The sequence below is a fragment of the Streptomyces sp. NRRL S-244 genome (genome assembly GCF_000717915.1).
In the GTDB taxonomy this organism is placed as follows: Bacteria; Actinomycetota; Actinomycetes; order Streptomycetales; family Streptomycetaceae; genus Streptomyces.
In genome coordinates, this window is record NZ_JOCX01000007.1 from 1 (window position 1) to 57,671 (window position 57,671).

Annotated in this window: 42 protein-coding genes, 1 pseudogene and 1 riboswitch (1 of these 44 running past the window's edge); of the genes and pseudogenes, 21 read left to right on the plus strand and 22 right to left on the minus strand. The window is 73.0% G+C overall.

What is annotated here, in order from left to right:
- Window positions 1–83: 83 nt before the first annotated feature.
- From IF02_RS36205 to IF02_RS0110035, 6 genes and pseudogenes are all read right to left on the minus strand, one after another.
- Window positions 84–185 (minus strand): annotated as a pseudogene (locus IF02_RS36205) (sulfite reductase); the annotation flags it as partial.
- Between the two features lie 113 nt (window positions 186–298).
- Window positions 299–1,456, minus strand: a complete 1,158-nt coding sequence (locus IF02_RS0110015; protein ID WP_030155454.1) for a substrate-binding domain-containing protein — start codon at window positions 1,454–1,456, stop codon at window positions 299–301.
- Between the two features lie 44 nt (window positions 1,457–1,500).
- Window positions 1,501–2,574 (minus strand): ABC transporter permease, encoded by a 1,074-nt coding sequence (locus tag IF02_RS0110020; protein WP_051696088.1) that lies wholly within the window; start codon window positions 2,572–2,574, stop codon window positions 1,501–1,503.
- The gene (locus IF02_RS0110025) at window positions 2,571–4,124 is read right to left on the minus strand and encodes a sugar ABC transporter ATP-binding protein (protein WP_106977258.1); all 1,554 of its coding nucleotides are present in this window, start codon (window positions 4,122–4,124) and stop codon (window positions 2,571–2,573) included. The genes IF02_RS0110020 and IF02_RS0110025 overlap by 4 nt, the downstream gene beginning before the upstream one ends.
- Before the next feature lie 162 nt (window positions 4,125–4,286).
- Window positions 4,287–7,121, minus strand: a complete 2,835-nt coding sequence (locus IF02_RS0110030; protein WP_030155460.1) for a SpoIIE family protein phosphatase — start codon at window positions 7,119–7,121, stop codon at window positions 4,287–4,289.
- A gap of 130 nt (window positions 7,122–7,251) precedes the next feature.
- A complete protein-coding gene (locus tag IF02_RS0110035) occupies window positions 7,252–8,181 on the minus strand; it encodes a cyclase family protein (RefSeq protein WP_030155461.1) in 930 nt (309 codons plus the stop codon).
- A gap of 178 nt (window positions 8,182–8,359) precedes the next feature.
- Between IF02_RS0110035 and IF02_RS0110040 the strand changes: the two genes are divergently transcribed.
- The 4 genes from IF02_RS0110040 (at window position 8,360) to IF02_RS0110055 (ending at window position 13,411) form a co-directional block, all read left to right on the plus strand.
- Window positions 8,360–9,481: a PP2C family protein-serine/threonine phosphatase gene (locus IF02_RS0110040; protein WP_030155463.1), complete on the plus strand. Its 1,122-nt coding sequence runs from the start codon at window positions 8,360–8,362 to the stop codon at window positions 9,479–9,481.
- A gap of 257 nt (window positions 9,482–9,738) precedes the next feature.
- On the plus strand, window positions 9,739–11,151 hold the full coding sequence (locus IF02_RS0110045; protein ID WP_030155465.1) for a family 2B encapsulin nanocompartment shell protein: 1,413 nt from the start codon (window positions 9,739–9,741) through the stop codon (window positions 11,149–11,151).
- Window positions 11,152–11,219: 68 nt separating this feature from the next.
- Window positions 11,220–12,500, plus strand: coding sequence for a family 2 encapsulin nanocompartment cargo protein terpene cyclase (locus IF02_RS0110050; RefSeq protein WP_030155466.1), 1,281 nt, complete (start codon window positions 11,220–11,222; stop codon window positions 12,498–12,500).
- Window positions 12,501–12,514: 14 nt separating this feature from the next.
- Window positions 12,515–13,411, plus strand: coding sequence for a geranyl diphosphate 2-C-methyltransferase (locus IF02_RS0110055; protein WP_030155468.1), 897 nt, complete (start codon window positions 12,515–12,517; stop codon window positions 13,409–13,411).
- Between the two features lie 32 nt (window positions 13,412–13,443).
- On the opposite strand, the gene IF02_RS0110060 is transcribed toward IF02_RS0110055, so the two are convergent.
- On the minus strand, window positions 13,444–13,659 hold the full coding sequence (locus IF02_RS0110060; RefSeq protein ID WP_030155470.1) for a hypothetical protein: 216 nt from the start codon (window positions 13,657–13,659) through the stop codon (window positions 13,444–13,446).
- Between the two features lie 235 nt (window positions 13,660–13,894).
- Between IF02_RS0110060 and IF02_RS0110065 the strand changes: the two genes are divergently transcribed.
- A complete protein-coding gene (locus IF02_RS0110065) occupies window positions 13,895–14,683 on the plus strand; it encodes a peptidoglycan recognition family protein (protein ID WP_078621993.1) in 789 nt (262 codons plus the stop codon).
- 281 nt (window positions 14,684–14,964) lie between these two features.
- A complete protein-coding gene (locus IF02_RS34740; protein WP_158708477.1) occupies window positions 14,965–15,123 on the plus strand; it encodes a hypothetical protein in 159 nt (52 codons plus the stop codon).
- Window positions 15,124–15,129: 6 nt separating this feature from the next.
- Here the strand turns inward: IF02_RS34740 and IF02_RS0110075 are convergent, their stop codons facing one another.
- The 7 genes from IF02_RS0110075 to IF02_RS0110105 form a co-directional block, all read right to left on the minus strand.
- Window positions 15,130–15,939, minus strand: coding sequence for a class I SAM-dependent methyltransferase (locus IF02_RS0110075; protein WP_420708117.1), 810 nt, complete (start codon window positions 15,937–15,939; stop codon window positions 15,130–15,132).
- 77 nt (window positions 15,940–16,016) lie between these two features.
- Window positions 16,017–17,048: a carbohydrate kinase family protein gene (locus tag IF02_RS0110080; protein WP_051696090.1), complete on the minus strand. Its 1,032-nt coding sequence runs from the start codon at window positions 17,046–17,048 to the stop codon at window positions 16,017–16,019.
- Window positions 17,045–18,034, minus strand: a complete 990-nt coding sequence (locus IF02_RS0110085; RefSeq protein WP_030155476.1) for a zinc-dependent alcohol dehydrogenase family protein — start codon at window positions 18,032–18,034, stop codon at window positions 17,045–17,047. Before IF02_RS0110085 ends, IF02_RS0110080 begins: the two co-directional genes overlap by 4 nt.
- Window positions 18,031–18,855 carry a carbohydrate ABC transporter permease gene (locus IF02_RS0110090; protein WP_078622017.1) on the minus strand — a complete coding sequence of 275 codons (825 nt, stop codon included), beginning with the start codon at window positions 18,853–18,855 and terminating at the stop codon, window positions 18,031–18,033. The genes IF02_RS0110085 and IF02_RS0110090 overlap by 4 nt, the downstream gene beginning before the upstream one ends.
- Window positions 18,855–19,826 (minus strand): carbohydrate ABC transporter permease, encoded by a 972-nt coding sequence (locus IF02_RS0110095; protein WP_030155479.1) that lies wholly within the window; start codon window positions 19,824–19,826, stop codon window positions 18,855–18,857. The genes IF02_RS0110090 and IF02_RS0110095 overlap by 1 nt, the downstream gene beginning before the upstream one ends.
- Before the next feature lie 21 nt (window positions 19,827–19,847).
- Window positions 19,848–21,218 carry an ABC transporter substrate-binding protein gene (locus IF02_RS0110100; protein WP_030155480.1) on the minus strand — a complete coding sequence of 457 codons (1,371 nt, stop codon included), beginning with the start codon at window positions 21,216–21,218 and terminating at the stop codon, window positions 19,848–19,850.
- Window positions 21,219–21,371: 153 nt separating this feature from the next.
- Complete coding sequence (locus IF02_RS0110105; RefSeq protein ID WP_030155482.1) at window positions 21,372–22,130, minus strand: DeoR/GlpR family DNA-binding transcription regulator; 759 nt, start codon at window positions 22,128–22,130, stop codon at window positions 21,372–21,374.
- 341 nt (window positions 22,131–22,471) lie between these two features.
- On the opposite strand from IF02_RS0110105, the gene IF02_RS33605 reads away from it, so the two are divergent.
- The 8 genes from IF02_RS33605 (at window position 22,472) to IF02_RS0110145 (ending at window position 32,026) form a co-directional block, all read left to right on the plus strand.
- Window positions 22,472–25,018: an MDR family MFS transporter gene (locus IF02_RS33605; RefSeq protein WP_078621994.1), complete on the plus strand. Its 2,547-nt coding sequence runs from the start codon at window positions 22,472–22,474 to the stop codon at window positions 25,016–25,018.
- A 64-nt stretch (window positions 25,019–25,082) separates the two neighbouring features.
- Window positions 25,083–25,279, plus strand: a riboswitch (cobalamin riboswitch).
- A gap of 318 nt (window positions 25,280–25,597) precedes the next feature.
- Complete coding sequence (locus IF02_RS0110115; RefSeq protein WP_030155485.1) at window positions 25,598–27,097, plus strand: CoA-acylating methylmalonate-semialdehyde dehydrogenase; 1,500 nt, start codon at window positions 25,598–25,600, stop codon at window positions 27,095–27,097.
- Window positions 27,094–28,251 carry an acyl-CoA dehydrogenase family protein gene (locus IF02_RS0110120; RefSeq protein ID WP_030155487.1) on the plus strand — a complete coding sequence of 386 codons (1,158 nt, stop codon included), beginning with the start codon at window positions 27,094–27,096 and terminating at the stop codon, window positions 28,249–28,251. Before IF02_RS0110115 ends, IF02_RS0110120 begins: the two co-directional genes overlap by 4 nt.
- Window positions 28,251–29,336: an enoyl-CoA hydratase/isomerase family protein gene (locus tag IF02_RS0110125; protein ID WP_030155488.1), complete on the plus strand. Its 1,086-nt coding sequence runs from the start codon at window positions 28,251–28,253 to the stop codon at window positions 29,334–29,336. Before IF02_RS0110120 ends, IF02_RS0110125 begins: the two co-directional genes overlap by 1 nt.
- A complete protein-coding gene (gene mmsB / locus IF02_RS0110130) occupies window positions 29,333–30,238 on the plus strand; it encodes a 3-hydroxyisobutyrate dehydrogenase (RefSeq protein WP_030155490.1) in 906 nt (301 codons plus the stop codon). Before IF02_RS0110125 ends, mmsB begins: the two co-directional genes overlap by 4 nt.
- Before the next feature lie 5 nt (window positions 30,239–30,243).
- The gene (locus IF02_RS0110135) at window positions 30,244–31,062 is read left to right on the plus strand and encodes an enoyl-CoA hydratase (RefSeq protein WP_051696092.1); all 819 of its coding nucleotides are present in this window, start codon (window positions 30,244–30,246) and stop codon (window positions 31,060–31,062) included.
- 120 nt (window positions 31,063–31,182) lie between these two features.
- Window positions 31,183–31,863, plus strand: a complete 681-nt coding sequence (locus IF02_RS0110140; RefSeq protein WP_037835975.1) for a DUF6338 family protein — start codon at window positions 31,183–31,185, stop codon at window positions 31,861–31,863.
- On the plus strand, window positions 31,847–32,026 hold the full coding sequence (locus IF02_RS0110145; protein ID WP_030155495.1) for a hypothetical protein: 180 nt from the start codon (window positions 31,847–31,849) through the stop codon (window positions 32,024–32,026). The genes IF02_RS0110140 and IF02_RS0110145 overlap by 17 nt, the downstream gene beginning before the upstream one ends.
- A 9-nt stretch (window positions 32,027–32,035) precedes the next feature.
- Here IF02_RS0110145 and IF02_RS0110150 read toward each other — a convergent pair whose 3' ends face one another.
- From IF02_RS0110150 to IF02_RS0110170, 5 genes are all read right to left on the minus strand, one after another.
- Entirely contained in the window at window positions 32,036–36,979 is a 4,944-nt protein-coding gene (locus IF02_RS0110150; protein WP_078621995.1) for a CHAT domain-containing protein, read from the minus strand.
- 31 nt (window positions 36,980–37,010) lie between these two features.
- Window positions 37,011–40,622 carry a right-handed parallel beta-helix repeat-containing protein gene (locus IF02_RS0110155; RefSeq protein ID WP_030155498.1) on the minus strand — a complete coding sequence of 1,204 codons (3,612 nt, stop codon included), beginning with the start codon at window positions 40,620–40,622 and terminating at the stop codon, window positions 37,011–37,013.
- A 148-nt stretch (window positions 40,623–40,770) separates the two neighbouring features.
- Window positions 40,771–43,671 carry an ATP-binding protein gene (locus IF02_RS0110160; RefSeq protein ID WP_030155500.1) on the minus strand — a complete coding sequence of 967 codons (2,901 nt, stop codon included), beginning with the start codon at window positions 43,669–43,671 and terminating at the stop codon, window positions 40,771–40,773.
- 190 nt (window positions 43,672–43,861) lie between these two features.
- Entirely contained in the window at window positions 43,862–45,223 is a 1,362-nt protein-coding gene (locus IF02_RS0110165; protein ID WP_030155501.1) for a cytochrome P450, read from the minus strand.
- Between the two features lie 14 nt (window positions 45,224–45,237).
- Window positions 45,238–46,275: a terpene synthase family protein gene (locus tag IF02_RS0110170; protein ID WP_030155503.1), complete on the minus strand. Its 1,038-nt coding sequence runs from the start codon at window positions 46,273–46,275 to the stop codon at window positions 45,238–45,240.
- Window positions 46,276–46,797: 522 nt separating this feature from the next.
- Between IF02_RS0110170 and IF02_RS0110175 the strand changes: the two genes are divergently transcribed.
- Window positions 46,798–47,262 carry a hypothetical protein gene (locus tag IF02_RS0110175; protein WP_030155504.1) on the plus strand — a complete coding sequence of 155 codons (465 nt, stop codon included), beginning with the start codon at window positions 46,798–46,800 and terminating at the stop codon, window positions 47,260–47,262.
- A gap of 135 nt (window positions 47,263–47,397) precedes the next feature.
- On the opposite strand, the gene IF02_RS0110180 is transcribed toward IF02_RS0110175, so the two are convergent.
- Both IF02_RS0110180 and IF02_RS0110185 read right to left on the minus strand, forming a co-directional pair.
- Window positions 47,398–49,152 (minus strand): PQQ-binding-like beta-propeller repeat protein, encoded by a 1,755-nt coding sequence (locus tag IF02_RS0110180; protein ID WP_158708478.1) that lies wholly within the window; start codon window positions 49,150–49,152, stop codon window positions 47,398–47,400.
- A 63-nt stretch (window positions 49,153–49,215) separates the two neighbouring features.
- Window positions 49,216–50,025 carry a dienelactone hydrolase family protein gene (locus tag IF02_RS0110185; RefSeq protein ID WP_030155507.1) on the minus strand — a complete coding sequence of 270 codons (810 nt, stop codon included), beginning with the start codon at window positions 50,023–50,025 and terminating at the stop codon, window positions 49,216–49,218.
- A 335-nt stretch (window positions 50,026–50,360) separates the two neighbouring features.
- On the opposite strand from IF02_RS0110185, the gene IF02_RS0110190 reads away from it, so the two are divergent.
- The 3 genes from IF02_RS0110190 to IF02_RS0110200 are packed head-to-tail and all read left to right on the plus strand — an operon-like array spanning window position 50,361 to window position 54,452.
- Complete coding sequence (locus IF02_RS0110190; RefSeq protein WP_158708479.1) at window positions 50,361–51,845, plus strand: lipase family protein; 1,485 nt, start codon at window positions 50,361–50,363, stop codon at window positions 51,843–51,845.
- A gap of 19 nt (window positions 51,846–51,864) precedes the next feature.
- Window positions 51,865–53,361, plus strand: coding sequence for a hypothetical protein (locus IF02_RS0110195; protein ID WP_030155510.1), 1,497 nt, complete (start codon window positions 51,865–51,867; stop codon window positions 53,359–53,361).
- A 29-nt stretch (window positions 53,362–53,390) separates the two neighbouring features.
- Entirely contained in the window at window positions 53,391–54,452 is a 1,062-nt protein-coding gene (locus IF02_RS0110200; RefSeq protein ID WP_234318151.1) for a beta-ketoacyl-ACP synthase 3, read from the plus strand.
- 74 nt (window positions 54,453–54,526) lie between these two features.
- Here IF02_RS0110200 and IF02_RS33065 read toward each other — a convergent pair whose 3' ends face one another.
- Window positions 54,527–55,297, minus strand: coding sequence for a 1-acyl-sn-glycerol-3-phosphate acyltransferase (locus IF02_RS33065; protein ID WP_051696105.1), 771 nt, complete (start codon window positions 55,295–55,297; stop codon window positions 54,527–54,529).
- Between the two features lie 164 nt (window positions 55,298–55,461).
- Here IF02_RS33065 and IF02_RS0110210 point away from each other — a divergent pair, with 164 nt between their 5' ends.
- From IF02_RS0110210 to IF02_RS0110220, 3 genes are all read left to right on the plus strand, one after another.
- On the plus strand, window positions 55,462–55,713 hold the full coding sequence (locus IF02_RS0110210) for an acyl carrier protein (RefSeq protein ID WP_030155514.1): 252 nt from the start codon (window positions 55,462–55,464) through the stop codon (window positions 55,711–55,713).
- Window positions 55,713–56,915, plus strand: a complete 1,203-nt coding sequence (locus tag IF02_RS0110215; protein ID WP_030155515.1) for a beta-ketoacyl-[acyl-carrier-protein] synthase family protein — start codon at window positions 55,713–55,715, stop codon at window positions 56,913–56,915. Before IF02_RS0110210 ends, IF02_RS0110215 begins: the two co-directional genes overlap by 1 nt.
- Before the next feature lie 133 nt (window positions 56,916–57,048).
- Window positions 57,049–57,671, plus strand: partial view of a SpoIIE family protein phosphatase gene (locus tag IF02_RS0110220; RefSeq protein WP_030155516.1) — the start only. It continues 1,468 nt past the right edge of the window; the window shows 623 of its 2,091 coding nt (coding positions 1–623); it begins with the start codon at window positions 57,049–57,051; its stop codon lies beyond the right edge, outside the window.

The following is a 57,671-nucleotide window of genomic DNA, read 5'->3' on the forward strand; positions in this document are numbered from 1 at the left end:
TCCCCATCACCGCAACCGCCACCGACACCACCACGGCAACCGCCACCACCACCTTCCCCCTCACCATCAACTGGTTCTGATCAGCGGCGGCCGGGGGCGCGGCGGTGTTCCAGGAAGGCCGTGAACGGGGCGATCCCGGTGCCCGGGCCGACCATCACGGCCGGTGTCCCGGGCCCTGCGGGCGGAAGTGCGCCGAGCGCCGGACGAACATGACGGGCGGCGCCGCCCCGGGGTTACGAGCGGCTGCGCGGGCGCGCCCACCGGCCGTGAGGTGCGCGTTCACGTGAGCACGACCGGGTCAGCCGTGCCAGATCTTCTCGTACGCCTCCTGGTAGCCCTCGGGATCCCAGGAGGTGGCCCCGGCGCTGTTCTCGGCCGTCGCGATGTGCACGGGAGCCACGTATCCGCTGGCCGGCTGCCCGGCGAAGGCGCGGTTGAACTCGTCGACGATCTGCCAGCCCTGCTGCGAGAGCGGCTCCGGGACGGTGGCGGCCTGGTACTGCTCGCTGTTGATGCGCCGGAAGGCGGACGGGTCCCCGTCCCCGGCGCCGATGTTGAAGGGCGGCCCGGCGCCGGGCTTGCCCGCGGCGCGGAAGGCGGGCGCGGCATCGTCGAAGTAGAGGTCGTTGATGGCGACGGAGTACGTCCACCGCTTCTGGAGCCGGGACAGCAGCGAGGCGACCTCCTGGGGGGTGCGCCGGCTCGCGTCCGGGATCGGGATGTTCTTGTGCGCCAGGAGCTCGACGCCCGGGCAGGCGGCGAGCCGCTGCTCGATCAGCTTGGACTTCGTACCGGCGAACGGGATCGAGTCGTCGGTGAACACGACGACCCCGGCGGCCCCCTCGGACCGGGCGATGACCCAGTCCGCGCTGGCCTTCGCCACCTCCTCCACCTTCGTGGTGACGTTGGTGAAGAGCCGGGGGTTCGTGCTCGGGCCGGGGGCGCTGACCGCGTGCCAGCCGATGAGCGGGATGCCCGCGGCCTCGGCCCGCGCCACCTGCTGCGAGGTCAGCCGGGGATCGAAGCCGCCGATGACGATGCCCGAGGGCTTGAGGGTGATCGCCTGGCTGAGCGCCGCCTGGATGCCGGCCGGGGTGCCCTCCCCGTCGATCACCCGGACGTTCCAGCCGATGGCCTGCGCGGCCTCCTGTACGCCCTTCGCGACTCCCGCGACGCCCGGGTTGGTCATGGTCTGCGCGACGTAGACGAGGTTCTTGCCGGAGACCGCTTCGGGACCGCTGGTGGGGCCGTTCCACGCGGTGTCGGTGCTCTCGGCCCGCTGGACCGTCGCCTTCGCCTCCTGGAGGACGGCCGGGCAGCCGGCCGCGGACGGACCGGTGGCGTTCGACGAGCCGCCGCCCCCGCACCCGGCGATGGCGCCGACGGCCGCGGCCAGCAGGGCGGCGGCCGCGCGGGCGGTCCTGCGGTTCGGGCACGCCGGCTGCGTCGGATGCATCGGATGCGTTGGGTACTTCGGGTACACGGTGCTCCTGAGCTTGTCTAGGGGGTGCCGGTGCCTGTGCCTGTGCTGGTGCCGTCGTCGTCCGCCGTCGCGACGGCGTCGGTACGCAGCCGACGCCGGGCCGAGTAGCCGGCCAGGCCGACCGCGATGAGCAGCGTGCAGCCGTTGAACAGCGGAGTGGCCCAGAACTGGGCGCCGAGCTGGCCGATCCCGGCGAGCCCGATGGCCAGTACGGCCACGGCCACGAGGGTCCCGATGGCGTTGGCCCGGCCCGGCCTGATCGCGGTGGAGCCGAGCAGCGCTCCGACGAACGCGGGCAGCAGGTAGTCCAGGCCGACGCTCGGGTTGCCGATCTGCTGCTGCGCGGCGAGCAGCACGCCGGCGAACCCGACGATCGTGCTGGAGCAGGCGAAGGCGTAGACGCAGTACCGGTGGGTGGGGATGCCGATGATTTCCGCGGCCCGGGGGTTGGAGCCGATGACGTACAGGTACCGGCCGAACGGCAGCCGCTCCAGCACCAGCCACAGGACGATGACGAGGCCGAGGACGTAGAAGGCGGGGACCGGCAGGCCGAGGAACCGGGCGTCGTAGAGGTCGGTGAAGGCGGCCGGGAGACCGTCGGGACCGGGGACGATCCGGCCCCCGTCGGTGATCCAGCCGGTGATGGCGTACATGATGCTGCCGGTGCCGAGCGTGGCGATGAAGGCGTCGATGCGGGCGAACTCGACGATGACCCCGTTCACGGCGCCGGCCAGCGTTCCTCCGAGGACGACCGTGAGGCAGGCGAGCGGCCAGGGCCAGCCCTTCTCGACGATGAGGAACAGCACCAGGACGTGTGCCAGACCCAGGCCGTAGCCGATGGACAGGTCGAACTTGCCGCTCGCGATGGGGACCGTCACGCCGAGCGCGAGGATGGCCGGGATCGACTGGTTGGAAAGGATCGAGGAGACGTTGTCCAGCGTGGGGAAGGTGTCCGGCAGGAGGACGGTGAAGAGCAGGAACAGCAGGACGGTGAGGGCCAGCAGCCCGTACGTGCCGATGAAGTGCCCGTGCCCGCGCCGGTGCCCGTGCCGCTGAGCCGGCCGCGTGAGGCGGGACGACGACGGGCTCACCTGCCCTCCGCGCTTCCGGTGATCGCGGGCAGGGCCGAGGCGGTGCGGGTGAGTTCGGTGATGCTCAGGGCTTCCCCCGCGAGCTCCGCCACCACGGTCCCCCGCCCGAACACCAGCGCGCGGTGACACACGTCGGCGATCTCCTCGAAATCGCTGGAGATGAGCAGGACCGCCAACCCGCCGGCCAGCGCTTCGTCCAGGAGCCGGTGGATCGACGCCTTGGCGCCGACGTCGACGCCGGCCGTCGGCTCTTCGAGGATCAGCAGGCGCAGACGGCCCCGGAGGCGGCGCCCGACCATGACCTTCTGCTGGTTGCCGCCGGACAGGGTGGCGATCGGCACCTCGCTGTCGCGGGGGAGTACGGAGAACCGCTCGATCAGGGCGGCCGCCTCGGCCCGCTCGCGCCGCGGAGCGATCCAGTGCCAGGCCGGCACTCCGGCGGCCCGGGGATTGGCCAGGAAGTTCTCCCGTACCGTCAGTTCCGCGGCGCAGCCCTCCTCCTGCCGGTTGGCGGCCACGAAGCCGACCCCGGCACCGAGGGCGGCGGCGACCGTACGGGGGTGGTACGGGCGGCCGTCGAGCAGCGCCCGCCCGCCGAACGGCGGCAGTGCGCCGGCGAGGGCGCGGCCGAGGTGCATGTGGCCGGCGCCGGTCAGGCCGACCATGCCGAGGACCTCGCCCTCGCGCAGCTCCAGGCTGACGGGACCGGTGCGTTCGGTCGTCACTCCGTCGAGGCGCAGCACGGGCGGGCGGCGGGCGAATGGGGATGCGGATGCGTATGCGGGTGCGGGTGCGGGTGCGGGTGCGGGCAGGGATGCGGGCGCGGGGGCTGCGGCGCGGGGCGGGCGCCTGGCCGGCTCGTGGCCCACGATGTCGCGCACCAGCCGGGCCGGGCCGTACGCGGCGAGGGGACCCTGGCTGACGAGCCGGCCGTCGCGCAGGACGGCGAAGGAGTCGGCGACCTCGTACACCTCGTCGAGCCGGTGGCTGACGTAGAGGATGCCGTGCCCCCGGTCGCGCAGGGCGTGCAGGACGCCGAAGAGGCGCGCGCAGTCCGCGGCGGGGAGGGTGGCGGTCGGCTCGTCGAGGACGAAGAGCTCCGCCCGCCTCGCCAGGCCGCGGGCGATCGCGACCAGTGAGCGTTCGGCGGGCGCGAGGTCGGCGATCCGGGCGTCGGCGGCCAGGTGCCCGGCGACGATGCCCAGGGCCTCGGCGCAGCGCTCCCGGGTCTGCCGCCAGGAGATCAGGCCGTGGCGGCGCGGGTATCCGGTGCCCAGGGCGATGTTCTCGGCGACGGTCATCCACTCGACCAGGCCGAGGTCCTGGTGGATGAAGGACATGCTGTGCGAGGCCGCCTCGGAGCCGAGCGGGTGCCCGGCCACGGTCACCTCGCCCTCGTCGGCGCGGTGGACCCCGGCGAGCACCTTGATGAGGGTGGACTTCCCGGCGCCGTTGGGGCCGAGGAGGGCGAGGACGCTGCCGCCGTGGACGTCGAGGCTGACCGCGTCCAGGGCGACGGTGCCGCCGAACCGCTTGCCGAGACCGCGCATCCGGACGAGGGGTTCTGCGCCGGAGGGCGGGGGCGAAGGCGGGGGTGAGGGCGTGGGGCTGTCGGGAGTGGCGGGAGTGTCATGCACGGACTTCTCCGGGGCCGCCTGGGGAGATGGTGCTGCGGGGAGGTGCAGCGTGAAGCGGTGAGGACATCGGTGATGCTACTGCCGGCAGTGGAGATATGGGCGATATGTCGGCCGCCAGGCCGCGTCCAGGGCGCATTCGGCCCAGATGACCTTGCCGTGCGTGGTGTACCGGGTGCCCCAGGCGTGGGCGAGCTGTGCGACGAGGAAGAGCCCGCGGCCGCCCTCCTCCGTGGTGGCCGCCCGCCGCAGGTGCGGGGCGGTGTTGCTGCCGTCGGCGACCTCGCAGATCAGCGAGCGGTCGTGGACCAGGCGTACCTGGATGGGCTCGGTGCCGTAGCGGACCGCGTTGGTGACCAGCTCGCTCAGCATCAGCTCGGCGGCGAACGCCAGCTCGTCCAGCCCCCAGTCGGCGAGCTGGCGGGTCGCGGCGGCGCGGACGCCGGCGACCAGGGACGGGTCGGCGGACACGTTCCAGGTGGCGATCCGGTCGGCGGGCACGGTACGGGTGCGGGCGACGAGCAGCGCGATGTCATCGGCGGGGTGCTTGGGCGCCACGGCGTCGATGACCGCCTGGCAGGTGTCCTCGGGCGAGCGGTCCGGCTCGGCCAGGGTGCGGCTCAGCTGGTCGAGGGCCACGTCGAGGTCACGTTCGCGGTCCTCGATCAGTCCGTCCGTGTACAGGACCAGCGTGCTGCCCTCGGGGAGCTCGATCTCCGCCGTCTCGAAGGGCAGGCCGCCCAGGCCCAGCGGCGGTCCGGCGGGCAGCTCGGGGAAGGTCACCCGGCCGCCCGGGTGGACGAGCGCGGGCGGGGGGTGCCCGGCGCGGGCCATGGTGCACAGCCGCGACGTGGGGTCGTAGACGGCGTAGAGGCAGGTGGCGCCGACGATGCCGGTGCTGCCGGAGTCGTTGTCACCGCCCTCCTCCCGGTCGAGGCGCACCAGGAGGTTGTCCAGGTGCGTGAGGAGCTCGTCGGGGGCGAGTTCCAGCTCGGCGAAATTGCGGGCGGCCGTACGCAGCCGGCCCATGGTGGCGGCGGCGTGCAGTCCGTGGCCGACGACGTCCCCCACGAGGAGGGCGACGCGGGTGCCGGAGAGCGGGATGACGTCGAACCAGTCGCCGCCCACCCCGGATTCGGCGGGCAGGTAGCGGTGCGCGACTTCGACGGCGCCCTGCTCGGGCACGCCGTGCGGAAGCAGGCTCTCCTGCAGGGCCAGGGCCAGGGTGTGCTCGCGGGTGTAGCGGCGTGCGTTGTCGATGCACAGGGCGGCGCGGGCCGCGAGCTCCTGGGCCAGCCAGCTGTCGTCCTCCCCGAACGGGGCGGGGTCCTGCGAACGGTAGAAGCTGGCGATGCCGAGCAGGACTCCGCGGGCGAGGAGGGGAACGGAGACGAGGGAGTGCACGCCGCGGGAGAGGATCCCCTGCGCGTGCTCGGGCTCCTGGCCGATCCAGCCGACGGCCTCCCGCAGGTCGGGCTCCAGCACCGCCTGCCCGCTGTCCAGGCACCGCATGTGGGGGGTGCCGGCGCGCAGCTCCACCCGGCCGACGGGGTAGAAGGGGCAGTCCTCGCGTATGCCGTGGACCACCGTGCGGTGCAGCTCGCTCCGGGGATCGGCGGACTCCTCGCCGCGCAGTACGGCCTCCGGCACGTCGATGGTGACGTAGTCGGCCAGGCGCGGGACCGCCATCTCGGCGAGTTCCCACGCGGTCCGGGTCACGTCCAGTGTGGTGCCGATACGGGTGCTGGCCTCGGCCAGCAGCTCCAGGCGGCGGCGCGCCGCGACGGCGTACTTGCCGACTTCCGGCTCGCCCACCAGCACCAGGCCCCTGACCTTGCCGGGGGCGGGTGCGCCACGGGCGGGCGGTGCCGCGTCGGACGGGCCGGGAGGTGTCCCGTGCGGCGATCCGTGGGGCGATCCGTGCGCGCCGTACGGTGACCCGTGCGCTCCGTGCGGCGGTCCCGCACCGGTCGCGACGGACAGGTGGTGGTGCTCGGGCGGCGGCTCGCCGGTGAACACCGCCTCGACGACGATGCCCTCCACCCCGGAGCGGCTCGTCACCGGGCTGCTCAGCAGCGTGACCCCCCGCCCGTGGGGCAGGAACACCTCGACGGCGGCCCGCCCGGTCGAGGAGATGAGCTCGGTGGCCTTCTCCTTGAGGATCATCTGATCGTGCAGGTCCAGCCCGCTGTCGCCGAGCTGCTCCAGCCCGATCATCGGCCCCTGCCCGGGATCCGCGCCGTTCCGGGCCAGGTGGCCGGCGTCGAGGTACGCCCGCAGCAGCGCGCGCTCCCGCTCCGAACGCTGCTCCATCAGCCGCCGCTCGATGGACTCGGCGGCCCGGCGGACCAGGACGGGCAGCGCCGGGTGCTCGTAGCCGTGCGGGTACCCGAAACAGAGCACGCCGACGATGTGCCCGCTCAGCTGGTCGCGGATCGGGATCGCGGAACAGGCGTTCGACTGGGAGCGCTCGGCGAAGTGCTCGGCCCCGTAGACCTGCACCAGGTGCCGTTCGGTGAGTGCGAGACCGATGCCGTTGGTCCCCGCGAACCGCTCGGCGAAGACGAAGCCGGGGACGCTCTGGATGGGCGGCAGGCTGCGGGCCAGGGTGGGCTCCCCGAAGCGGCGCTGGAGCACCGTCCCGTTCCCGTCGGCGAGGGAGACGTTCATCTGGCTGCCCGCGAACCGGGACGCCAGCTGGTCGAGCACGGGCTGGGCCGCGTGTACGAGCCGGCTGTCCGGGTCGAAATCGTCCCGGTACGGAAGGTCCGTCTGGTCCGGCGAGAGTCCGAGGGACTGGCAGCGCTGCCACGAGTCCAAGATCGGGCTCCGTACCCCGTCCGCGATCGGCTCGCCCACCAGGAACCGCTCACGGGAGCGTGCGGGGCCGATCTGCTCTCCCGTGGCCCCCATACGCATCACTTCCCCTTACCGAGCGCTCGGCCGCGGCGAGGCGCCACAGCGGAGCGCTTACACCGAGCAAGTGCTTTCCGAGTATATTCCCACCTATTTGTTCGCATCAGAGGACGGCGGCTTGTCCGCATCAGAGGACGGCGACCGGATTGACGGGGGAACCCGTCCCGCCGGGCACGTTCAGCGGCGCCACGACGATCATGAACTCGTGGCGCCCCGCCCCGGCGCAGGCGGCCGAGAGCGCCTCCAGGTCCAGGTTGTCCAGCAGCGGCACCCCCATGGCGGCCACGGCGAGGGCATGGACGGGGGAGTGCACGCCCTCGACCGGCGAGGGGCGCAGGTCGCTGTCCCCGTCGCCGCCGAGCAGCGCGACGGCCCGCTCGGCCAGCAGCGGCACGGCGTCCACGTGGAAGCCCGCGCTCGCGGCGTCGGAGTCCCAGGGGCCGAGTTCCCGGCTGCGGCGGAAGCGGCCGGAGCGCAGCAGCACCGCGCAGCCCTCGTCGATCGTCACGCCCAGTGCCCGCTCCGCCGCGAGGACGTCCTGCGCGTGGACGGCCTGCCCGGGCTCCAGCCAGTCGGCCCCGAGGACGGCGGGCAGGTCGAGGAGCACGCCCTTGGTGACGAGGGGGCCGAGCGCGGCCACCGCGCCGAATCGGGCACCCCCGGCGCCGATGGCCTCCCGCGCCGGGCGGCCCCCGTAGAGCAGCCCTTCGTACGCGACGTGCGACAGCGCGTCGAGGTGGCTGACGGCCTTGCCGTGGTAGTCGACGGCGAGGAAGTCCTTGTACGTGGCGGGTTCCGGGGCCTCCACGTCGCCGAGGTCGGACATGTAGTGCAGGGCGGGCCTGTGGTTGTCGGGTCCTGGCCGGGTGTCCCAGGGCAGCCCCAGCGGCACCGCCGTTCCGGACCGGACCAGGGCGGCGGCCCGCCGTACGTGGTCGGGGGTGACCCGGTTCCAGGCGCCGCGGTCGGCCGGGGTCCAGCGGCCCCAGGTGCGGACCTCGGCGAAGATCGCGTCGAACTCCCGACGGGAGACCCGGCGCTCGGGGCTGCTGCTCATCCGGACTCACCGCTCCAAGGCTCGGCGGGGTCCCGCTCCGGGGGAGGGCGGGACCGGGGAACGGGCGCCCCGACACCCGCACCGCGTCACATGCCCGCAGGTCGCGGGCGCTACGCCTGACAGGCCCCGCACGGGCGAACGGTGGCGGCAATCGGCTCCGACGGCGCAGGCTGGTTCCATGCGGGTGCCCTTCCGCTCACCTCCTCGACCGGGAGCAGGCGGCCACCACCAGATCCTTTTCGTACTCGCGGAGTGTCTGCCCTTCGCGATCGCGCTCTCGGTGCTGACCATCGAATTCACGCCCGCGCACGTGCTGTACACCGGTCCCCTCCTGGTGGCGACGCCGGCACTGGCCGCGGTGGCGATGGGTCCCAAGGGCACCCTGGCGGCGGTGGCGCTGGCCGTGGCCGTGAGCGTCACCACCGCCACGTACAACGGGGCCTGGGGCAGCCAGCAGGTCTACACCAACTTCCTGGCCCTGTTCCTGGTGTCGCTGGCGAGCCTCGCGACGAGCAGTACCGTCCGCAGGCGGCGGGAGGACGAACTCGAACAGGTCCGCCGGATCGCCGTGGCGGCACAGGAGGCCGTGCTGCGGCCCGTACCGGTCCGGCTCGGTCACTTGCGCGTGGCCGGCATGTACCTGGCGGCCGAGACGGGGGCGCAGATCGGCGGCGACCTGTACGAGGCCGTGCAGACGCGGTACGGGGTCCGGGTGATCGTGGGCGACGTCCGGGGCAAGGGTCTGCCGGCCGTACGGGCGGCGGCGGCCGTGCTGGGCGCGTTCCGGGAGGCCGTGCACTACGAGGACGAACTGGCGGGGGTCATAGGCCGCTGCGAGGCGGCACTGCTGCGGGACGCGGCCGTGCCGGGCGTGATCGACCCGGGAGCCCTCGTGGAAGGGTTCGTCACCGCGCTGGTGGCGCAGGTGCCTGACGGGCCCGTGGTCGAGGTGGTCAATCGCGGCCATCCGCCCCCGCTGCTGCTCCGTGGCGGGACGGTCCGCGCCCTGGAGCCCGGCTGCCCGCTGCCGCCGCTCGGCCTGGCGGAGTTCATCGCCGGGGCTCCCGGTGTGGCGGACCGCTACTCCTTCGCGCCCGGGGACCGTCTGCTGCTGTACACCGACGGCGTCATCGAAGCCCGCGACAGCGCCGGCGACTTCTTCGCCTTGCCCGATGCGATGGAGGCGGTGGGGGCGGCGACCGACGCGCACGAGTTCCTGGACGAGCTGCACCGGGCACTGCTCCGGCACACCCGGCACCGTCTGGCGGACGACGCGGCGATGTTCCTCGTCGACCGGTGAGGATCGGCCGGAGGCGCTGCGAGGGACAGGTGTTCGACCTGGCCTGAATGTCGTCGTACCGGTCCGTAAACACCGCGCGGGACAAGATCGCCGTATCGAGGTAATGGCAACGACTCAAGGGGCTGATGTGGTGAGTTGATGGTTAGTGTGCTCCCGGATCTGGACGGATTGCCCGGAATTCCGCCCCTGACCTTCTTCTCCCACCGGTGACGTGTGCGCGTCGCCGGTCACCGCCCCGACGAAGGAGCGCCTGCCCGATGACCGTGGACACCAGCCCGGAGGCGCAGCTCGAACCGCCCCGGCAGACCAGCCTGGGCACGGCGGCTGCCCGCAACCTCGCCACCACCACCAAGTCCGCACCGCAGATGCAGGAGATCACCTCCCGCTGGCTGCTGAAGATGCTCCCCTGGGTGGAGACCAAGGGCGGCACCTACCGGGTGAACCGCCGGCTGACCTACACCGTCGGCGACGGCCGCATCGAGTTCGTCCAGGACGGCGCCCACGTCCGGGTGATCCCCCGCGAGCTCGGCGAACTCGCCATGCTGCGCGGCTTCGACGACCTGGAGGTGCTCACCGCGCTCGCCGCCCGGTGCGTCCAGCGCGACTTCCGCGCCGGTGAGGTGCTCGTCGAGCGCGGCACCCCGGCCAACGAGATCCACCTGATCGCCCACGGCCGGATCAACCAGACCTCCGTCGGCAAGTACGGCGACGAAGTCGCGGTCGCCGTACTCGCGGACGGCGACCGGTTCGGCGACAACGCCCTGCTCGACGGCGCCGGCGGCTGGGACTACACCGCGACCGCCGCCACCCCGGGCACCCTTCTCACCTTGTCCCGCTCCGACTTCGCCGCCGTACTCTCCTCGGCGCCGCATCTCCAGGCCCACGTCCAGCAGTTCGGCTCGCTGCCGCACCAGCGGCAGAACAAGCACGGCGAGGCCGAGATCGCCATGTCCGCCGGCCACACCGGCGAGCCCGAACTGCCCGGCACCTTCGTCGACTACGAGCTCAACCCGCGCGAGTACGAACTCTCCATCGCGCAGACGGTCCTGCGGGTGCACACGAGGGTCGCCGACCTCTACAACGAGCCGATGAACCAGACCGAGCAGCAGCTCAGGCTCACCATCGAGGCGTTGCGCGAACGCCAGGAGCACGAGCTGGTCAACAACCGGGAGTTCGGTCTGCTCCACAACGCCGCCTTCAAGCAGCGGATCCAGACCCACTCCGGTCCGCCCACCCCGGACGACCTCGACGAGCTGCTCTGCCGCCGCCGCGGCACCAAGCTCTTCCTCGCGCACCCCAAGACGATCGCGGCGATCGGGCGCGAGTTCAACGCCCGCGGGCTCTACCCGGACCACGTCGACCTCGGCGGACAGCAGGTCCCGGCCTGGCGCGGAGTCCCGATCCTGCCGTGCAACAAGATCCCGATCAGCAAGGAGAACACCAGCTCGATCCTCGCCATGCGTACCGGCGAGGACAACCAGGGCGTCATCGGCCTGCGCCAGACCGGACTGCCGGAGGAGTACGAACCGGGCCTGTCGGTCCGCTTCATGGGCATCGACGAGCGGTCGATCATCTCCTACCTGGTCTCCACCTACTACTCCGCCGCCATCCTGGTGCCCGACGCGCTCGGCGTGCTGGAGAACGTACAGATCGCCCGCAGGCACGACTGACCGGCACGGCGACCCGGGGCCGCGCCCGGGAACCGGGACAGCCCCACTACCCCACCAAGGAGTCACGGATGCCCGATCCCGGGCCTTCCCCCGCGCAGTCGAGCCTCCCCGCCGCCGCGGCCGCCTTCGGGACGTACGGTCACGGCCGCGGCATCGAAGCCGTCGGCTGCATCCGGCCCGAGCAGCTCGCCGTGCCCGCCCCCGCAGGGCCGCCCGCCCCCGCCGGGCCGCCGCCGGCTCCCGCGGGCACAGCGGGCCCCGCCCTGGAGCGGATCCTGCGCGGCCCCAGCGGTCTGGGCACGGTGGGCCTCCATCTGGCCCGGCGCGAGGAGCCGCCGCCGGCCGCGGCGCCGGAGCCGCCGGAGCCGGCGGCGGGCCGTCCGGTCCCGGGCCTCTACCACCACCCCGTACCCGAACCCGACCCCGTACGGGTGGAGGAGGTCAGCCGCAGGATCAAGGCATGGGCGGACGAGGTCGACCTCTACCCGCCGGAGTGGGAGGACCAGTTCGACGGCTTCTCCGTGGGCCGGTACATGGTCGCCTGCCACCCGGACGCCCCCACCATCGACCACCTGATGCTCGCCACCCGGCTGATGGTCGCCGAGAACGTGGTCGACGACTGCTACTGCGAGGACCACGGGGGCTCGCCCGTCGGCCTCGGCGGACGCCTGCTGCTGGCCCACACCGCACTCGACCCCCTCCACACCACGACCGAGTACCAGCCGCAGTGGTCGGAGTCGCTGCACTCGGACGCCCCGCGGCGCGCGTACCGCTCGGCCATGGAACACCTCCTCCAGGGAGCCACCCCGTCCCAGGCCGACCGCTTCCGGCACGACATGGCCCGGCTGCACATGGGGTACCTCGCCGAGGCGGCCTGGGCCGAGACCGACTACGTCCCGGAGGTGTGGGAGTACCTGGCGATGCGCCAGTTCAACAACTTCCGCCCCTGCCCCACCATCACCGACACCGTCGGCGGCTACGAACTGCCCGCGGACCTGCACGCCCAGCCCGCCATGCAACGGGTCATCGCGCTCGCCGGCAACGCCACGACCATCGTGAACGACCTCTACTCGTACACGAAGGAACTCGCCAGCCCCGGCAAGCACTTGAACCTGCCCGTGGTGATCGCCGAACGCGAGGGCGTCTCCGTCAAGGAGGCCTACCTCAAGGCGGTCGAGGTCCACAACGACCTCATGTACGCCTTCGAGGCCGCGGCCGCCGACCTGGCCGCCGCCTGCCCCGTCCCGAGCGTGCCGCGCTTCCTGCGCGGCGTCGCCGCCTGGGTCGACGGCAACCACTACTGGCACCAGACCAACACCTACCGCTACAGCCTGCCCGACTTCTGGTAAGGATGGATTTATAAGTGACCAACACCGATCTCACCGTTGCCCCCGCCGCCGCGACCGCCACCTCGGCGTTCATCCCGGCCCCGGCCACGCCCTACCAGGGCGACATCGCCCGCTACTGGGACCACGAGGCCCGGCCGGTGAACCTGCGTCTCGGCGACGTCGACGGCCTGTACCACCACCACTACGGCATCGGTGACATCAACCGGGCGGCCCTCGGAGACGCCGAGGACAGCGCCTACGAGAAGAAGCTGATCGCCGAGCTCCACCGGCTGGAGTCGGCGCAGGCCGACGTCCTCCTGGACCACCTCGGCGAGATCGGCCAGGGCGACACGCTCGTGGACGCCGGCTGCGGCCGCGGCGGATCGATGGTCATGGCCCACCAGCGGTTCGGCTGCAAGGTCGAGGGCGTGACGCTGTCGGCGAAGCAGGCCGACTTCGCGAACCAGCGCGCCCGCGAACTCGGCATCGAGGACTCCGTCCGCGCCCGTGTCTGCAACATGCTCAACACGCCGTTCGAGACGGGCCAGGCCGCGGCCTCGTGGAACAACGAGTCGAGCATGTACGTCGACCTGCACGACCTGTTCGCCGAGCACTCCCGCGTCCTGGCCGTCGGCGGCCGGTACGTGACCATCACCGGCTGCTGGAACCCCCGTTACGGGCAGCCCTCGAAGTGGGTCTCCCAGATCAACGCGCACTTCGAGTGCAACATCCACTCCCGCCGGCAGTACATGCGGGCCATGGCCGACAACCGCCTCGTACCGCAGGCCGTCATCGACCTGACCCCCGCGACCCTGCCGTACTGGGAGCTGCGGGCCACCTCCTCGCTCGTCACCGGCATCGAGGAGGCGTTCATCAACTCGTACAAGGACGGCTCGTTCCAGTACCTGCTGATCGCGGCCGACCGCGTCTGAGGGGTGGGCGGGCCCGTGACCCGCGGGCCCGGCTACTCGGAACGGCGCTCCATCACCCGCCGCGCCACCTCGCTCTCGGCGGCCGGGGGTGACAGCTCGTCCAGGGTGTCGATGTCGGTGTCCCGCTCCAGCTCCTCCTCCCAGGCCGCGGCGAGCCGCTCCTGCTCGTCACGCGGCAGGCCGTCGACGGTCTCGCGGTGTGCCGGGTCGAGGGCGGTCAGAAAGCGGTCGACGGCGTCGAAGGACATCCCGTACTCCTTGGGCGGCTGGCTGGATGGCTGTATGGCTGGGCGGGAGGCAGTGTTCCCGGCCCAGGATGTGAGAGACGGCCCGGCCGGGGCACAGGACGCGGCCCGGGCCGCACCCGGATGGCGGCCCCCGCTCACCCCGTGGCGCCGCCGGGAAGCCGATCACCGGTGTGTCATACGTGCTCCGGCGGACCGGGCCCCTTCAATGGGCAGCCTCCGACCGAAAGGGCACGGCATGACCTCCCCCGCGCAGCACACCCGCCGAGCGGTCGTCACGGGCGCGTTCGCCCTGGCCGCCGGCTCCGCGCTCTCCCTCGTCCCGGCGGGCCGCGCGCACGCCGCGGCCGCCGCCGCGGCCGGACCGGAGATCGTGAGCTGCGCCGGCTGGGGAGCGCGGGCCGCGTCCGAAGCCGTGGTGGTCCTGGCCAATCGCCCGGAGCGGATCATCGTCCACCACACGGCGACGCTCAACGTGACCGACTACTCGCAGCAGCGCGCGTACGCCCTGGCCCGGGCGATCCAGACGTACCACATGGACGCCCAGGGCTGGATCGACACCGGTCAGCACTTCACGGTCAGCCGCGGGGCGTTCGTGATGGAGGGCCGCCACAACAGCCTCGCGGAACTCCGCACCGGCAAGCGCCAGGTGCGCGCGGCGCACTGCGTCGGGCAGAACACGGTCTCGATCGGCATCGAGAACGAGGGCACGTACATGACGGAGGAGCCGCCGGCCGCGCAGTTCGCGGCGCTGGCGGACCTGTGCGCCCACATCTGCACCCAGTACGGCCTGCCCGCCTCGGAGATCTACGGCCACCGGGACTTCAACTCCACCTCCTGCCCCGGCGACCGCCTCTACGCCCTGCTCCCGACCCTGCGCAAGCAGGTGGCCACCCGCCTGGGCACGCCCCTGACCGACCCCCAGGCGGACCCGATCCAGGACCTGATCCACGAGGCCACCACCCACGCCCTGTCGCCCTACCCGGAATACGTCCCCGAGCGACTGCTGCGCCAGGTCGCGCCGTAGTTCCACCGTCCGGTCGGCGGGGTGATGCTCCCATCCCGCCGATGGTCGCGCGCCCCGCCGCCGTCGGCGATCGGGGAAATCCGGCACGAGCCGGTGCCGCGAGGCGTGTTGGAGGACGCCCTGACACGGGTACGTGACGAGGTATTCGACATCTCCGCCCCAGCACCTCCCGCACCGCACCGGTTGCCCGCCTCCACCCGTATTTTCATGACGAGAGGCGGGCCCGGGACGGGATTTCGGGCGGCCCGGACAGCGCACCCATCCGGACAGGAGTGATCCACATGTCCTTGCTCGCCACGATCCTCGTCGTCGTCGGCCTCTGGTGTGCTGCCTCGGTCGCCGTGGCCTCCTGCTTCAGCGCCTACCGCATCTGGTGCCGCAGCGAGAAGCGGCGCCGGGGCGCGTCCGGCCGGCTCGGCGCGGAGACGGGGCGCTCCTGACCCCCGTCACGCGGGCAGCGGGCGCCGGCCCCAGGCGGTGATCATTCCCGGCGAGAGCGCGGCGCAGTCCGGTGAGCCGAGGTACCGGACCGCCTCCTCGATCGTCGTGTCGTCCACCAGCCCGGTGGCCACGATCGACTCCCTGGCCCGGTCCCAAGTCCCCACCCAGAAGCGGCTGATGGGGCTGCCCGGGATCAGGGGAGGCACCCGTACCTCGGCGGCGACCGACACGAGTCCCGCGTCCCGCACGTGCTGCGGGTACTGCGCGACCCACGAGACGTCGGTGCCGATCGTGTCCCGCAGCCCCTGCCACATGGCCTGCATGACCCGGGTGTACGGGGTCTGCGGGGCGGTGGGGCCGGTCAGGTCGATGGCGTCGCTGAGGACCAGCACCCCGCCCTCGGCCAGCAGGCCGCCGAGCCGGGCGATCATGCTCCGCCACGAGGGCAGGTGCATCAGCACGAAGCGGGCGTGCACGAGCTGGAAACGACGGCCGGGGTCGAAATCCGGCGCGCTGACGTCCGCCTCCAGGACATCGAGCCCCGGCAGTGGACGGGCGGCGAGGAAGCGGACGTCGCGGTCGACCGCGAGCACGCTCGCCACCCCGGCCTCCTCGACCAGCCGCCGGGCGACGGTGCCGGTGCCGGCTCCCACGTCCAGGCAGTTCCAGCCGGGCCCTGCGCCCAAGGCCCGCAGGCGGTCCATCGTCATGTCGTCGTACGCGAGCGCACCGAGGTCGATGCGATCGTCCTCGCCGGCCTGCTCGGGCCGGAACACCGCCTCGCCGTAGCGCCCGCGCCCGGCACCTGTGCTCATGTGGCCCATTATCGCCGTCCTGCCCCGGCCGCGCCCGGCGCGCGGGGACGCCCGGAGGCCGCTCCCCGGACAGCCGGTCAACGCCCTCGATCCCCGGCCGCCCAGCGGGCGAGCTCGGTGCGCGTCGGCGGGTCGGCGCCCTCACGGGTGCAGGTCAGTGCCGCCGCGCGGGCGGCCAGGGAGAGCGCCGAGGCCACGCGGCGGTCCAGGTGTGCGGAGGCCGTCGCCTCGCGCAGTGCCCGACGGGCGCGGGCGGCGCCGGGTGCTCCGGCCAGGTCCGCGGAGGCCAGCAGCCCGGTGTGGAGCAGCCCGCTGACCAGACCCGCCATGAAGGCGTCGCCCGCGCCCACGGTGTCGGCGACCTTGACCGCGGTCGCCGGCACATCGCACCGGCCGCCCGGCCAGAAGACCCGCGCGCCCGCGCCGCCCGAGGTCACGACGACGAGTGCGGGGCCGCTCCCGTCCGCCCAGCGCCGGGCGGCCTCGTCGGGGGACTGCCCGGGGTAGAGCCGGCCGAGGTCCTCCTCGCTGGCCTTCACCACGTCGCTCAGCGCGACGAACCGTTCGGCGCGCAGCCGCTCCCGGTCGGCCCCCGTGAGCAGCGCGGGCCGGATGTTCGGGTCGTACGAGACCGTGGCGGTGGGCCGGGCGGCCTCGACGGCCGCGAACACCCGGTCGGCGCCCGGGGCGAGCGCCGTCGCGATCGACCCGGTGTGGAGGCGGGCCGGCGCCGGTTCGCGAGCGGATGCGGCGAGCGCGGCGAGCGGGGGATCCCAGGTGATGTCGAACGTGTAGTGCGCGGTGCCCGCCGCGTCCAGCCGGGCGGTGGCCGTCGAGGTCGCCCCCTCGGTGAACGACCCCGGGGTGAGCACCACACCGCTGCCGCGCAGGTGGGCGTGCAGGTCGCGGCCCGGCCCGTCGCGGCCGATCCGGGTGGCGAGCCGCACCGGGTGGCCCAGCCTGGCCAGGCCGAGGGCCACGTTGGCCGGGCTGCCGCCCGGGCGGGCACGCCGGACCCCGTCCTCGCCGGTCAGAACGTCGGTGATGGCTTCGCCGATGACGAGGGTCGGGGCATTTGCGGCCGGTCCCGGTCCCGGTCCCGCCGTCACGGGGTGACCAGGATCTTGCGGCCCTGCCCGGCCCGGAACCGTTCGAGCGCGGCCGCGTAGTCGGCGAGCGGCAGCCGGTCGCTGATGAACACGTCCGGGTCCAGGACGCCCGCGGCGAAGAGCTCCGCGGCCCGCTCGTAGCTGTGCAGGACCGCCATCGACCCGGTGATGGTGATCTCACGGTTGTAGATGCGGTACGGCTCGATCGTGGCCCGGGCCGCGTAGTCGGCCACCCCGAACTGGAGGTAGGTACCGCCCCTGGCCACCCGGCCGAGGGCGTCCTGGATGGCCCGTTCGCTGCCGCTCGCGTCGATGACGAGGTCCCAGCCGCGCGGCCGGTCGATCTCGTCCGCGGAGCCGACGGCGTGGGAGCAGCCGAGGGTGCGGGCGGTCGCCAGCCGCTCGGGGTTGATGTCGACGATGTCGACGGCGACGGCGCCGGTGCGCTTGGCGAGCTCCATCATCATCAGGCCCATCGTGCCGGAGCCGTAGATCAGGACGCTGCTGGCGAGTTGGGCGCGCAGGACGTCGTACCCCCGTACCGCGCAGGAGAGCGGCTCGATGAGGGCGGCGTCCTCGGCGCGGACGTGGTCGGGGAGCCTGACGCAGTTGGCTGCGGGCGCGACGGCGAACTCGGCCGCCGCTCCCGCGACCGTGACGCCGATGGCGGAGTAGCGCTCACAGAGGTTGTTGCGGCCGATCCGGCAGTAGTGGCAGGCGTTGCAGTACAGCGACGGGTCGACCGCCACCCGGTCGCCGATGGCCAGCCCGCTCACCCCGGTGCCGTACGCGACGACGGTGCCGGCGAACTCGTGGCCCGGCACGATCGGCAGGCTGGGCGCGAACTCGCCCTGGAGGATGTGCAGATCGGTTCCGCACAGGCCGCACGCGGCGACCTGGACCACCACCTCCCCGGGGCCGGGCTTCGGATCGTCGACGGTCTCGATCGTCACGACGCCGGGAGCGCTGATGACGGCTGCTTTCACTTGACTGCTCCAAGGGAGAGGCCCTGGACGAGCTTGTCCTGGGCGGCGAACCCGGCGATGAGGACCGGCAGCGAGATGCACACGGCGGCGGCGCACACCTTTGCGAGGAAGAGCCCCTGGCTGGTGACGAACCCGGTGAGGAAGACCGGTGCGGTACCGGCCACGACTCCGGTCAGGACCCGGGCGAAGAGGAGCTCGTTCCAGCTGAAGATGAACGAGATGAGTGCGGTGGCGGCGATGCCGGGCGCGGCGACGGGCGCCACGATCCGCACCAGGGTGGTCGGCAGCCCGGCACCGTCGATGGAGGCCGCCTCCAGGATCTCCTTGGGTACCTCGGCGAGGAACGAGCGCATCATCCACACCGCGATCGGCAGGTTCATCGAGGTGTAAAGGATGACCAGGAGCCAGATGTTGTCGAGCATCCCGGTGTTCCGGGCGATGAGGTACAGCGGCAGCAGCCCGGCCACGGCGGGGAGCATCTTGGTCGAGAGGAAGAAGAACAGCACGTCGGTCCACTTCCGGACCGGCTTGACGGACAGGGCGTACGCGGCCGGCAGGGCCAGCGCCAGGACCAGCAGGGTCGACACGACGCTCGCCGTGGCCGAGTTGATCAGCGGCGGCCACGGGCTCGTCCCCGTGCTCGCCCCGAAGAACTCGCGGTAGCCGTCCAGGGTGAGCGCGCCGCCCAGGCTGGGCGGGTTGGTCGCGGCGTCCTGCTCGCTGTGCAGCGAGGTGAGGACCATCCAGGCGAACGGCAGGAAGAACAGCAGCCCGCAGAGCCAGGCCGCCAGGCCCCGGATGCTGCGGCGGACGAGGGCGATCACAGCGCCTCCTCGCGGAACAGGGACGAGACCGTACGCAGGGCGAACGTGGCGATGAGCATGGAGCAGAGGACGACGAGCACGCCCTCGGCGGACGCCTGGCCGTAGTCGTGTGCCTGGTAGAAGGTCTCGTAGACGGTGTAGGGCAGGTTGGCGGTGCCCAGGCCGCCGGAGGTGAGGGTGAAGACCGCGTCGAAGTTCTGGACGACGTAGATGCTGCCCAGGAGGGCGGCCAGCTCCAGGTAGCGGCGCAGGTGCGGGAAGGTGAGGTGGCGGAAGACCTGCCAGGTGCCGGCCCCGTCGACGTGCGCGGCCTCGACGATGTCGGGTGGCCGGCTCTGCAGCCCGGCGAGCAGGATCAGCATCATGAACGGCGTCCACTGCCAGATCAGCGACACCTCCACCGCGACCAGCGGGAGACTGGACATCCAGTCGGGCTGCGGGGCGCCGTCGCTGCCGAACAGGCTCCAGATCCAGGTGAGCGAACCGTTGATCAGCCCGTACGAGGCGTTGTAGAGGGCGTGCTTCCACAGCAGGGCGGAGGCCGCCGGGACGACGAGGAACGGCGCGATCAGCAGGGTGCGGACGATGCCGCGGCCCAGGAAGCCGCGGTCGAGCAGCAGGGCCAGCCCGAGACCGAGGAGGAGGCTGGTGAGCACCACCGCCGAGGTGAGGACGACGGTGGTGAGGAGCGAGGACCTCAGCGCGGGATCGGTCAGGGCGTTGCGGTAGTTGGCGAGGCCGCCGAAGCCCCGGTCGTCCGGCGCCAGGGCGTTCCAGCGCATGAAGGAGATGACCAGGGTGGCGACGAACGGCAGCTGCGTCACCGCGATCAGGAAGACCAGGGCCGGCAGCAGGGGTGCGCGCCGGGCCCAGGCGCCGCGGGGCCGGGATCCGGTGGGGCGGGCGGCCCGGTGCAGGGCGCCGCGCAGGGCGGTGCGAGGGGGTTTGGCTGTCAGAGGGGCGGTCATGGGGAGCCTCCGTCCTGCCGCTCAGTTGCCCGCGTACTTCTTGGCCACGGCCTCGGCGCGGGACTGGCCCGCCTTGAGGGCTTCCTCGACGCTGGTACGGCCCGCGATGGCGGAGCTGATCTGCTGGGACACCTCGGTGCCGAGGTCGGTGAACTCGGGGATGCCGACGAACTGGATGCCCGGGGCGGGCCGCGCCTGGACCCCCGGGTTGGCGGGATCGGCCGTGGTCAGCGCGGACTTGGTGGCGTCGGCGAAGGCGGACGCCGCGGCCAGGTACTGCGGGTTGGCGTAGGTGGAGGTGCGCTTGCCGGCCGGGAGCCGGGACCAGCCGAGCTGCTCGCCGACGAGGTTCTCGTACTCCTTGCCCGATGCCCAGGAGACGAACTTCCAGGCGTCGTCCTGGTGTTTGCCGGCCTTCTGCAGGCCCCAGGCCCACGTGTAGAGCCAGCCGGAGCTCTTGGTCTGCTCGACGGGGGCGGGCGCGTAACCGACCTTGCCCGCCACGGGGGAGGCCTTGTCCTCCAGGGGGCCGGCGGCGGAGGTGGCGTCGTACCACATGGCCACCTTGCCCTGCTCCATCTCGTTGAGGCACTCGGTGAACCCGGCCTGGGGGGCGCCGGCTTCGCCGTGGTCGCGGACCAGGCCGACGTAGAACTTCACGGCCTTGGTGAACTCGGGGCTGTCGAGCCGCGCCTTCCAGTCCTTCTCGAACCAGGTACCGCCCATGGTGTTGACGACGGTGGTCAGCGGGGCCATCACCTCGCCCCAGCCCGGCAGGCCGCGCAGGCAGATCCCCTTCATGCCGGGCCGGGCCCCGTCGGCCTTCGCCGCCAGCTCGGCGACCTGCGCCCAGGTGGGGTTCGGCGGCATCGTGAGGTTCTTCTCGGCGAAGACGTCCTTGCGGTACATCAGGAACGAGGACTCGCCGTAGAACGGCTCCGCGTAGATCTCGCCGGAGGCGGTGAGGGACTCCTGGATCGGGGGCAGGATGTCGCCCTGGTCGAAGGCGGAGTCGGCCCTGGCGCGGGCGGTGAGCGGGGCGAGCCAGCCGTTCTTGGCGTAGATGGGCGTCTCGTAGTTGCTGATGGTGGCGACGTCGTACTGGCCGGCCTGGCTGGCGAAGTCCTGGCTGATCTTGTCCCGTACGTCGTTCTCGGGCAGCGCGGTGAAGTTGACCTTGATCCCGGTGGCCTTGGTGAAGTGGTCGGCGGTGAGCTTCTGGAGGTCCACCATCTGGGGGTTGTTGACCATCAGTACGTTGATGGAGCGGCCTCCGGAGCCGCCGGCGGCTCCGCCGGCGCCGGAGCACGCGGCGAGCACGGCCATGCCGAGGCCGACGGCTGCCGCTCGGGAGGCTCGGGCGGCGGCTCTGCTGGTTCCTCGGGTCGTCATGGTGGTCCCCTTCTCGGTGGTGGTTCCGGGCATGCCGAAGACAGGCGTGGAGTGCGGAGCGCGGAGTGCGTTGGTGTGGCCGGGCGTTCTCGTGGCCGGGCGGACTCGTGGCCGGGCGGCCTTGTGCCCGGGCGGACCGGTGGCCGGGGCGGATCAGACGCGTATGACCTGCGGGCCCAGCAGCGAGTACCGGTGGGCCTCGGCGACCGGGAGCCCGGTGTCGGTGATGATCGTCTCGAAGTCGGACACTTCGGCGAAGCGGCAGAAGCTGCTCGCACCGAACTTGCCGTGGTGCCCGATGAAGATCCGTCTGCGGGAGACCTCCAGCGCCTTCGCCTTGACGTCGGCCACCACCGGATCGGGGGTGGTGAGGCCGCAGTCCCGGGAGATGCCGTTCGATCCCAGGTAGGCCAGGTCGATGACGAAGCCCGAGAGCATCGCGCAGGCCCAGGAGCCCACGCTGGCCAGCGTCCGGGCGCGGACCCGGCCGCCCAGGAGCAGGGTGGTGTGCGGGGAGTCGGCCACCGCCGCGGCCGTCGACAGCGAGGCGGTGACCAGGGTGAGCGGCCGGTCGGTGGGCAGCAGGGTCGCGAGCAGCTGCGGGGTGTACCCCTCGTCGATGAAGACGGTCTCCGCCCCGCCGAGCAGGTTGGCGCCGTGCGCGGCGATCCGGCGCTTGTTCTCGACGTGGCGCGTGACGCGCTGCGCCAGATTGGTCTCGAAGCCGGCGCTCTCGACGGGATACGCGCCGCCGTGGGTCCGGCGGACCAGCCCCCGGCGCTCCAGTTCGCTCAGGTCCCGGCGGATCGTCTCCGGCGCCACCCCGAGGTCCGCCGCGACGCCGGCGACCTCCAGTCGCCCCTGCTGCCGGGCCAGGTTGAGCAGCCGCTGGTGGCGTTCCTCTGACCGCATCGGACGTACCTGCCCTTCCCCAGCCCGTTCGGGCACCGGCGGCCCGAACGGGCCCGCCAAAGATTTATACCGCCGGGCGTGAGCCGGGAACCGGCCCGTTCAGGGCATGAGATGGCCCGGATGCGCCCGGTCCGGCGGAGGTCGAACAGCACGTCAGAGAGGTCCACTTGGGCATTCCGGGCGCCGAAGGTGCCCGTTTGCCGCGTCCGGGTGCCGGATCGGGAGCGGGCCCGGCCCCGCGTCGAGGGCGGCGTCCGCACAGCTCGCATCCGCAGGGGCGGCCGGGCATCGATCCGCCTGATGTCCCCACCGCTGTGGGATGGTTGGCCTATCCTGCCGCCGTGGACCAGCTGATCGCCGAAGACCCGACCCGTATGGGCCCGTACCGACTCATCGCCCGGCTGGGCGCCGGCGGGATGGGCCTGGTCTATCTGGGGCGCTCCGAGGCCGGCCGTACCGTCGCCGTGAAGGTCGTGCAGGCCGAGTACGCAGGCCATCCCGAGTTCCGCCGGCGATTCGCCCGCGAAGTGGCCGCCGCGCGCCGGGTGGGCGGCAATTGTACGGCGGCCGTGCTCGACGCCGATCCCGAGGCCGCGATCCCCTGGGTGGCGACCCAGTACATCCCCGGTCCCGACCTGCACGCCGTCGTCGCCCAGCACTTCGGGCCGCTGCCCGAGCACTCCGTCCACACCCTCGCCAACCGCCTCGCACTCGCCCTCCAGGCCGTGCACGAGGCGGGCCTGATCCACCGCGACCTCAAGCCGTCCAACGTCCTCGTCACCGTCGACGGCCCCCGCGTCATCGACTTCGGGATCGCCCGGGCGATGGACAGCCTGGCCGAGGAGCACAGCCTGCACACCCGCACCGGCATGCTGATCGGTTCCCCCGGTTTCATGTCGCCGGAGCAGGTCCGCGGCCTCGAACTCACCCCCGCCAGCGATGTCTTCTGCCTGGGCGCCGTCCTCGTCTACGCCGCCACCGGACGCCACCTCTTCGGCGCCACGGACACCGGCCTGAACGCCCACCTCTTCCGGGTCGCCGAGGAGGAGGCGGACCTGACCGGCGTACCGGAGGCACTGGTCGACCTCGTCCGGGCATGTCTGCACAAGGACCCGGCCCGGCGGCCGAGCCCCCGGGAGGTGGCCGAGCGCACGGCGACGGATCAGGCGGCGGAGTGGCTGCCGGGTGCCGTACTGGCGCAACTCGGGCGACACGCGGCCGAGTTGCTCGACTACGCCCCGGTGATCCCCGCCCAGGCCCAGGCCCCCGCGCAGACGCCGGTCCCACAGGACCGGTCCCGGGACCAGCCGCCGCCCCTGCCGCCCGCCTACGCCCCGGGGCCTCCGGCGCCCTTCGATCCCGCGCGGGGATTCGGGCCGCCTCCCGGCGCCGCCCCGAGCTCCTGGCCGCTGCCCCCGCCGTCCCCGGCCGCCCTCCCCGACCCGGCGCCCGCCCACCCGAGGCGCTGGTGGGGCCTGGCGGTGGTCGCCCTGGTGCAGCTGATGGTGCTGCTGCAAGCGGCGAACTTCAGCATCGCGATCCCGGCCGTCCAGTCCGACCTGCGCCTGTCCGCCGACGGCGTGCGCACGATGGCCAACGCCTATGCCATCGCCTTCGGCGCGGTGCTGCTCATCGGCGGGCACATCGCGGACCGGGCGGGACGCAGACGGACACTGATCGTCGGCCTGCTCGGCTGCGCGGCCGCCTCCGCACTCGGCGGATCGGCCGGCGAGTCCGGCACCCTCGTCTGGGCCCGCGTCCTCCAGGGCGTCTTCGGCGGGCTGCTGACACCGGCCGCGCTGTCCCTCGTCGCCACCGGCTTCACCGCCCCGAAGGAACGCGGCAGGGCCTTCGGGATCTACGCCGCGATCGTGGCCGGAGGTACGGCACTCGGGACGGCCGAGGGCGGATGGCTGCTGGAGGCCCTGAGCTGGCGCGTGTCGCTGTACCTCGGCGTCCCCGTCGCCGTGGTCGCCCTGATCGGCACGCTCACCCTGGTGCACGAGCGCCCGGGCCGCGCCGCCGCCCCGTTCGACGTACCGGGCGTGCTGCTCGGCTCCGGAGGGGTCGCCGCCCTGATCTGCGGTCTCGGCGAGGCCCGGCCGCGCGGATGGGACACCCCCCTGGTCCTGGTCCTGCTCGTGGGCGGAGTCCTGCTGCTCGCCGGCTTCCTGTGGCGGCAGTCCGCGGGATCGCACCCGCTCCTGCCGGCGTACGTCTTCACCGACCCGAACCGGGCCGGCAGCCTCCTCGGCATGCTCCTGCTCGGCGCGGGCGTCTTCGCCCTGTACCCCGTCGTGGGCTACTACCTGCAGGTCGTGCTCCGCCACGCCCCGGCCACGGCCGGACTGGACTTCCTTCCCATGGCCGCCGCGGCCGTGGTGGGCGCCACCCAGGTCTCCGCCCGACTCCTGCCCCGCGTCGCGCCCCGGGTCCCGATCCTGGCGGGTCTGGTGCTCACGGCCGTCGGGCTGTTCCTGCTGACCGGCCTCGGCTTCCACAGCCCGTACGCGACCGGGGCGCTGCCGGGCATGCTCCTGATCGGCCTCGGCCTCGGCACGGCCTTCGTGCCGATCTTCGCCACCGTGACCGGCGGGGTCGCCGCAGAGCACTGCGGTGGAGCCGCGGCAGCCGTCTTCACGGCCCAGGCGCTGGGCACGGCGATCGGCGCGGCACTGCTCGACACCGTGCTCTCCGGCCGCGTGGACCTCCTGCGCAGGGGCTCGGTGCTGCCCAGCGCGATCGAGAGGGAGCTGCTGCGCGCCTACACCGTCAACTTCTGGTGGGCGGCCGGCGTCGTCCTGCTCGCGGCCCTGGCCGCCGGCCTGATGGTCCGGTCCCGCGCACCCCGCGACGCCGTACGGCCGAACCCTGCGGCAGACGCCTGACCCGGTTCGCGTTCACCCGGGGCGGTGGAGGTGGCCGGACTTCCGGAGGAGGGGGTGGACTTACTAGGACGTCCAACTATATGTTCGTGACCGAACCCGCGGTGCAGGGAAGCCGGTGCGAATCCGGCGCGGTCCCGCCACTGTGACCGGGGAGTGTGCTGTCCAGCAGATCAGGCCACTGACGGAGCGATCCGTCGGGAAGGCCGGGCAGCGCGCGCTGATCCGGGAGTCAGGATACCGGCCGTGGGGTGTTCCGTGTTGTCCACGAGGATGGAGAAGACACGCATGGCACCGGTACGTGACCACGGCCCTGGTGATCCGGCGGAGTTCGCGAAGCACGCGGCCGTGACCGCGCGTTCGTAACTCACCGAAGGCATCCGCACCCGCACGTGCGCTTGCACCTGCCTCCCGCATGCGCACCGCCCTCTGCACCCGCATCCGCGTCGGCCCCTGAAACCCGCCGCGCCTGCTGCCTTCGCTGTCCCGCGGTCTGCCCGGCGGCGGCGCGCACCCGACCGGTGCCGCCCCGCCGGCCTGCCGCGCCCTCCTCGGATCCCACCTGACGAGAGCAGGCTTCCCATGGTCCGTGAACTCACCCACTTCATCGGCGGAAAGCACACCACCGGGACCTCAGGTCTCCACGCCGACGTGTACGACCCCAACACCGGCGCCGTCCAGGCCCGCGTCCCGCTGGCCGGACGCGCCGACACCGAGGCGGCCATCGCCAACGCCGAGGAGGCGCAGGCGGAATGGGGCCAGTGGAACCCGCAGCGGCGGGCCCGTGTCATGCTGCGCTTCCTCCAACTCGTGGAGGGTGAGCGCGAGTCCCTGGCCCGGCTGTTGTCCGCCGAGCACGGCAAGACCGTCGCCGACGCCCACGGGGACCTCCAACGCGGTCTGGAGGTCGTCGAGTTCGCCGCCGGGATCCCGCACCTCCTCAAGGGCGAGTTCACCGACAACGCCGGCACCGGCATCGACGTGCACTCGCTGCGCAGCCCGCTCGGTGTCGTCGCCGGGATCACCCCCTTCAACTTCCCCGCGATGATCCCGCTGTGGAAGGCCGCACCGGCCCTCGCCTGCGGAAACGCCTTCATCCTCAAGCCCTCCGAGCGGGACCCCTCCGTACCGCTGCGCCTCGCCGAGCTGTTCCTGGAGGCCGGTCTGCCGCCGGGCGTGCTCAACGTGGTCAACGGCGGCAAGGAGGCCGTCGACACCCTCCTGGAGGACCCGCGCGTCCAGGCCCTCGGCTTCGTCGGCTCCACCCCGATCGCCGCGCACATCTACGCCACCGCCGCCGCCCACGGCAAGCGCGCCCAGTGCTTCGGCGGCGCCAAGAACCACATGGTCGTGATGCCGGACGCCGACCTCGACCAGGCCGCCGACGCCCTCGTCGGCGCCGGCTACGGCTCGGCCGGCGAACGCTGCATGGCGATCTCCGTCGCCGTCCCCGTGGGGGAGGGGACCGCCGACGCACTGGTGGCCAAGCTGAAGGAGCGCATCTCCGCCCTGCGCATCGGCACCTCCGACGACCCGGACGCCGACTTCGGCCCCCTCGTCAGCCGGGACGCCCTCGACCGGGTCAACCGCTACGTCGGCATCGGCGCCGCCGAGGGCGCCGAACTCATCGTGGACGGACGCGGGTTCACCCTCCCCGGGCACGAGAACGGCTTCTTCGCCGGAGCCTCGCTCTTCGACCGGGTGACCCCGCAGATGCGGATCCACCGCGAGGAGATCTTCGGCCCGGTGCTGTGCGTCGTACGGGCCGCCGACTACGAGGAGGCCCTGCGGCTGCCCAGCGAGCACCCGTACGGGAACGGCGTGGCCATCTTCACCCGTGACGGGGACACCGCCCGCGACTTCACCCGCCGCGTCAACACCGGCATGGTCGGCGTCAACGTCCCCATCCCGGTCCCCGTCGCCTACCACACCTTCGGCGGCTGGAAGAGGTCCGGCTTCGGCGACCTGAACCAGCACGGCCCGGACGCCATCCGCTTCTACACCCGCACCAAGACCGTCACCTCGCGCTGGCCCTCCGGGGTCAAGGAGGGCGCGAGCTTCACCATCCCGACGATGGGATGACCGCCGTGACCACGACCCTGCTCACCAAGGACCAGCTCGCCCTCGCCGAGGTCACCCTCGACTTCGCCCAGGAGCAGCTGGCCCCGCACTCCCTCACCTGGGACCAGGACAAGCACTTCCCCGTCGACGTACTGCGCCGCGCGGCCGGCCTCGGCCTCGCCGGGCTCTACGTACGCGAGGAGTCCGGCGGCTCCGCCCTCGGCCGCACCGACGGCGTCCTCGTCCTGGAGGTGCTGGCCACCGGCTGCCCCTCCATCGCCGGCTACCTGTCCATCCACAACATGGTCGCCTGGATGATCGACCGGTACGGGGACCAGGACCAGCGCGCCCGCTGGCTGCCCGGCCTCTGCGCGGCCGAGACCCTGGGCAGCTACTGCCTGACCGAGCCCGGGGCGGGCTCGGACGCGGCCGCCCTGCGCACCCGCGCCGAGCGGGACGTCGACGGCCACTACGTACTGACCGGCGTCAAGCAGTTCATCTCCGGCGCAGGCGCCTCCGACGTGTACGTCGTCATGGCCCGCACCGGCGGGGAGGGCCCGGCCGGAATCTCCGCCTTCGTCGTCGAACGCGGCGACCCCGGGCTCTCGTTCGGCCCGAACGAACGCAAGATGGGCTGGAACGCCCAGCCCACGCGGCAGGTCGTCCTCGACGGGGTGCGGATCCCCGCCGACCGGCGGATCGGCGCAGAGGGCGACGGCTTCCGCATCGCGATGAACGGCCTCAACGGCGGCCGGCTCGGCATCGCGGCCTGCTCCCTCGGCGGCGCGCAGAGCGCCCTCGACCGCAGCCTCACCCACCTCGCCGACCGGGAGGCGTTCGGTGCGCGGCTGCTCGACGCGCAGGCGCTCCAGTTCCGGCTGGCCGACATGGCCACCGAACTGACCGCCGCCCGCGCCCTGGTCCGTACGGCCGCCGAGGCGCTGGACCGCGGAGACCCGCAGGCGCCCCAGCTCTGCGCCATGGCCAAGCGCTTCGCGACCGACACCGGCTTCGCCGTGGCGGACCGGGCCCTGCAACTGCACGGCGGATACGGCTATTTGAGCGAGTACGGCATCGAGAAGATCGTCCGCGATCTCCGGGTGCACCAGATCCTGGAAGGGACCAACGAGATCATGCGCGTCATCGTCGCCCGCGGCCTGACGGAGAACCTGTGATGGCGGCCGGGACGGAAGAGGACCGGCACGTCCTGGTCCGCGTCGAGGGCCACGCCGGCCACCTGACCCTGAACCGGCCGGGCGCCCTCAACGCCCTCAGCCACACCATGGTGCTCCGCATCGAACAGGCGCTGGCCGCATGGGAGAACGACCCCGCCGTGCACACGGTCGTGATCTCCGGAGCCGGGGAGCGCGGCCTCTGCGCGGGCGGGGACATCCGCTCCATCCACGCGGACGCCCGCGCCGGCGGCACGGCCTCGGCGGACTTCTGGCGCGACGAGTACCGGCTCAACGCCCGCATCGCCCGCTACCCCAAGCCGTACGTCGCCCTCATGGACGGCATCGTGATGGGCGGCGGGGTCGGGATCTCGGCCCACGGCACGGTGCGGATCGTCACCGAACGCTCCCGCGTCGCGATGCCCGAGACCGGCATCGGCTTCATTCCCGACGTCGGCGGCACCTACCTCCTCGCGCTGGCCCCCGGGGAGCTGGGCACCCACCTCGCCCTCACGGGCGCACCCGTCGGCGCCGCCGACGCCCTGCTCTGCGGCCTGGCCGACCACTTCGTACCGGCCGGCCGGCTGGGCGGGCTGGTGGCGGACCTCGCCGGGGCGCCCGTACACGACGCCCTGGCCCCGCACGTCGCCGAGGCGCCGCCCGGTCAACTGGCGGCCCGGCACGAGTGGATCGACCACTGCTACGCGGCGGACACGGTCGAGGAGATCCTGGACCGCCTCCTGGGCAGCGGCGAGCCCGCGGCCAAGGAAGTGGCCGCCACCCTGGCCGCCAAGTCCCCGACGGCGCTGAAGGTCACCCTGGCCGCGCTGCGCCGCGCCCGCCGGCTCGGGCCGCTGGAACGGGTGCTGGAGCAGGAGTACCGCGTCTCGTGCGCGGCGCTCGGCTCAGCCGACCTCGTCGAGGGCATCCGTGCGCAGGTCATCGACAAGGACCGCAGCCCCCGCTGGTCGCCCGGCACCCTCGCCGAGGTGTCCGAGGAGGACGTGGCCCGGTACTTCGCCCCGCTCGGCGCGGACCGCGAACTGCGGCTCGCCACCACCGACTCCCTTCAGGAGGTGCCCTGGTGACCACCGTCATCGCCTTCATCGGCCTCGGCCACATGGGCGGCCCGATGGCCGCCAGCCTCGCCGCCGCCGGACACCGGGTGCTCGGCCACGACCTCGTCCCCGCCTCCGTGGCCCGGGCCCGGGAGGCGGGCGTGGAAGCCGCGGAATCCGCCCTCGCGGCCGCCGCCGAGGCGGACGTGGTGATCACCATGCTGCCCGCCGGACGCCACGTCCTCGCCCTCTACCGGGACGAGGGGCTGCTCGCCGCCGCGAAGCCCGGCACCCTGTTCGTCGACTGCTCCACCATCGACGTCGCCGACGCCCGCGCCGCCCACGAGGCGGCGACCGCGGCCGGACACCGGGCCCTCGACGCACCCGTCTCGGGCGGCGTCATGGGCGCCGAGGCCGCCACCCTCACCTTCATGGCCGGCGGGGGAGAGGCGGAGTTCGCCCGGGCCGAACCCCTGCTGTCCGCGATGGGGAAGAAGGCCGTGCACTGCGGAGGCGCGGGCGCCGGGCAGGCCGCGAAGATCTGCAACAACATGATCCTCGGCATCTCGATGATCGCCGTCAGCGAGGCCTTCGTCCTCGGCGAGAGCCTCGGCCTCTCCCACCAGGCGCTCTACGACGTCGCCTCCGCCGCCTCCGGCCAGTGCTGGGCGCTCACCACCAACTGCCCCGTCCCCGGACCGGTCCCGGCCAGCCCCGCCAACCGCGCGTACCGCCCCGGATTCGCCGCCCCCCTCATGGCCAAGGACCTGGGCCTTGCGGCCAACGCCCTGCGCGCGGGCGGCATCGACGCCGGACTCGGCCTGCGCGCCGCCGTGATGTACGCCGCCTTCGCCGAAGGCGCCGGAGCGGACCAGGACTTCTCCGGCATCGTCAACGCCCTGCGCGGCGCCGCCGCACCACAGAACGGATGAGCCCCATGACCGACAACGGCACGGACAACGGCACCGACAAGGGCACGGACACGCCGTACGAGACGATCCTCGTCGAGCGCAAGGGCCGTACCGCCCTCCTCACCCTCAACCGCCCGAAGGCCCTCAACGCCCTCAACCTCCAGGTCATGAACGAGGTCGTGGCCGCCACCGAGGCACTGGACCGGGACCCGGAGATCGGCTGCATCGTCCTCACCGGCTCCGCGAAGGCCTTCGCGGCGGGCGCGGACATCAAGGAGATGCAGCCCCAGGGGTACATGGACATGTACCTCAGCGACTGGTTCACGGCCTGGGACCGGCTGGGGAACCTGCGCACCCCCACCGTGGCGGCCGTCTCCGGCTACGCCCTCGGCGGCGGCTGCGAGCTGGCCATGCTCTGCGACATCCTGCTGGCCGCCGACACCGCCGTCTTCGGGCAGCCCGAGATCAAGCTCGGGGTGATCCCCGGAATCGGCGGCTCCCAGCGGCTGACCCGGGCCGTCGGCAAGGCCAAGGCGATGGAACTCTGCCTGACCGGACGGACCATGGACGCCGTCGAGGCCGAGCGGGCCGGCCTGGTCTCCCGCATCGTCCCGGCGGACGAGCTGCTCGCCGAGGCCCTCACCGTCGCCGAGACGGTGGCCGCCATGTCCGCCCCCGTCGCCATGATGGCCAAGGAGGCCGTGAACCGGGCCTTCGAGACCACCCTGGCCGAGGGCGTCCGCTTCGAACGCCGCCTGTTCCACGCCGTGTTCGCCACCGCCGACCAGAAGGAGGGCATGAGCGCCTTCGTGGACAAGCGCGCCGCGGACTTCACCCACCGCTGAGCCGACTGTGATCCCTCCCTCGCCCGGCCGGATCCCGACCCCCCGCGCGGCTCGTCGACGTACCGTGTGATCAAGGAGTCGGCGTGCCCACGCGGGCCGGGAGGGGGAGGAGCGGGAGCCATGGTTCCGGGGACGGTACAGCAACTCGCCATCCTGCTGGTCCTGGTGCTGCCCGGGGTCTTCTACCAGGCCGTCCGGGAGCACCTGCGCGGCGCCGTCGCCGCCGAGCAGGAACCGCAGAACCGCATCGTTCGCGCGATCGCGGCCGGCGCCCTGCTCGACACCGTCTACGCGGTCGCCGCCGGGCCGTGGCTCGTCGGCCTGCTCGCCGGTGACGGAGCCGGTCCGCTCGCCGGGGTGATGCGGCGCCCCCGGCAGGCGGGCCTCGCCGCGCTGCTCCTGGTGGTCGTGGTGCCGGCGGGCATCGCCTGGGTGGAGGCCGCCTGGGGGAGGCGGCGCAGGAGGGCCCGGTACGAGCCGACCCCGACTGCCTGGGACGCGCTGTTCCGCGACCGCGGGTCGTGCTTCGTCCGGGCCCGCCTCAAGAGCGGGCTGTGGGTGGGGGGTTGGCTTGGCCCGCAGTCCGCCGCGTCCGCCTTCCCCCAGCAGGGGGACCTCTACCTGCAGTCCCAGTACCGGATGGCACCCGACGGCCGGTTCCTCGGGCGGGTGCCCGACACCGGCGGGGTCTATCTCCGGGCCGCCGACATCGACGTACTGGAAGTCCTGCTGCCGCCCGGACCGCAGCAGCCGCAGACACCCGCCGACGAAGGGGAAGCCGTACATGACAGCGCATCGTGACGGGGCGTCCGACGAGGAACTGGAAGCCCTCGTGGAGGAGTTCTCCGATCGCCGGGTCTACCGGCCGACCGGCGACGCGGCCGAACCGGAGGACCTTCCCCAGGCGGGGTCGGGCACCGCGCAGGCCGAGTCGACCCCGTCCGCCGAGCCGCCCCCCGGCTGAGGGGGCGGGTCAGGGACCCGCGTGGATGTGCGCGGCCCACAGGTGCGGGGCGCGGGCGAGGCGCCCGCGCAAGGCCCGGACCGGCCGGTGCAGGGCCGCCGCCGGGTCGATGGGCCGGCCGTGGGCGATGTCGTCGGCGAGCGCGGTGTAGAACTCCTCCGCCAGCCGGGTCGCCAGGTTGTCGGAGACCGGCCACAGCGTTCCCACCACATGGGGATATCCGGCCAGTTGGAACGATGCCGACAGGTGCACCGCCTCGTCGGGCAGCAGGAAACCGCCCTGCGATGTGGAACAGGCCGACAGGACGGCGAGGACCGCCGTGCTCGGGTGCTGCGCCGCGACGTCGAGCGCCGTGAGCCGCCCGTCGTGGAGGATCAGGCCGCTCTCGAAGAGGGACATCGGGTCGCTCACTCCGTGACAGCTGAAGTGGACCCACGGGTGGTCGGGCAGCGCCCGCCGGACCGCGTCGACCGTCGCCGCGGCGCCCGCGAGTTCGACCCCCGCCGGGAACAGGTCCCGTAGCAGCCGCGCCTCGCGCGAGGCCCCGGGCAGCGGCGCGGCCCCGGGTGTCTCGGCGAGCGCGACCACCAGCGGGGCGGGAGCGGAATGCGGCCCGGGAGCGGTGCCGGACGCCTGACGGGCGCGGACGAGCGCGCGCAGGGTCGGCGTGTACGAGGAGATGGCACGGTCCATGACGTTCTCGGCCGAGCGGGCCTCCCGACGCCCCGCGGCGTGCAGCGGCAGGAACGACAGCCACCCCGTGGGACACCACCACAGCCGCGTCCACGGTTCGCCGTCGATCGGGACCGTACGCAGCCCGAGCCGGTCGAGGACCGGCGCGGCGACGGAGTCCCACAGCCACTCCAGCGTGTCGGAGAGCATCCGCATGGCGCTCACGGCGTCCTCGGCGCCCATGTCTCCGTACGCCGCGTCGACCCCCGTGGCGAAGGCCGCGGCGTGGGCCAGGACGGCGTCCGGGGTGACGGCCGGGAGCGGGACCACCTCGACGCCCCCGCCGGCGGTGACGACGAGGGCATCGGAGCGGTACTGGCTGACGTTCACCACGACGACGGGTCCGGCGGACGCCGCGGCGATCAGCTCCGGGACCCGCGGCGGACGCAGGAAGTCGTCCATCCCGGGCAGTTCCCGGATCCGGACCAGCAGCTCCTCCCAGCTCCGCGCCAGGGCGTACCGTGACTCGGCCAGGAGACCGGCCTCCTGCTCGCCGGGCGGTGCGGCCGGGGACCCGAGGTCGGTACGGATGACCGCGGCGGGCGCCGGATCGGAGCTCAGCGCCTCCCGGATCCGCTCGAACTCGGCGGCCAGGGACACGGACGCCGCACGCAGCCGGGAGAGGTCGCCGCGCATCTCCACACCCTGGGCGAGCAGTACCCCGCGCCCCTGTTCAAGGAGGGTGAGGGCCGATTCCGGGTCGCCCACGCGCAGGGCCATGGCCGCGGCGTCGCAGGCGAGACCCAGGCCGGCGCCGAGCCGGGCCGCCTGGTCGGCGCGCCCGAGGGTGCGCGGCGTCAGCCGGGGCAGCAGGTCGACGGCGTACGCGTAACCGGTGCGGGCCTCGGCGTCCCGGCCCGCGGCCGCCGCGACATCGCCCCAGGTCCGGGCGGCGAGCATCCGCACGGAAAGCGCTGCCGCCTCGTTCTGCGCGGACTGCCGGGCCAGCCGCGTCGCCTCGGCCAGGTCGACGCTCTCGCCGAGCCGGGCGCGCCGCCACTGTGCCCGGGCCAGGACCCACTGGGTGCGGGCCCGGTCGCGATGGCCCTCGGGCGTGAGGTCGAGTGCCTCCCGGGCGGCGGACACCGCGCGTTCGAGCGCCGCGCGGACCGCCGGTCCGGAGTCCTCGTCGGCCTGCTCCGCGGTTTCCACGGCGGCGCCGGCCAGATTCGCCAGGGCGAGGGGCCGCAGCGGGTCGCGGTCGCCGAGGCGGGCGACGGCCTCCTCCAGCGCCTGCCACGACGCGGCGAGGGCGCCGGGGTCCGGTTCCCCGTCCGGTCCCGGATCCAGGGCGAGGTCGTGCAAGAGGATGCCGAGGTTGACGCGGGCCAGGTCCGGGCCGTGCCGCTCGCCGTGCTCCAGGGTGCTCGCCTCACGCAGCAGCCCGATCGCCTCCTCGGCCGCGGCCCGGTCCTCCGTGACCCCGTACCAGGCGCGCAGCGCCTCGGCCAGGTTGGAGAGCAGTCCGGCGCGCTCGAAGACGTGCGGCGGGCTTTCGTCCACCGCGCGGCGCAGTACGGTCACGGCCTCGGCGAGCCAGACGCGGTCACCGGTGATCCTGGCCCGCTGCATCAGCGCGGAACCCAGGTTCGTGAGCACCATGCCGAGCTGCGCGTGGCGTGCGGGCGCGGCGGCGACGGCGTTGCGCAGGGTGCCGATCGCGGTGTCCATACGGGCCTCGTCGCCGGTGTCGACGGCGGAGTCCCAGAGCACGTGGCCGTAACTGCTGAGCATGGCATGGCGATCGCCGGAGAGCCCGGGAGCCGCCGCCAGGGCAGCCCGGTAGGACTCCAGGGCCTCCTCGCGGACCGTTTCGTCCTGCGTGAGGCGGAAGCGCTCACCGAGGACGTTCGCCAGCCCCAGCAGGGCGCCGGGGAGGCTGAGGGTCACGTCGCCCGCACCATGCGGGCGCCTTCCGCCTCCGTCTCCGCCTCCGCCTCCGTCTCCGTCTCCGCCTCCTCCGCCTCCGCTTCCGTCCGCCGCGGACAATGCGGCGACGGCTTTGCGGTGCCATGCGACGGCCTCTTCGAGGGGAGCGCCGTCCCCGGTGAAACGGGTGAGCGAGCGCAGCGCGTTGCCCAGACGGCTGTAGCTCGCCGCGCTGCTGGGCACGGTGGGCGCACCGGCCAGGGCCGCCTCGCGCAGCACCTCCACGGCCTCCACGACGAGGGCGGCGTCGGAGCGGAACTGCGCGAGCTGTTGCAGGGCGTCCCCCAGGTTGCCGAGCCGGTGCGGCCGGTAGTGGTCGTCCGGGGGGCTCACGGCGACGGCGTCCCGGTGCGCCTGAACCCCCTCGGCCAGCAGCTCCTCGTCGACGGCCAGGGCGGCGAGCCCCACGAGGGCGACGCCGAGGTTGGAGCGGCTCACCGCCTGCTGCCGCGCATCACCCTCCGGGGCCGAGGCCACCGCCTCGCGCAGGAGGCGTACCGCCTCGGAGTACTCGGCCGGATCGTTCTGCGCGCGGGCGCGCTCCAAGAGCACGCCGGCGAAGTCGGACAGGTACTCCGAGCGGCGCGGATCGTCGGCGTCGAGCAGGTCGACCCCCTGCCGCATCAGGGAGACGCCCTCGGTCCACTCCCTGCGCCGGGCCACCACGTCACCGAGGGCGAACCGCACCGTGGCCTGGTAACCGGTGCTCTCGCCCGGCAGCGTGAGGCACTCCCGGAACACCCGTACCGCCTCGTCGGTGGCGGCCTCCGCGGCCGCACCCGTACCGCGCCCCACGGCAGCGAGCGCCCGGGCCAGCTTCAGCAGCACCTCGGCCCGCTGCCGAGAGCCGGGCGGCGTGGCGGCGGCCAGGGCGCGCAGCATGGCGAGCGGCTCGGCGAGCGACTCGGGCGCGGCGACGGCATCGGCGTGCAGACGCAGCAGGTCGGCGAGGTCCACGGTCCGGGTGACGTGCAGCGGGGCGTCGGGGGCGGTCGCCTCCAGCGCGCGCCGGGCGCAGTCGATCGCGGCCTCCAGGTCGTCGAGGCGGCCCCGCTCGACGTAGCGGGAGCGCAGGACCTGGCTCAGTACGTACTGCGCCTGGGTGTGCGCGGGATGCCCGGGAGGGGCCGCCGCCATGGCCTCGTGCGCGGCGGTGTAGGCGCCGTCGAGGGCGTCGGGATCTGCCGTGTTCACGTTGCGGCCGTTGAGCACGAGGGCGAGATTGCCGAGGTACACGGCCCGTTCGAGGGGGTTGAGGGCCGCGGCGGACGCCTGGCGGAGGGCGTCGACCCCCTCCTCGAAGAGGGCGGTGCGCTCGCCCTCCTGCAGGGGCCGGTCCGCCCGCCCCGGCGGTGCGAGCGAGAGGGAGACCAGTGCCGTGCCCAGGTCGCAGAGGAATGCGGCGGCCGGCTGTCCCGCGGCGGACGCGGCCGCCGCGGCGCGGCGCAGCAGCCCGACCCCCTCGGACAGCAGCGCGGGTTCGACGAGCGCGACCGCCGCCGAGGCGAGGGCGGAGCCGAGCGCGGCGAGGTGCAGTACGTAGTGCTGGTCCTCCGGTTCGCCGGTACGGGTCGCCAGCCTCAGCTCGGCCACGCTCTCCCGCGCGGCCGCCGGATCGTCCGTCGCCTCCGCCCAGTTCCTCAGGACGAACCCCAGGTTGCCGTGCCGGCGTGCCTGCTCGGCCCGGTCCCCGGGCGCGGCGGCCACCGCCTCGCGGCTGCGCCGCAGCGCCTCGGCCAGCAGCTCCTGGTCGGCGCCTTCCCGGACCGCGTACAGGAGCACGAGGCCGAAGTCGGACAGGGCGGTGCCCTGTTCGGTGCCGCCCGCGGGGAAGGCGTCGACCGCGTGGCGCAGCAGGATGCCCCCCGCCTGGAGCTGGACGGGATGGCGCTCCTGCTGGTAGAGGGTGAGGATCGCGGTGCCGGTCAGGTACACGTCGGCCGGATCGGCGTCCGCCCCCGCGGGCTCGCCCGCGAGGATGGCGACGACCGGACCCAGCGGGGGCGGGACGCTCTCGGGATCGGCGCGGTACACGTCGAGGAAGCAGAGCACGGCGCGGCCCAGAGCCGCCGGCTCCGTTTCCCCGCCGGCGAGATAGCGGCAGAAGCTGTGCCACCCGAAGGCGTGCACCGCGACCAGCAGGACGCTGCCGTCCGGCCTCAGGGCGGCCCGGCGCAACTCCTCGACGGCTTCCGCGGCCGCGTCGGACAGGAACCAACTCAATGCCTGCGGTTCGTGGAACTCCTGAGGGACGTGGGTGAGGATCCCGTTCGCCAAGTCCTCCACCGTCATGCCTGTGCGCCTTTCGCCGTGGTCCCGGGTGCTACCGCTCGCCCGGAATGTCGTCCGCGAGCAGCAGGACGAGCTCCTCGCGCGTGGGCTGCTCGTGCGCGGCCAGCCGACCCGCCTGCCGTTCGACCATGCCCTCGAACAGGGTCCGTGCGTCCCGCCCGTTGACCGGATCACCGCGCCGCGCTCGCCGGTCGAAGCGTTCCGTGAGGAGTCCGGCGACCTCGGGGGCGAGCACGTACGCGAGGGCCCGCGCCTGGAGTTCGACCATCCGGGTCAGCTCCTCGGGCTCGTACGCGACGAACTCGATGGTGCGCGAGAAGCGCGAGCGCAGACCGGGGTTGGAGTTCAGGAACGTCCGCATTTCCTCGGTGTAGCCGGCCGCGATCACCACGACGTCGTCGCGCTGGTCCTCCATGAGCTTGGTGAGCACGTCGATGGCCTCCTGGCCGAAGTCGGACCCGGCGCCGAACCGCCGCGACAGGCTGTACGCCTCGTCGATGAACAGGACGCCGCCCCGGGCCCGTTCGAAGACCCGCTGCGTCTTCTGCGCGGTCTGCCCGAGGTATTCGCCGACCAGATCCCCGCGGGCCACCTCGACGAGGTGGCCCTTCTTCAACGCGCCCAGTGCGGCCAGGAGTTGTCCGTACAGCCGGGCGACGGTCGTCTTCCCCGTGCCGGGCGGACCGGAGAAGACCAGGTGGTGGGCGAGGGGCGGCGCGGGCAGGCCCGCGTCCTTGCGCCACTTGGTCAGGCGGATCAGGTCCACCTGGACGCCGACCTGCCGTTTGGCCGCATCGAGGCCGATCATGGCGTGGAGCGCGGCGAGCGGGCCTGCCTCGGGCCGCTCGATGTCCGCGTCCGTGGCGCCCGTGCGGACGTCGACGAGGGGGACGCGGTCGTTCCCGGAGACGGCCTCGCCGTGGAAACCGGTCACGTCGCAGTCCTCGAAACGGCCGATGACCGAATCCGCGAGCCGGATGCCGTCCTGCCCGCCCCCGCGCAGTACGGCATGAGCGATGGTCACCCGACTGTTGCCGTTCGCGATGACGGCGCATTTGGCCGAATCGGTGACCGTGAGCCGCTCGGCGTCGACCGTGGCGTTCGACACCGCCAGGACACCGGCCTCCCCGGCGCCCGTCACGACACAGTCCGCCGCCGAAAGGTTGGTGTTGTCGCGGCAGTTGAAACCGAACAGGCCGGCCCGTTCGACGGTGCACCGCTCCGCCCGCAGCCGTGCCTTGCCCTCCAGGCAGATTCCGGAGGCGGCCAGATCGACGATGGTCGCCCCGGTGAGGGTGACGGAGACCGCGTCGCCCCGGACCACCAGTCCGTCGTCACACTTCTCCAGGTGTACGTCGCTCAGCTCGGCCGTCGATTCCTCGCGGATCAGGATCGCGGTCGTGGTCTGGTCGCTGATCCGCAGCCCGGTGAACCGTCCCTGCGCCTTCTCCGTGAGCAGCCCGAGCCTCCCGCCCCGGACCAGGCAGTCGTCCATGACGGGAGCGCCGCCGTCCGACACGCTGATGCCGGTGTCACCGCCGGCCTCCCATGCGCAGCCGTCGAACCGGCCGCGCCCCTGCTCGCCCACGCTCAGCCCGGTGACGCGGCAGTCGCGGAACCGGACCCGGCGCACGGTGGGGTCGGCGCCGCGGGCCACGTACATCCCGTGCTTGGCGCCGGAGACCGTGGTGTCCTCGAGCGTTCCGCGGGCCTGATCGACGTACGAGACGGCCGTCGACGCGATGTCGCGGATCTGGCAGCGCGCCACGTCGACCTCCGCGTGATCGCGGGCGAGCACCGCGTGGCTGCCGGCGCCGTACAGCTCGCAGTCCTCGATGACGGCGGAGGACGCGATGACGCTCACGGCCGAGCCCCGGGCATCGGACACCCGGCAGTCACGGAGCTCGGCGCGGGCTCCCTCGGTCAGGGCGATCGCGTCGGCCTTCGCTCCGTGGAACCGGCTCCGGCGGACGATGGCGCGGGCCCCGGTGAGCGAGGTGCGGCCCATCCGGATCTCGCAGTCCTCGACGGTCAACTGGGCTCCGCTCACGGCCTGTACGGCGTCCTCGGCCCACCCTTCGACGGCGCAGCCGCTCAGCCGCAGCCCGCCGTCCGCCCGCACGGCGGCCATCGTCCGGCCGGCGATGCGCAGCCCGCTGAGGGTGACGTCCCCGGAGCAGTCGACGGCCGCCGCGCCCGCCGTCCCGGCCGGCACGTCGATCACCACGGTGTGCCCGCCCTGGGCGGCGGCGCGCAGTTCGACGGTGCCCGACGGCCTGAGGGCCTCCGGGTAGGTACCGGGTTCGATCACGACGAGCATCCGCCGGGCACCCGCCTCGACCCTCAGGGCGGAGGCGATGGTGCGGTGGGCGCCCGGTGCGGTGGGCGAGACGTACAGGGTGAGGGTCTCTGCCGTGGCGGCGGGGGACGCCGGTCCACCGTGCGCGCCGCCGCCCCCGTCGGATCGGACCCGGTCGAGCGCCGCGGCCAACTGCTCCGGGAACACGTCGAGTCCGTGCCAGTACTGCAGGCCGGGGGAGTGCAGCGGCGCGATCTCCACGAGCCGCGGATCGGTCCGTACGGGGAAGACCCGGCCCGGCAGTGGTGCGGGCGGCGCGGCGTGGGGCGCCGGGCGCGCCAGCACCGCGGTGGCCGATGCCGGGGACCCGCCGCGCCGGCTCAGGGCCGGTCCGATCGTGACCTCACTCAACTCGTCCCAGTTCATGAGGCGTTCGGCGCCGCCCACGGTGAGCCGCAGCCCTTCCCCGTCCAGGCGCAGCCGGCAGCGCCGGCACAGACGCCGGGTCAGCCACCCCGTACCCGCCACGGCGCAGGCGACTCCCGCGGCCGCGGTCGCCGCCCGCGTCGGGAACCCGACTCCGTGGCCCGCCGACCCCGCACCCGCGGCGAGCATGCCGACCAGGATCACCAGCCACCGCAGCCGCAACACGAGGACCGCGGGCCAGGTCAACAGCCGCCCCGGTACGCTCACTCCACCGGTCCGGTCGAAGGGGAGCGAGGCGGTCCCGCGCCAGCGGCTCCCCGCGTACGGGACGAAGAGCGCCTCCAGGCGTGACGGCGCCTGCTCCGAAGTCCCCACCTCCACGCGCTGGAGGTCGAAGGCGACGGCCTGCCAGTGCCGGTCCCACTTCGGCGAACCGCGCAGCGCGAGCCCTGCCGGACTGCCCGCACGCGGCCGGATCAGGAGCCGCCCCTGAAAGGCCGCGACCGCGGCTGCCGCAGCGGAGGTGCCGACGGCGGAAGCCCCCGGGGCGGCCGGACCGGTCTTCCGCGAGGGCAGCAGGAACAGCGCCTCCACGTCGTCCCACACGAGCCGCACCCGGCGCCGCCCGCGCCGCAGTTCGACGCCTCCCGGCCCCACGGTGAGGACCTCGGGCGACAACGCCTCCACGAGCAGCGGCACCAGCACCACGGCCCACACGACCGCTCCGGCCCCCAGTACGGCCCGCTGCGCCGGGCTGCCGGCGCTGCGCGCGGCCCCGAACGCACAGAGCGCCAGCGCCACGGCCGCCAGCACGGCCAGGGCAACCACCGCAAGCCGGGCCCCGGTCGAGGTCCCGAGGCGGGTGGCCTCCGGAAGCCCCCCGTTTCGGACGTCGGTCCCCACAGACTGCGTCGCCATCACACCCCCGTCGGCATGCCTTCGCATGTCCGTTCAAGCTAATGCAGGGGTGTGCGGGCGGCGGCAGTGATGATTTCCTCAGCGACCGGTTTCGGCCAGGGCGATCGTGGTCGGGGTGGTCGTGGACGGGACGGTCGTGGCCGGGCGGTCAGATCCCCAGGGCTCTGCGGAGTCCGAGGCGGTCTGTGCCCAGCTTGGTGAAGACCGCCGAGAGGAGTTCGGAGACCGCCTGGGGGCTGCTGTGCATCTTCGCCGCGATCGCCGCGTTGTCGAGGCCCAGCGCGGCGTGCTCGGCCGCCGCGTTCTCGGCCACGGTCAACGTGTCCTGTTCGAAGGTGTGCAGTCGGCGGGGGCGCAGTCCGGCCGACACCAGCTGGGAGCGGGCGCGGCGCGCGAGGCCGTCGGCGCCGCAGGCCGCGGCGGTCTCCATGCCCCGGTAGAGCTGCTGCGCCGCCCGGTGCGGGTCACCGAGGATGTGCAGGGCCGTGCCGTGATCCACGAGCGCGTGGGCGAGCTCGCAGGCGGCCGGGGACTGTTCGAGGTGGTCCACCGCCTCCTGGAGCAGGCCGGCCGCCTGCGCCGGGTCCGTGACCGCCGCCGACACGCGCAGGGCGTGGCCGATCACGCTCGACGTACCGAACGCCTTCGCCCGGGCCACCGCTTCGGCCGCCGTGGCACGCGCCTGGTCGGGCGCACGGGAGATCTGCGCCAGCGCCAGGTCCAGCTGCCACGGACTCCACGACGGATTGCGCGTGCCGCGCAGATCGAGCCGCTTGCCCGCGGCCGCCAGGTGCCGCAGCGCCTCGTCGGTCCGGCCCTGGGCCAGCAGCAGCTTGCCCCACACGGCCTGCGGGTCGGGATAGACGACGGCGTTCGGGAAGCCCTCGCCCAGCTTGTACGCCTCGGCGACCCGCTGCGCCTCCTCGGTGTTCCCGCGGGCGAGCAGGGTCTCGATGAGCGTTCCGATCGCGTACCACTGCGCCGGGATCCCCTGTCCGACACGGTCGGCGATCTGCAGGCCGTTGCGTACGAAGTCCTCCGCCTCGGCGAGCCGCCCGCGCCGGTAGCGGACGTACCCGAGCAGGGTGTACACGAACGACAGGTGCGCGCCGCGCCAGCCCTTCGCCTCGAACTCGACGATGCCGGTGTTGAACAGGTCCTCGGCGCGGCCCGGCTGGTCGCAGTACATCAGCGTGACCGCGATGACCGACGGTACTTCGAACCCGAAGTCCTGGTCGGTCCAGCTCATCCCGCCGTCCAGTGCCTGTTCCGCGTAGTCCAGCGCCGTGGTGGCGGGCTCGCCGCGCATGGCGGCGTCCCAGGCCCGCAGGCCCAGGATGTGCCGCTCGGCCAGACCGCGGCCGGTGATCCGCTTGGCGAACTGGGACAGGAGCCGGGAGCGGGCGGGCGAGTTCTCCTCGTCGACCCGGACCGAGTTCCACTTGAACTGCTCGGCCTGCATGCGCAGCCGGGTACGGGAGCTGGTGGCCTGCTTGGCCTCCTCCTGGAGGAGCCCGGCGGCCTCCGCGAGCTGACCCGTGTGCGCGAGGGCCTGGGCCAGCCGGTAGGTGATCGTCTCCCGCAGGCTCTGCTCGGCCTTGGGCTCCTCCAGCGCGGCCCTGAGCTGGTTGATGGTGGTCACGGGATCGTGCAGGAGGTTCGCGGAGCCGAGCTCGAACAGCACCTCGGCCCGGTCCTCGGTGTCCGGGGGCTCGCGCAGCGCGCGGGCCAGATAGCGGCGCGCGGCGTCGGGCGCGCCCGCCGAGAAGCTGTCGCGCGCTGCCTGGCGCAGCTGCTGTACGACCCAGGGGTCGCCGTCGGGGTGCATCTCCAGCAGGTGACGGGCCGCGGCCGCGGCTCCCTGCCCGTCGTCGACCAGGGCCTGCGCGGCCATGCCGTGCATCGCGACGCGCACACCGGGCGGAATCGACCGGTACACGGCGGTGGCCACGAGCGGATGGAAGAACTCGACGACTTCCTTGCGGCGCAGGCCCGTGAGGACCGTCAGGATGCGCGCGGCCCGCAGCTGGTTGATGGCGTCGGCGACCTGTGCCTCACCGAGGGCCGCCACGCTTCCGACGATGCCGGTCGGGACGGCGGTGCCGAGCACCGCCGCGGCCCAGGCGAGCCGGACGATCGACGGACCGAGCTGTTCGAGGCGGTCGATCAGGCCGCTGCCCTTGACGGCGGAGGCCAGATCACGCAGCTCGGGGATGCTGTCCTGGTTCGGCTTCAGCTCACGGTCTCGGCCCTTCATGGCCAGTTCGACGACCTCGAAGGGGTTTCCGCCGGTGATCGCCCAGCATTCGCGGCAGAACACGTCGTCGGCGCTCTGACCGAGGGCGTCCCGCACTATGCGGGCCACCGCGGTCGTGGTGAGGGGAGCCAGCTCGTGCGGACGGGTCCCCTGCCGGCCCATCAGGGCCCGTAGCGCTCCGGCGCCGGCGGGGATCTCGTCCGGCCGGCAGGCCACCATGATCAGCATGGCGAGCTCCTCGGCCCGCGCCGCGAACGCGGTCAGCCAGGCCAGGGACTCGGCGTCCGCCCAGTGGGCGTCGTCGAGGATCAGGACGACGGGCGCGCTGCGTACCGTCAGGTGGGTGACGACCCAGTCCAGGCCGTCGCGCACGCCCTGCGGGTCGGGTGCCGTCGGGCCTTCCGGGGTGGCGGTGAGCCCGAGCGCCGGGGCGACGATGCTGTACCAGGTGCCGAGGACGTCACGCCGCTCGTCCTCGGCCATGGCGGCGAAGGCCGGCTGGATGAGCTGCCGCATGACGTGGAACGGAACCTGTTTCTCCTGCTCGCCACCGCGGGCGAACAGTACGGTGCACGAGCGCTCGGCCGCGTGCCGGCGGGCCTCGCCCAACAGGGTGGTCTTGCCGATGCCGCCCGATCCCGCGAAGGTCAGTACACCTCCGCGGCGTGCGATCGGACCGTTGTCCGAGGTGCCGCACAGCTCGTCCACCGCGCGGTGGATCGCGCGAATCTCGGATTCCCGCTCGAGCAGCGGCTGGGTCGCCCACCCTTGCGGTTCCGTGACATGTGACATTCTTGCCCCCTCCAGCGCGTGCGGCCGAGTGTACGACCCTGGGGACGAGAAGTTGCTGCTTAAGCACATTATTGCGGGATCACGTCACTCGTAAGAAGACAACGCTGTATCCTCTGCTGACTTTACGAGGGCCGTGACGGCGGGTGATCGCCGAACTCGCCTTGAAGTGAGCGGAATCGATCAGATTCCATCAATGGCGTGAAACAGGGATCATCGGAAGCTCGCTGGGCTGGGGCATCCCCGCCGGGAGTTCCCGAACCGTCACCCCCGGAGCGGGTACCAGCCGCCACCGCGACGCCACGGTCGCGACGGCGGTCAGGATCTCCGCCACGGCGAACGTGTCCCCGATGCACTTGTGCTGGCCGGCACTGAACGGGATGTACCGGTGCGCGCGCGGCCGCTCGTCCGCGTTCTCCTCCCATCGGTCCGGATCGAACGTCGTGGGATCGCGGAACAGCGCGGGGTCACGGTGCAACGCGTAAGGGCTGTAGGCCAGTTCGGCGCCGGCCGGGATCGAGACGCCGCCCAGCGTGAGCGGGACCAGCGCCCGCCGGGTGAACAGCAGCGGCGAGTGGAGGCGCAGCGCCTCCTGGAACACGTGGTTGGCGTACGGCAGTTGAGCGATGTCGGACGGGCGGACGGGGCGCGTGCCCACCACCGCGTCGACCTCGTCGTGGAGGCGCTTCTCCACCTCCGGGTGGCGGCCGACCTCGTGGAAGACCCAGGACAGGGTGGTCGCCGAGGTCTCCGTACCGGAGAACAGGATGGCGATGACCTCGTCCCGCACCTGCTCGGGGCTCATCGTCGTGCCCGTCTCCGGGTCGACGCTCGACAGCAGCAGGGACAGGAGGTCGTGGCGGTCCTCCTCCCCGGCCTCCTCGGTGCCGTACTGCGCGATCACCTGGTCGATGATCCCCCGCAGCCGGGCGGCCGCCGCGTCGAAGCGCCGGTTGAGCGGGATGGGCAGCCGGTCCAGGGACTTGGGCATGACCGCCCGCAGCAGCATCCCCTCCAGGACGATCGGCAGCGAGCGGTGCACCTCGGCGATGGCGGGCCGGCTCAGGTCCCCCGAGAAGATCATCTCGGCCACCGAGGACAGCGCGTACCGCCGCGCCTCGGTGACCATCGAGATCTCCCGGCCCGCCGTCCACGAGGCCGTCATCTCCTCCGCAGCCCGGCTCATCACCTCGGCGTACTCGGCGATGTGGGACCGGTGGAACGCCGGCTGGATCATCCGGCGCTGCTTGCGGTGGAACTCGCCGTCCGTCGTCACGATGCCGTTGCCGAACATCGGCCGCAGCCGGTCGAAGACCCGGCCGCGCCCGAACTTCTGTGCCTGCTGGACCAGTACGGCGTGGACGTGGTCCGGGCTCGTCAGTACGTGGACGGGCCAGGTCCCGATGTCGAGCCGCACGATGTCGCCGTGCTCGCGCAGCGATTCGAGGAAGGCGATCGGCTGCCGCCACAACGGGATGGCGTGGCCCAGGAGCGGTAACCGCCCCGGAGCCGCCGGTGCGTGGACCGCAGGGCCGAGTTGTTCCGTACGGGCCATGGGTCGACTCCCTGTCATGCCACCGAAACGAGGTCCGGGCGGGTGTAAGCAGACTCCAGCCCGGCCGCGAACCGTTCGTCGCTGTACCGTGTGCACTCGTAACGCTGCCACAGATCGGCGCCGATCATCCAGTCTTCGTAACTCCGCACGCAGCGGGTGACCGCCGTACGCACCGAGGGGTCCATCTCCCCCTGGGCATCGATGACTTGAAACAGCCGGCGTTCCGCCGCCACGTAGTCCTCTATGCGGACTTGGATGCGCTCCTCGACCGACTTGACCGCCTCCGGAAGCGAACGTCCTTCCCAGGAGGCGATGAGGGAGACCAGGTTGTTGTTGTCCCCGCAGGCGTGCTCCTTCGGCAACGAGAACACGTCGTTGCCCCACGAGATGATGTCCACGGCGCTCTCCACGACCGCCTGGAAAGCGGGGAGGTCGTGGACGTCCTGCGGCAGGTCGATTCCCAGTCCGGCCTCCACCATGTCCATCATCGGCAGCAGTTGGGAACTGTGCCGGCGCATGAGGACGTAGTCCTGGACCGAAGGGCGCCTGGCGGCACCGCGATTGCCCGCTTCCTGGTCCAGCGAGTGCAGCATCTGGGGGACATGTGTTCGGTATCGGGACGCTGTCCCCGCGGACATGCCGTCCAGGATCCGGTCGCACAGCTCGATGAATCCGCCCACCAGTGGATTGTGGCGCGATGAAGACCTTGAGGTCCTGCCCGTGGCCAGGTACTCGGTGATGGCATCGGTGACGGGCCGCCAGGCGGCAAGTTCACCCGTCCTGATGAGGTGATCGTGCTGATCGTCCAGGACGAACGACCAGGCCATCCACTCGGCGAGCAGCACGATGGTCTCGTACGGCACCTCGCCGCTCACGCGGCCCGCGAGGTGTCCGCAGCCGATCGCCGTGAACTGCTCGGCGGCGTCGGTGACGAGCTCGTGGCCCAACGCCCACGACGTGGCCTCGGCGTTGGCCCGTGCGGCCAGTGGATGCTTGGAGTTCCCGAACGGAAGGTGGAAATCGGGAACAGGGAAAGGGTCGAGCCGGGCCATTGATCCCCCCACGGAAGAGTCGGATTCGCCAATACCCGCTCAATGTACGATCGTCATGACACGTGCGATTTCGGAGTGCCCCGCCGCCGCGGCACCGTCACGGCCGCACACTCCGCAACTGCCCGGAAAGAACCGGTCAGGAACCGACCACAACCCGTCCGCACACGACTACATCAGGCCACCCGTGAAGTAATTAACCCTCAGGGCGCGGCGCACTGTCAATGTAGAAAGTGCGGAGATACTGCATTCTCCCTGCTATTACACAAGGAATATCCCCAAAGAATATGCGGGCGGCATGGTCCCAGCTATTCGGAGGGAAGTCCTCCGGATCTGCCGCCCGCCATGGGCGTCTTCCGGCCACTCATCGGACCGTTGGAACGGCCGCACGCCAACTCGGGTACCGGTGACACCTGTTGACGGTGGGACGGAGGTGCCGGTCGCCGATGGCCGAAGAGCGCCGTGGGGGTGCAGTGCACTCCCTACACTTCGGGAGGACGCGGCCGTCCGGGAGGGGCGGGGAACATGATCGAGCACCATGCGGCAGACTCGGGGGACGGCGAGGAGGCCGATGTCCTGGGTCCCTACCTCGAAGTCCTGCGGGGGCGCCTGAGCGGCGAACGGTTCGAGGTGCTCATCCGGGCCGTCCAGACCACCTGCGCGCTGCTCGCCGACGGCCGCGAGGCCGTCCTCGAAGTGCCGGGAGACACCGATCTCTCCCCTGACCTGCAGCGCGAGTACCTGTCCCTGATGGCCGTGATGATCACGGGGCACCTGGACCACCGCCTCGTCGAACTGGCCGCCCCCGACGGGGGCAAGGGCTGGGCGGTCGTGGACAACACCCGCCCCCGCCAGGAGCCCGCGCTCGCGGGGGCCTTGTCGCCGTGCGAGGCCGCGGAGCGGGCGTGGATCGCCAAGGAGCTCGACGGCATCGCCCGCGCCTCGGACGACCCGGGCAGCGGGAGCGGGTGCGGGAGCGTACGAGGCTGACGCAGCGCTGACGCGGTACGGAAGCCCCCGGCTCGGCGGGCCGGCCGCCCTGCCGGTGTTGTACTCGGCCACGATGCCGAGGCTGGACGAACACTCAACCTGTTGGCTCTCCCGGCAGGCGCACCGCCGCCTCTCCTACCGGCCGAAGGAGAGGACGGCGTGCGTCACCTCCGACGGCTTGGGGCTGTACACCCGGCCGTTGAGCAGGAAGAGCCGTCCGCCCGCCCAGGCCAGGCGCACCGTGTTGGGGTAGAAGACGGATGCGGCGCCCTTGGTGCCTTCCGGGCTCGCCAGGACCACCTGCGGTTCGCCGCCGGTCGCCACCGGGAGCGCCGCGACCGCGCCCGCCGCTTTGGCACCGGGCTGGACGTAGACGAGGAGCTTGCCGTCCTCGACGGCCAGCGGCAACATGGCGCGGTCCTTGGGCGCGGCCGCATGCCACTTCTCGGCTCCGCTGTTCAGATCGACCGCGACGACCTCGTCCGTCGTGTCGATGCCGAGGCTCGTGCCGGGCTTGCCCGCGGCGATGTAGAGCGTGTCGGCATCGACGACGGCGCCTGCGCAGCCGTGCAGATCACCGCTCCCGTCGCCCCATCCGTTGCACCGGCCGGGGACCCCGAACCTGGACTCGGTCTGCGAGCGGACCTTGCCCTCCGCCGTGAAGGCCGTGATGTTCCAGACCTTCCGGTCGGAGTGGTACGCGGCCACGACCAGGGGGTCCACCGAGTAGATCCGGCCGAGGTTCCAGCCCTTCTCGTACTGGTAGTTCCACTTGGGCGCGCCCGTCGCCGGGTCGGCCTCCTCGATCACGGTCACGGACTTGCCGGCCGCGTCGTTCGGGTCGGGGCAGTTCCGTACGTTGATCAATTTGGCACCGCCACCGCCACCGCCACCGCCACCGCCGACGGCCGCCGGATAGCAGGCGCCCGTCTTCGACGTACCGAAGAGCTTTCGGCCGTCGGTGACCGAGAAGCCGCTGACGACGGCCGACCGGGCGACCGCGACGGTGTCCCCGGCGATCGCCAGCCTGAACTCGACCGAGGTGTCATAGGAGTTCTCCTGCGGCACCTCGACCTTCCAGCCCGCTTTGCCCGTGGTGAGGTCGATCTGCTGGAGGTGGGTGCAGCGGGCGCCCTCGCCGTCGCCCGACTTGACGCCGACGACCAGTTTCCCGTTCGCGGACGGGGCCGGCGCGACTCCGCACAGCGGACTCTCCAGCGCGACCTTCCACTTCTCCCGGCCATCGGTCACCGCATGCGCGGTGACCTCCTTGAACATCGCCCGGACCACCACGTCGCCCACCCGCCACGGGCCGTACTGCGAGGTCCCCGAACCGGGTACTTCGGTCCTGTTCTCGCTCAGCCAGACCGGGGCCTCGCCCGGCTTGATCCCGGCGTTGAGGTCGGACACGTCCGGGCCGCCGCCCGGGCCTTTTCCGTCGCCCTTGTCGACCGAGGGGGAACCGGACGGCGTGGCCGATTCCGTACCCCCGGCCCCGGTCCCGGCCGGCGCCTTGTCGCGACCCTTCCCCACCAGGGCGTACGCCCCGCCGCCGATCACCAGCAGGCCGGCGAGCAGCGCCGCGATCAGCAGGGTGGGCCGGCCCCGGAACGGGCCCTTGCCCGCCCCGCCCGTCGTCGGCGGCAACGGGGCGCCGAATCCGGGCTGTTGCCCGGGGTGGCCGTGAATACCGGGCGGGGGAGGCGGCAGGGGCGCGGGCAGCGGCTGCGCGTACGGGTTCCCCGGCACGGGGCCGGAACCGGGCGCCGGAGCCTGGTAGTCGGAGCCGTAGCCGGGCTGCACGGCAGGCGGCGGGGTGGGGCCTGCCGGCTGCCCCGCGGGCCGCGGCTGATCAGGGTCGGGCAGTTCATCGAGGTCGTGACCGGTCATGGTGCAAGTGTTGCCGGTGAGCCAACCCGGCTGGAACACGTTTCTGGACGAAAGGCTGTCCGGTCAGCCGTCCAGCCGTGCGTGCAGGAACGCGGTGACCTCCGCGCGGGCCCTCAAGGCCGGGTGGTCCTCCGGGGTTTCGCGGACCTCCAGGGTGAGCACCGCATGGGCCTGCCGGCCGAAGCCGTCGCCGTTGCCCGGGGCCGAGCTGAGCCGGATGACCTTGAAGGCTTCGCCGAGCCGGGAGCTCAGGGTGTCGAACCGCTCCTCGGGGGCCATCCAGTCCTCGCTGAACCGGAGCCCCATGACGCAGAGGCCGTTGTTCCGTGTGCGCTCGACGACGCGCTGCAACTCTCCCTCGGAGACACCGGCGTCCGCGCGCCGGGCGGCGGTCAGCGCGATCGGGGCCGACGGCTGGCTCATCACGGGGGCCAGGACGACATCGTCCACGGCCGCGGCCAGGGCGAAACCGCCCGTGAAGCAGAGGCCGATGACGCCGACCCCGGCGGCGGGCGTACGGGCGGCGAGGTCGCGGGCGAGGGCCCTGAGGTAGTCGGCGACGGGCCGGCGGGCGTTCGTGGCGAAGGCCCGGAACTCCGCGGACACGCAGATGCGGGCGAAGACCGCCGCCGTCCGCGCGACGGACACCGGTTTGCCGGGCGTGCCGAACAGCGAGGGCATCACGACGGTGAACCCCTCGTCCACCAGGTGTTCGGCGAGGCCGAGCACCTCGGGCGTGATGCCGGGCAGCTCCGGCAGGAGCACCACGCCCGGCCCTTCGCCCTTCTCGAAGCAGTCGTACGTGAGCCCCTCGGCGGAGAACGGGGCCCGGCGCCAGCCGGCGAGGGTGGAAGTCGGTGCGGTGCCTGTCATTGCCCCTGCTCTCGGTCGGGTCCCGGCGTCGGCAGCCGACTGTACGCCGCGTCCATGCCAAACGAATGGCCGGACCGGGGTGCGTCAACAGCGTGGGGGCCCGGTCATCCTCCCGGAGCCGCCCGACTCCGTCGGGTGAACCGGGCGCCCGCCGGATCCGCCGAGGCCCGTGGGCACTGGCCCGGGACGGGGTCCGGGGCCGGCTCCGCACGGGGGCGAGGGGTGCGAACGGAGCTCGGGACGCGCGGAAAGGATCACTTTCGATGCCACGATTCCCCCGCACACAGCGGGCAGGCAAGGCTGCGAAGCCGTTCACAGGGATGAGAGGTACGTAAGTGGCGCCTCAGGTGGTCGACGAAACGGCTCAGCGTCTCCCCGCGCGGAGGGCCCCGGGGACCGCCGCCCCGGGCGCGGCCCCGGCCGCACCCGCATCCGTACGCGTACCCGCCCCCACCGCACCCGAAGCGGAGCCCGAGCGGATCGACGCCGAACTCCTCATCGCCGCCTCGGTCCTGCTCGCCGACGCGGCGCTCACCGCCAAGCGGTCCGGCGCGGAGCTGACCGGCGCGATGTTCAGCTGGCGCTTCGGGCTGGAGGCGGTGCGGCGCCCCGGCTGGGCCCTCGGTACGGCCTTCTCCTGCGCCCGGGCGCTGACCGGGTCCGCCGGGCTCGGGTTCGGGGCGAACGGCGGCCTCATCGGTGAACTCCTTCGAATCGCCGGCAACATGACGTACCGTCGGCCCGCCAAGGTGGCCATGGCGGTGGACGCCTTCGCCCTGCGGATCAAGGCGGCCGCGATCGACCACCCCAACCTCGACGCCCCGGCCGCCCGCCGCCTCACCGACGCGATGGTGGCCGGGAACCGGCTGGAGGCCGCGCGGGCGATGCGCGCGCTGATCGAGCTGCTCGGCGTGACCCGCGCCCTGACCACGGTGAGCCCCGTGATCATGGAGCTGCTGGCCCTGCTCGGCATGCTCGACGAGAACCCGGTCAACGACGACTTCTCGTGGGTGACGCTCGCCGGCGGCGTGCCGACCACCGACCCGATCCTCGGACTGCCCAGCTCGGTCCTCAAGTTCCTCAACCCCGGGCCGGGCCGCGCCGAGCGCACCGAACCCGACCCGATCCTCGCCAAGGTGCTCGCCACCTCACGCAACGACATCGTCAGCTACGTCAACGACATCGGGGCCCTCGGCAACCACGGCCTGGTACTGCTGCGCCGCGTCGAGTGCACCGACGGCGCCGTGCGGTACGTACTCCTGCTGCCCGGCACCAGCTTCGGGCTGCTCAGCAACAGCACCCCGCAGGACCTGGTCGGCGCGCTCGACGGACTGCTGCGCACCGACACGACCTACACGCGCGCGGCGAAGAAGCTGCTCCGGCGGGCCGGGGTGCCCACCGGCTCGGAGCTCATGATCGTCGGGCACAGCCTGGGCGGGATGACCGCGATGAACCTCGCCTCCGACGTGGAGGTCTCCGCCACCTACCGGGTCACCCACGTGATCGCGATCGGCTCCCCGATCGACAGCAAGCGGCCCGCCGACCACACCACCCGGGTGATCAGCCTCGTGAACAAGCACGACGTGATCCCGGGACTGGACGGACGCGGACCGGCCTCGCCCCACGACATCCCCGAGAGCTGGGTCGAACTGGCCTGGCTGGACGAGTCGTACGACTACCCGCTGTCGCACGCCCCGCAGGCGTACTCCGACGCGCTGCGCGGGGAGTTCACGCCCTACCGGGACCAGGTCAACAAGCTGATCACCGAGTACGACGGCGAAGTCGTCGGCAACCAGCCCTACATGCTGCGCGACAAGTGACCACAAGGGAGACCGACCGATGACCACTGCCGACAGCCCGGCCACCGCGGCGCGACGTCCCGCCACGGCCTGGCCCCTGGAGAACGCCGTGTTCAGCGCGGCGATGGTCGCCCAGCGGCTGCCCTGGGTGGACGCCCCGGCCCGCGCCCTCGGGCTGGACATGCTGACCCGGGACGGGGTGACGCGCGGGCTGCTGGCATTCCTGCGGCGCACCCGCTCCGGCCGCCCGGTACAACTGAGCACCCCCTTCGGGCCGTTCCTCCTGCCACTGGCCACCGCCGACGCCGCCGGCCTGCTCGCGGCGGCGGACGAGGCGGAGGCCCTCGCGCCCGCGGTCGGCCTCACGGCCGGCGGGCAGCGGTACGGCCTGTCGCCGCACGTGCCGCTGCCCCGCGACGCGGCCGTCCCGGCCGCCGAGCTCGGCGCCCTGCTGGCCGAGGACGTGGACCGGGTGATCGCGGCCCGGCGCGGGGACGGCACGCTGGATTGGCAGGACTGGCAGCGCGGCATGCAGCGACTGGGCCGGCGCGTGGTGGCGGGCGCCGCGGCAGTCGAGGACACGCTGCTCAGCGAGGTGCTCACGGCGGCGACGGCCGCCGCCGACAGCAGGTCGTACGCGGGCCGGGCCGAGGCCCTGTGGCGCCGGCTGGCACCACACCTGGCCGACCCGGACCCCGCCTCCCTGGCGGGCAGGCTCCTGGCCCAGGGTCCCGGGCGCAAGGAAAGCGATCCGGACGCCGCCGGACCGGCCGTCGCGCACGCGCTCGCGCTGGTGTCCCAGGCCGCCGCCGAGACCGTACTCCAGGCGCTGGCCCTGCTCGCCGTGGGCGCCGCCGCGTCCCCGGAAGCGGCCGTGGCCGAAGCGCTGCGCCGCTGGCCGCCCGTTGCCGCGGCCGTGTACCCCGTACGCGCGGACTTCGTCTGGCAGGACCTGGCGGTCGAGGCCGGGACCGAGATCCTGCGGGTGCCCGGCTGGCTGCGCGGCCTGGACGGCGAGGACCGCCCGGACCCGGCGCCGACGGGCACGTCGGGCGGGGCGGGGAGCTCGGGGATGCCGCCGCTGTGCGGGGCCCCGACCGGGTGCGCGGCGACCCGGTTCGCGGCCCTCGTCGCCGAGCACATCGTGCGCGCCGTCACCGAGGCGGTCCGCCCGCTGCTGATCGCCCCGCGGTTCACCGCGGACCGGCTGCCGGACACGCTCGATCCGCGGACGCTGGTGGTGGCGCTGGAGGACCTCACCGCCCCGCAGGGCGACGGGCGGGTGACGGTGGCCGTGCCGACGGCGGTGCCCGTCTCGGCGTTCGGCTACGCCCCGGCCGCGTACGGGGCCCTGGCGCACGCCAGCGCCGACCGGCTGGAGCGGCACGCGGAGAGCCTCGCCGCCTGCGCCGGGAACAGCGGCTGGAACACCGACGAGGAGGGCGAGCGGTTCCGCATGGTCCTGCTGGACCACGCCGAGCGGTGCGCCACGGCCGCCGACGGCGTACGGCAGGCAGCGAAGCGGCTGACGGACTGACGGACTGACGGACTGAGGCGGACGGATCCATGCACACATCGGCACCCGAGCCCGAGCCCGCGCCCATGGCGGCAGGCGGCCGCGCCGCGGTCCTGACCGGGCTCGGCGCGTACGTGCCCCCGCGCGTCCTCACCAACGCCGAGCTGTGCGGGCAGCGGCCCATCGGCGACGAGTGGATCCGTGCCCGCATCGGCGTGGCGAGCCGGCGCGTCGCGGACGGTGAGGCCACCGTCGACCTGGCGGTACGGGCCGGCCGGCACGCGCTGACGGCGGCCGGGGTGTCCGCGGTCGACGCGGTCGTCCTGACCACCATCTCCCCGGACCGGCTCATGCCGGCCGGGGCCCCGGAGGTCGCGGCGCGCCTCGGGCTGGGCACGGTACCGGCGTTCGACCTGGCCTCGGGCTGCAGCGGGTTCCTCTACGGCCTGGGCGTGGCCTCCTCGATGATCACCGCCGGCGCCTTCGGCCGCGTCCTGCTGGTCGCCTCCGACGTGTTCAGCGCGTTCCTCGATCCCCAGGACTGGCTGATGTCGGCCATCTTCGGCGACGGGGCGGGCGCGGTGGTGCTGCGCGCGGGCGAGGCCGGTGCCCCCGGGGCGTTCGGGCCGTTCGACCTGGGCAGCGACGGCGCGCAGGCCGATCTGCTGGAGATCCCCGGCGGCGGAGCGCGGGCCAGGAAGCAACAACTGGCGGATCCGGACGCGGAGTTCTCACCGTACTTCCGGATGGACGGGCCCGTCGTACGCAAGCAGGCCGTCGTCGGGATGTGCGACTCCGTGACGCGGGCCGTGGACCGGGCCGGGTGGCGTCCGGCGGACCTGGACGTACTGGTCGCCCACCAGGCCAACCAGCGGATCCTGGACGCACTCACCGCCGAACTGGGCCTGGCGCCCGGGCAGGTGCTGTCGCACATCGAGACGTACGGGAACGCCGGGGCGGCCTCGGTGCCCGTACTGCTGGCCCAGGCGGCCGCCGCCGGGACGCTGTCGCCGGGCCTGCGGGTGGCGCTCACCGCGTACGGAGCGGGGCTGGCCTGGGGGTCGACCACCCTGGTCTGGCCCGAGGTGCGGGCGGTGGCCGAGGGCGGCTGAGCCGGCCCCGGGCCGAGCCGGCCCCCGGAGCGAGCCGTCCCCGGAGCGAGCCGGCTCCCCCGACCTGCGGAGCACTACCAGAACGGCGTGTCCCGCCTGCGCCGTTCCCGGTCCACCAGGGCCTGTACGGCGGCCTGCGACTCGGCGCACAACAGCCGGGCCGCGGCGGCCCGGGCGGCGTAGGACTCGGGCCGAGGAGGCGCGGGGATCGCCTCGCCGATGGTGACGAGCCACTTCGCGGGCAGGGGGAAGAGCGTGGTGATCGGGAAGTAGGGGAGGCCGAAGAGGCGTGCCAGGGCCGGGATCTCCCCGACCCGGGGGCACGCCTCCTCGGCACCGATGACGGACACCGGGACCACGGGGGCTCCCGCCCGAACGGCCGTGACCGCGAATCCGGGACTGAACGGCCGGAGTTGATAGCGCTTGCGGAAGGGCTTTGCGAGACCGGAAAGCCCTTCGGGAAACACCCCGACGAGTTCCCCGGCGGTCAGGTGTTCCATTCCCAGTGTCGGATCGAGCGGAATGGCGCCTTTCTTCCGGGCGTACGGGCCGAGGATCGGGAAGCGGAAGACCAGCGGAGCCGCGGGAACGTGCAGGGGCCGCGTGAGGGTGCGGGCGAAAACCTTCTGGAGGACGAACGCGTCGAGTCCCCAGGCACCCGAGTGGTTGGCCACGAGGACGGCGGGCCCTTCGGTCGGGATGTTCTCCACCCCGGCCACTTCGAGCCGGAAGTAGTCGTCGACGAGCCAGTCCAGGAACCGGTCCCAGGCGTCCTCCCCGGCATTGCCGAGCAGCCGCCGCACGTTCCTGAGCTCGGCCCCGGCCACCTCGATCACATCGGTCATGCTTTCCGACACGAATGATCCCCACTCTCACATTTCGAATCATCAACAAGCCTGACAGGGACGGGTTTTGAGTAAATACCCTGCCGTGATACCTATTTGAGCACGAGAAGGCCCTGCCCTCGCACCTTGCTGCAATCGCACCGCTACCGCAAATGAGAGATGCCGTGACCACTTCCGCGCCGGAATCCGTCCTCGACGTGATCAGTGAACTGCTCATCGAGAAGTTCGAAGTCCCATCCGAAGACGTCCGGGGAAACGCGCCGATGCGCGATCTGCTGATCGATTCGCTCATGATCGTCGAGATGGCCATCGCCGTTCACGAGACGCTCGGCATCAAGGTCGAGGAGGAGGAGCTCCGCGCCGCCACCCTCGCGGAGTTCGCCGCGGCCGTCGACGAACGGCTGACGGACCGTTGATCAGTCGCCCCGAGGCCGTCGTGACCGGGCTCGGTCTGGTCACGGCCGCCGGATGCGACCGGGACACCACGTGGGCGGCGGTCCGCGCCGGCCGCGCCACGGCGGTCCCCGACCCCCTGCTGCACGGTCTGCCCGTCTCCCTCAGCTGCCGTGTACCGGAGCTGGACCACCCGGTCCTGCACCGGCGCGGCTCGGCCCACCTGGACCCCGTCGACCGGTTCGGCCTGGTCGCCGTGGCGCAGGCACTCGACCACGCCGGACTCGACCCCCGCGAGTGGGACGGCGGCCGGGTCGCCGTCGTCACCGGCGGCAGCCTCGGCGGTGTCCTGACCCAGGACAAGGCGCTCGCCCGACTCCGGGAGCAGGGACCGGAGTTCGTCTCCCCGTACTTCCTCCCCGCCTACCTGACCAACATGACCTGCGCCAACATCGCACTGCGCTTCGGGGTGACCGGACCCGCCCTGGCCACGTCCACGGCCTGCGCCTCGGGCACGACCGCCCTCGGCCTCGCCCGGGACCTGCTGGCGACCGGTCAGTGCGACATCGCCCTCGTGTGCGGCGCCGACGCCGGCGTCACCCGGCTGGTGGTGACCGGGTTCTCCCAGCTGGGCGCCCTGTCGGACACGGGATCGCGCCCGTTCGACGCCACCCGCGACGGCTTCGTCATCGCCGAGGGCGCCGGCGCACTGGTCCTGGAGCGCCCCGAGCACGCCGCCGCCCGGGCGGCCCGGCCCCTCGCCCGCCTCATCGGCCACGCCGCCTCCACGGACGCGCACCACCTGGTGGCCCCGCACCCCGAGGGCCGCGGGGCCGAGCGGGCCGTCCGCGCCGCCCTCGCGGACGCGGGGGTCGGCCCCGAGGACGTCGGCCACGTCAATGCGCACGGCACCTCGACCCGGCAGAACGACGCCATCGAGGCGGCCGTGCTGCGCCGTGTCTTCCCCCACCGGCCGCCCGTCACCTCGGCCAAGGGAGCACTGGGGCACACCCTCGGGGCCTCGGGCGCCATCGAGGCGGCCCTGACCGTCCTGGCGCTGGCCGAGGGAATCGTTCCGCCCACGGCAGGGCTGGCCGAGCCCGACCCGGGTACGGACATCGACGTCGTCGCCGGTACGGCCGGGAAGCACGCCGGGCAGGTGGCCGTCAGCAATTCCTTCGGATTCGGCGGCCACAACGCCGTGGCGGTACTCGCCCGGCCCTGACCGCATCAGACCCCCCGCCCCTGACCGCTCCGGTCCGGCCCTGGCCGCCCCGGTCCGCTCCGATCGGCCCCTGGCAGCGCCGGGAAGCGGCTCCGGGCGGGCCGGGCGACCATGGGGGTGTGGAAGGTGCGCCATGACCGAGCAGATACCCATCGAGGATCTGATCAGCGGCGCCGCCCAGGACGCCGGAGGCTGGCTCGGCGCCCTGCCCGTGGCGCAGCTGGCCACCGGCGCCGACGGCACGATCGTCCGCTGGAACCGCGTGGCGCAGGAGCTGCTCGGCTACGCCCCGCCGCAGATCGTCGGCCACCACATCGCCGACCTCCTGCACCCCGGGGCCGACCGCAGCCTCGGCCGCGCCCTGTGGGAGACCGCCGTGACCGGGCGCGGGGTGATGGGCACCGTGACCGCCTGGCACCAGGACGGGCACCCGCTCGAGCTGGAGATATGGGCCTGCCCGGTGCCCAGCCGGCGCCACGGCGCCTCCGCGGTCCTGGTCTTCGCCGCCGACGCCCACGCGGCCCGCCGGATCCGGGGATCGTCGGCGGTCTGGGACGGACTGTTCGCGCGCTCGCCCGTCGGCATCGCCATCCTCGACACGCAGCTGCGATTCCTCCAGGTCAACCCGGCCCTGGAGGCGATGAACGGCCTCCCGGAGTCCGCCCACATCGGACGGCGCCTCGCGCAGGTCCTGCCGGAGGTGAACGCGGAGGACATGGAGGACGCGATGCGGCAGGTCCTGGCCACCGGGGAGCC

Bases quoted from the DNA above. Each gene is read 5' to 3' on its own strand.
- IF02_RS0110015 (WP_030155454.1), bottom strand. From the start codon at position 1,456: ATGCATCCGACGCAGCCGGCGTGCCCGAACCGCAGGACCGCCCGCGCG.
- IF02_RS0110025 (WP_106977258.1), bottom strand. From the start codon at position 4,124: ATGCGCGGTCTCGGCAAGCGGTTCGGCGGCACCGTCGCCCTGGACGCG.
- IF02_RS0110030 (WP_030155460.1), bottom strand. From the start codon at position 7,121: ATGGGGGCCACGGGAGAGCAGATCGGCCCCGCACGCTCCCGTGAGCGG.
- IF02_RS0110035 (WP_030155461.1), bottom strand. From the start codon at position 8,181: ATGAGCAGCAGCCCCGAGCGCCGGGTCTCCCGTCGGGAGTTCGACGCG.
- IF02_RS0110040 (WP_030155463.1), top strand. From the start codon at position 8,360: ATGCGGGTGCCCTTCCGCTCACCTCCTCGACCGGGAGCAGGCGGCCAC.
- IF02_RS0110045 (WP_030155465.1), top strand. From the start codon at position 9,739: ATGACCGTGGACACCAGCCCGGAGGCGCAGCTCGAACCGCCCCGGCAG.
- IF02_RS0110050 (WP_030155466.1), top strand. From the start codon at position 11,220: ATGCCCGATCCCGGGCCTTCCCCCGCGCAGTCGAGCCTCCCCGCCGCC.
- IF02_RS0110060 (WP_030155470.1), bottom strand. From the start codon at position 13,659: ATGTCCTTCGACGCCGTCGACCGCTTTCTGACCGCCCTCGACCCGGCA.
- IF02_RS0110065 (WP_078621993.1), top strand. From the start codon at position 13,895: ATGACCTCCCCCGCGCAGCACACCCGCCGAGCGGTCGTCACGGGCGCG.
- IF02_RS34740 (WP_158708477.1), top strand. From the start codon at position 14,965: ATGTCCTTGCTCGCCACGATCCTCGTCGTCGTCGGCCTCTGGTGTGCT.
- IF02_RS0110075 (WP_420708117.1), bottom strand. From the start codon at position 15,939: ATGAGCACAGGTGCCGGGCGCGGGCGCTACGGCGAGGCGGTGTTCCGG.
- IF02_RS0110095 (WP_030155479.1), bottom strand. From the start codon at position 19,826: ATGACCGCCCCTCTGACAGCCAAACCCCCTCGCACCGCCCTGCGCGGC.
- IF02_RS0110100 (WP_030155480.1), bottom strand. From the start codon at position 21,218: ATGACGACCCGAGGAACCAGCAGAGCCGCCGCCCGAGCCTCCCGAGCG.
- IF02_RS0110105 (WP_030155482.1), bottom strand. From the start codon at position 22,130: ATGCGGTCAGAGGAACGCCACCAGCGGCTGCTCAACCTGGCCCGGCAG.
- IF02_RS0110115 (WP_030155485.1), top strand. From the start codon at position 25,598: ATGGTCCGTGAACTCACCCACTTCATCGGCGGAAAGCACACCACCGGG.
- IF02_RS0110120 (WP_030155487.1), top strand. From the start codon at position 27,094: ATGACCGCCGTGACCACGACCCTGCTCACCAAGGACCAGCTCGCCCTC.
- IF02_RS0110125 (WP_030155488.1), top strand. From the start codon at position 28,251: ATGGCGGCCGGGACGGAAGAGGACCGGCACGTCCTGGTCCGCGTCGAG.
- IF02_RS0110135 (WP_051696092.1), top strand. From the start codon at position 30,244: ATGACCGACAACGGCACGGACAACGGCACCGACAAGGGCACGGACACG.
- IF02_RS0110140 (WP_037835975.1), top strand. From the start codon at position 31,183: ATGGTTCCGGGGACGGTACAGCAACTCGCCATCCTGCTGGTCCTGGTG.
- IF02_RS0110145 (WP_030155495.1), top strand. From the start codon at position 31,847: ATGACAGCGCATCGTGACGGGGCGTCCGACGAGGAACTGGAAGCCCTC.
- IF02_RS0110150 (WP_078621995.1), bottom strand. From the start codon at position 36,979: ATGACGGTGGAGGACTTGGCGAACGGGATCCTCACCCACGTCCCTCAG.
- IF02_RS0110155 (WP_030155498.1), bottom strand. From the start codon at position 40,622: ATGGCGACGCAGTCTGTGGGGACCGACGTCCGAAACGGGGGGCTTCCG.
- IF02_RS0110160 (WP_030155500.1), bottom strand. From the start codon at position 43,671: ATGTCACATGTCACGGAACCGCAAGGGTGGGCGACCCAGCCGCTGCTC.
- IF02_RS0110165 (WP_030155501.1), bottom strand. From the start codon at position 45,223: ATGGCCCGTACGGAACAACTCGGCCCTGCGGTCCACGCACCGGCGGCT.
- IF02_RS0110170 (WP_030155503.1), bottom strand. From the start codon at position 46,275: ATGGCCCGGCTCGACCCTTTCCCTGTTCCCGATTTCCACCTTCCGTTC.
- IF02_RS0110175 (WP_030155504.1), top strand. From the start codon at position 46,798: ATGATCGAGCACCATGCGGCAGACTCGGGGGACGGCGAGGAGGCCGAT.
- IF02_RS0110180 (WP_158708478.1), bottom strand. From the start codon at position 49,152: ATGACCGGTCACGACCTCGATGAACTGCCCGACCCTGATCAGCCGCGG.
- IF02_RS0110185 (WP_030155507.1), bottom strand. From the start codon at position 50,025: ATGACAGGCACCGCACCGACTTCCACCCTCGCCGGCTGGCGCCGGGCC.
- IF02_RS0110195 (WP_030155510.1), top strand. From the start codon at position 51,865: ATGACCACTGCCGACAGCCCGGCCACCGCGGCGCGACGTCCCGCCACG.
- IF02_RS0110200 (WP_234318151.1), top strand. From the start codon at position 53,391: ATGCACACATCGGCACCCGAGCCCGAGCCCGCGCCCATGGCGGCAGGC.
- IF02_RS33065 (WP_051696105.1), bottom strand. From the start codon at position 55,297: ATGACCGATGTGATCGAGGTGGCCGGGGCCGAGCTCAGGAACGTGCGG.